The following is a 45,308-nucleotide window of genomic DNA, read 5'->3' as shown; positions in this document are numbered from 1 at the left end:
TCGGACACCTCGGCCTCGGGCTGGGCGGTGGTGGACGGATCAGCCTCGGGCGAGGCGGCCTCGGGCAGGGCCGTCTCCGGCACCGACCGGTCCGGCCGAGCCGTCCCCGGCACAGAAGTCTCACGGGAGGCGGAGCCGGAGCCCCCGGGCTCAGGTCCGGCCGCCCGCGGCACACCCGGATGCGGCGCGGGCGGGTGCGCAACGCGCGGGCGCGGTGTGGGGGGTTCCGGACCATCCGGTTCCGGCATGCCGGGCTCCGGCCTGTCCGATTGCGGCGTGGCCGGTTCCGGCACGGGCGGATTCGGGACACCAGGCCGCGGCGCGGACGGTTCCGATCCATCCGGTTCTGGCGTGTCCGGTTGTGGCGTGTCCGGTCGCGGCACCGACGGGTCCGGGGCAGCCGGGGCCGGTGCGCCGCCGCCGGGCGGAGAGGCCGGGGAACCCGGGTGCGGCGCGGACGGGTGCGGCGTGGACGGGTGTGGGACACCTGGGCGCGACGTGGACGGTTCCGATCCATCCAGTTGTGGGGTGTCCGGTCGCGGCGCCGACGGGTCCGGGGCGGCCGGGGCCGGTGTGCCGCCGCCGGGCGGAGAGGCCGGGGAACCCGGGTGCGGCGTGGACGGGTGCGGCGTGGACGGGTGCGGCGTGGACGGGTGTGGGACACCAGGGCGCAACGTGGACGGTTCCGATCCATCCGGTTGTGGCATGTCCGGTTGTGGCGTGTCCGGTCGCCGCGCCGACGGGTCCGGGGCGGCCGGGGCCGGTGCGCCGCCGGGCGGAGAGGCCGGTGCACCAGGGGCGGCGGGCGCGGCGGAGTCGGAAACGGGGGTGGGGGTGGGGCTGTTACGGCCCGGGATCAGGCCGAGCATGCACATCAGCAGCACGTCGGCGCGCAGCTGGTCCATGGTGCGCGGGTCGCCGTTGTTCTTGAACGCCCTGGCCAGGGCGGTGATGCGGTTGGCGGCGGCGACGGTGGCGATCAGCGGCAGGTTCACCCCCAGCAGCGTGGCGGTGCCCTGCTCGTCCTCACGCACCTCCACGCGCCGGTCCTTCTGCGCCGCCCTGGCCTTGGCCGCCACCTCCTCCGCAGCCAGCTCGGCGACCGTGGCCGCGACAAACGCGCGCAGCCGGCCGGTGGTCATCGACGCAGCGTGCGGGAGAACCGCCGCCTCGACCCTGCGCATCGCCGCCTGAGACAGGCCGGTCAGCCCGGTGACGATCACCTTGGCGCGGGGCAGGTCGATCGCGGCCGACTTCAGCAGCGCGCCGGTGGCGGGCAGATCATGGGTCAGGGCGTAGGCCAGGCCCTGCAGCACACCGGCCGAATACTCCGTCAGCGTCAGCGCCAGCGAGATCTCACTGCAGACGCCCTCGCTGACGTCGCTGGAGCAGATCACCCCGTCACGGGTGAAGCGGGCCTGGTCACGCGCCTCCAGCTCGGCGACCGCCTCCAGCTCGGCGGCCTGCGCCCAGGAGGTCAGCCGCCGCCAGCCGATCATCACCGAGATCAGCTCATGGTTCTTCAGCGTGCCCATCGCGGCGCCGGTCCCCGCCAGCCGCTCCAGCAGCACCGCCAGCCCCGCACCCGGCGACATGAACTCGGCATCCTCCGCAACCAGGCCCGCAGCATCCGCACCGGCATCCCCGCGGGCATCCTCCGAGGTGGCCGCGTGGGGGTCCGCGCAGGGATCGTCCGGGGTGGTCGCGTGGGGGTCCGCGCAGGGATCGTCCGAGGTGGTCGCGCGGGCATCCCCGCAGGCAGCGTCCGAGGTGGCCGTGGCGGCCGTCGTGGCCCCGGCTGCGGTGGCTGCGGTGGCTGAGTGGGCTGCAGGGGCTGGGGCGGCAGAGGGGCCGACTTCCTCCGGACGGGTGCGGGCCGGGGCGTCATCGGGGCGCGTGGGTTGCGAGGCGGCCTGGGCGTTGGTATCGCGGGGGCGGACCGTTTGATCGGGCGGCCGGGTGGAAGGCGCGCTCGGCGTGGGGGACGGGGCAGGGGCGGAGCCCGGCACCGAAGCGCTCGGTGACGTGGAGCTGGGGGAAGGGGAGCTCGGTGACGTGGAGTGAGGGGAAGGGGAGCCCGGTGACGGGGAGTGCGGTGAGGAGCGAGGGGAAGGGGTGGCGGGGCCGGTGACGGCGGCCATGGGTCACCTTCCTTTCGCTTCTTTGGCGGGCTGGCCGGCTTCTATTCTCTCGCTTTCAGGTCGAACATGCGAACGAATCATTTGCGACATAGGTGGAAATGGCTAAGCAGATCGGAAAGACTAAGGGAAGATTTTTTCGAATTGGTGGAGGCCTGAGCTCGCAGGGGGCTTGCCGCAGCCGCAGCCGATGGCCCTTGAACGGCGTGCGGATGCCGACGCCCGCGCCTTGACAGCCATCATCGGCAGAAAATGATCATCCCGGCGGCAGTTCCCGAGATCATCGGTTATAGGACGCCACGCTCCGGCGATACCCGCCCGCACACCGCCGGGCTGGGGAGGCGTGCTCCCCGCCGCCTGGATCTGGCCGGTTCTGATCTTGGTCCCGGTTCGGCACCCAGTGGCATGAGTACGGCGTCGAGGCGCTGATGGCCGCCTATCCCACGGCGAACCGCCGGGTCCTGGCGGAGTACCTCGCCGGCGTCGTCCTCACCGCCGTGGTCGGCGTCGTGCCGCTGCTGCGCATGCTCGTCGCGGGCGACGAGGTCGGCATGTCCGCCTGGGGCACAGCCGTGCTCTTCATCCCCGCACTCGCGCTCGCGCTCGGGACGATCAGCCGTACCCACCGACTCTTCCAGATCATCTACCTCGCTGTGGTACGCGGCGATCAACGGCGTCCCGCTCGTCGACTACATGGGGCTGGTCCGGGACGGCGGCCAGCTCGCGGGGCCGCCCCCGACGCGATAGCGGGGCTCGCGCCGCTGTTGCTCGGCTCGGTCTTCCTGACCCGGACGGCCAGGAGACGGCTCGGCGGATGAGCATCGACACGATCGGTTGCATCGGTCGCACTCATGGGGCGGAAGGATGCCGCCCGAGCGGCCCGAACACGGTCCCGGCGAGGAAGACGAGCTGGGGCGCTCGGCGCGCTCACGGTCGCAGCCACGGTCACGGCGATCCGGCGAAGGCGGTGCAGGTAACGGTCCACCTTCGCAGGAGTACCGGTCTACCCCCTATAAATTCTCAGGGATATGCTGCGGCCTGGACCGGCGCAATTATGCGCAACGGTGGAGTGTACGGTGACAGCGCCCCTGCCGATACGCAAGGGATCATGCGTGACACCAGTGCAAACAGACACGTCACCGCCGTGCACCCGTTGACGTCAAGGTGGGTCCAACCCGATACCTATATTGTCCCGGTTCAGGGAGGAATATAGCCTCCCTCTTTCAGAGCGTTGGAGACCGTGCCCCCGATCTTCAAGGCTCTGCGGGAACAACTCTGGGATCCGTACCAAGGCGCTGCAATGCCTGCATGCATTACGCAGTCCATCCAGCGCTTGAATGACCTCGTCAATAGCCTGTGCCCGGGGCACTGCAACTGGCTCTGCAAACCAAGCTCAGGGCCCTGGGCGCTCTTCTCTTACCAACGGTTCGTCCCATCCGTGGCGGTCCTGAAGCGCGGAGATACAGTCTGCGGATCGTCATGATGGTGATCCCGCTTCTCCTTCTCGCCGCTTTGGATATGAATGTCAACGCCCTCCCTCGTCTGCACTGCACCCTGGAATAGTCCAGCAGTACGGCGAGCCATAACAGTCATGCCACGCTCGCTGCAGCGAGAGATGGTAGAGGACTCGAACAGTTCCGTCTTGCGTTGACGCGTGCCGATGGCTGCCATTGACATAAGCCCCACACACAATCAACATAATTGAACCTGTCTAACTCCGGGAATCATTCGGGAAACTCGACTCCATTTGTAGGAATCGGATGACACAAAATGGCCCAGCGGGACAACCGGGCGAGCAACTCCCTACGACGTTGGACCGAGGCAGCGGCATCGGCGAAAGCAAACTCCCCGTAGCCGCATAGCCCTCTGCATCTATGCATAGTTGCTGGTCATCGGCATGGCGCACCGCCCGCCCGCGCTTTCCGGCAAGCCTATACGTCAACTGAGGGAATGGCGAACCAGAGGGCCTCGTCCGGACTTCGGGCGCAAAGCCAATCGGCTGCAAGGGCGCTCGGCTTACTCGCGGCCGACCGCCGACCACGGCGATCCGGACCGACGACTGCAGGTGCGGCGGAGCCGGAGCCGTCAGCGGTGTCGAAATACGCCCGACCAGTGCTTCATAACGCTGGAGAACCACCTATTCACGCAACGCCAAACCTGACCCGGTCCAATAAACAGAATTGCAGTCTCCGCGCAGGTTGACGCCCAATCTCACAAACCACATTGACGTTCACAAGTCTCATCTGCCACGCTCTTATCAACGCCTCGGCGGCCGATGCCGAGACGGACGGATTTCCGCCTTCCGACAGACGGGGGAATACCATCGTGAAAACCGTCAAGAAGATCGCCGTTGCGATGGCCACGGCAGGTGCCCTAGCACTGGGCCTGTCCACGCCCGCCCACGCGATCAACGAAGTCGACTGCGGCGACCGCACGGACTTCCTCCTCGTCCGACTGCCCTCAAGCGATCACTGCTTCGCCAACGCGGGGCCCATCGGGGTCGACCTACGGGACCCCGTCCTGATATGGGGCGGCAATAACGACGCCATCATCAACTACGTCGACCGCGTCGGAAGGGGCGACAGCATCCGCGTTAATAGAGGCCAGTTGCTGAGGCGGGTGGACGGCAGCCTGCCGGATATTCCGAGGATTTACGAGATCCGGATACTCTAAACGCATACCAGCGCGACCTATTGGCCGCGCGGACGTCGACGGCCCTTCACGGACCCACCTCCATCACTATAGCCCTGCCGGGCTGTGAGGTGGGTCCGTTTTCCTTTTTCCTTCCTTCGCCGGCCGTTCCACGTCACGTCGAGACGGCGAACCAGACGGCCTTGCCCGGGCGTCCGCACAAAGACCGCACACCGCAGCGACCGTCCGACAGGGCGGTCACCGTGACCAGACCTCGCCCTCGTTCGAGTACGCCGAGATCGAGGGCGTCCACGTCGTCGAAGGTCAGCTCGGCGGCGGGCCACCGGGGCAGCAGCGGAAGCCGCGCCCCGCCATCGATCAGTTCCACCGTCGTCTGGTCCTGCGCGTGGTAGACCCTCAACTCGTACGGCGGCTCGCCGTGCTCGGCGGCGTTGGCCGCCAGCTCCTGAACCATCAGCAGGGCATCGCAGGCCCGCTCGGCGTCGAGCGGCAGCGACTCCAGCGCGGCGGCCAGCAGCCGCCTGGTCCGGCGCACCAGGGTTCCTGCGGGTCCAAGCGGCCACAGCAGGATCGCGGGCGAGGTCCAGGCGGTCCGCGCGGTGTCGCCGGTACGACTCGCGGCTGGGAGCATGACGGCCCTTTCCATGCGTTCGACGCCGGTCGAACGCGGCGCTCAGGCGACGGCTGCGGTCCGGGCCCGCGCGGAGGACGCCCGAGTCTTTGCCATCGCATGTCTGATGTAACGAAAAGTGCTTGCCGAATCACGTGCAGTGCCATAGTGGTGTGGACGAAGCCGCTACCCAAGCGTTTCCGCTGGTGGAGACCGCCATCCAACACCACGCAAGGAGAGGAACCGGACATGTCGCGCTCCGAGCCCGTGGACCCGACCGTCTCTCCCTGGCACCTGCTCGGCGCGGCCATGCGCCACTGGCGCGAGGACGTCCGTGGTCTCAGCCTCCGCGACGTCGCCGCCAAGACCTACGTCGATCCCGGCGACCTGTCGAAGTGGGAACGTGGTTTGGCCCGCCCGCAGGCCGACACCGTCGGCCGCATCGACGCCCACCTCGGCGCGAACAACCAACTCGTGGCGCTACAAAGCACTATCTGCGACCTTGACCGCCTGCGCCGCAGGGTTACTGTGCGAGACAGGACCCCTACTCAGGATGAGGACGACGTGGAACGCCGCACCCTCCTGCACCTGCTCAGCGCCTTCGGCGCCACCACGGCCCTGCCGCCCGGAACCGTCGACACGGTCTTCGCAGGCGTCAAACGCTCCCTCGACGACCGCCTCGACAACGATCTCGATGACTGGGAGCAGGCCGCCGGGGAGTACGCCCAGGTCATCTGGACCGCTCTGCCCGGCGCCCTGATTACCGACCTCGCGGCCGACCTCCTCCAGATCGGCAGGCTCCTCGACCGCGACCTGCCCGGCCCGATCCGCAACGGCCTGATGCGCGTCAGCGCCCAACTCGGCGTCTACATGGCCATCGAACTCGCCGACACGGGCAATCCCCGCAGCGCCTGGCGTGCCTGGCGCACGGCCCGCCGCGCCGCCGACACCTCCGGCGACCTCGGACTGGCCGTCTGGGTGCGCGGCAGAGAAGTCAGCCGCGCCTATTGCGAGGGCCGCCCCGTCGCGGCGACGAACGCACTCCTCGACGACGTCATCCGCCTCGCCGGCGACAGGCCATATCTCGGCCTCGAAGCCGCCTTCGCGACCCGCGCCAGAATTCTCGCCTCCCACGGCGAGGCCACCCAGGCCAGATCCGCCGTCAACCAGCTCACCGAGCTCTACGACCGCCTTCCCGACCCCGCGGTCGGCGACCACCTCACCTCCTTCGGCGCCCCGGACGGGTACCTCTGGTTCGGACAGGGCTACGCCTTCGCCCTGCTCGGTGACGTTCGAAGAACGAGCCAGGCAGTGGAAAACGGATTGGCCGTCACTTCCGAGGAGCGGCAGGGGGCGAAGATCAATCTGCAGCTCATCCAGGCCCTCGCCTTGGTCAGGGGCGGCGATACGGCGCAAGGGCTCCAGCACGCTTTGGCTGCGGCTCAGGGCTTTCCCACCAGTGCTCCCCGCCGCCGCCTGCTCGGCGAGATCGTCAACAGCATCCCCGACCAAGGCCGCAGCACGCCCGCCGTCCACCACCTCCGCGGCCTCATGTCCACGTGAGGCCACAGGCCCGTCCGCGCTGACCGGCCCGCCACGGCCGGTGCCCGTTCGCGGGCCGGCCGGTCAGTCCGGGGCTGTGTCGGGCGTGGTGAGGTGGGCGGCTTCGGCGAAGACGTCGAGGAAGAGTTCGACGTATTCGGCGACGTTGAGGTCGGTGGTGGCCTGGGAGGCTACGAGGGTGCCGTCGCTGAAGGCGAGGATGAGGCGGGCGAGGGCGTCGATGTCGGTGAGGGTGGTTTCGGGGGACAGGGAGCGGTCGACCCAGGTTCGCATCATTTCGAAGACCTGGGCGCGGGTGTCGAGGAAGGCGTTGCGGGCCGCGGCGTACGCCTGGCGCTGGTCGAGGACGACCTGCATGCCGATGCGGATGAAGTCGGGCATGTCGCGCAGGGTGGGTACGGCGCCGAGGAGGATCGTGGCGAGGGCCTCGCGGAGGGGGATGCCCTCGGGGGTGTTCCACTGCGGGACGGTGGTGAGCCAGCGGGCGAAGTCGGTGCGGATGACCTCGGCGAAGAGTTCGTCCTTGTCGGCGAAGTGCCAGTAGATGGAGCTGGCGGGCAGGCCGGAGCGTTTTGAGACGGCGGCGATGGTGGTGCCGTGGATGCCGCGTTCGCGGGCGAGTTCGGCGGCGGCGGCGAGGATGCGGTCGCTGGAGCGCTGGGAGCGTTGCCGGCGGGCTCCGGCTCTGCCGGTGCGCCCGCCGTTGGACGACTTGTCAGCCACGGACGGGGACCGGCTTCGCGACGTGGGCGGCCAGGGCGCGGGCCAGGAGGGTGACCTGGCGGGGCGGGATGCGGGTCGAGCCGGCGCGGAACTGGATGAACATGCCGTCCATCATCATCATGTGGAAGCGGGCGAGGCGGCGCAGTTCCTCTTCGGTGGTCGGCCGGTCGACGAGGACCTCGCGCCACCACTCAAGGAGCGCGTCCTCGCTGTTCTGGCGGACCTGCAGGAACAGGCGGCGGGCCTTCGGCTCCTCCACCCGCTGTTCGAGGGTGAGCATGAGGCCGAGGCGCCAGAAGTGCGGGTTGCGGGTCAGGTGTTTGACCGCGCGCTGGAACCAGGACTCGATGCGTTCCTCGACGCCGCCGGAGACCTGGCGGCGCGCCCGCCACATGGGGGCGTTACGCCGCCATTCGCGGTAGCTGTGCTCCAGGGCGGCGGCGAGCAGTTCGTCCTTACTGCCGAAGTGCCAGTAGATCGAGCTGGCCGGGAGGCCGGATCGCGCTGTGACGGCCGCTACGGTGGTGCCGTCGTAGCCGAGGTCCGCGGCGATCTCCAGCGCCGCGTCGAGGATGGCCTCGCGGGAGGCGTCGCCCTGTCGGCTCAGTCGCTCCGACTTCCGCTCCATGCGTGTTGTTCTACCACACGAACCGGTTCCAAGCCGTGTGTTGATCTAGATTTGGCTATATCGAACGCTACAGAATAAGGGGCCGGGGAAGCGCCGGAGGACGCGCTGTTCCTCCAGGCAGAACGCTGGATCGTCCCTTGAAGGGCGCCCTGTTAGGGTTTAACCTCTCTGTAGTGAACACTACAGACATGTGATCGTGGCCGGGATGGCGGCCGGTCTCATACCGATTCTCCCCCGCCTGCACCGAACCACCCCCACCGACCCTCACCAGGAGATGCACATGACGGCGATCGAGCCCGGGACGTACCGGGAGGTCATGGGCCATTACCCGACCGGCGTCACCGCGGTGACCGGCGTCGCCGACGACGGGCGGCCGACCGCGATGGTCGTCGGGACCTTCTCCTCCGTGTCGCTGGACCCGCCGCTGGTGTCGTTCATGCCGACGACGAACTCCTTCACGTTCGCCCGGCTTCGCACCGCGAAGAGCTACTGCATCAACGTGCTCGCGCACGACCAGGTGGACCTGTGCCGTGCCCTGGCCCGCTCCGGCGAGGACAAGCTCGCGGGCGTGAAGTGGTCGATGTCGCCGCACGGCGCGCCGATGCTCGACGACGCCGTGGCGTACGTGCACTGCGTCTCGCACCGGACGGTCGAGGCCGGGGACCACTACATCGAGCTGTGCGCGGTCACCGCGATGGAGGTGAACCGGCCCGTCACGCCGCTGCTGTTCTTCCAGGGCGGGTACGGCGGCTTCGCCACGCGGTCGATGACGGCGCGGACCGACGGCGACCTGGTCGCGGCGGTACGGCTCGGCGAGGTGGCCCGGCCGTACATCGAACGGCTCGCCCGCGAGCTCGGCTGCGAGGCCGAGGTGCTGGTGAGCGTCGGCGACGACGAGCTGATGACGGTGTCGGCGGCGTTCGGCGGGGACGTGCCGGTGCGGGAGCGCATCGGGGAGCGCATTCCGCTCATCCCGCCGCTCGGCGAGGCGTACGTCGCGGAGAACCGCGAGGATGTCGTCGCCCGGTGGCTGTCGCGGGCGGCGTCGCAGGATGAGAGGACGCTGGCCAAGTACCGCACCCGGCTTGCGGCCGTGCGGGCGAAGGGCTGGTCGATGTCGCGGCGGAACAGCGAGGGCGGGGGCGGCTATGGGGAGTTCGTGGCCGCGTTGCAGGAGTACTCGGCCGGGCCGCTCACGCCCGCCCGGGAGCGCGCGGTGCGGGCGATCATCGCGGAGGCGTCCCATCTGTACGAGGTCGTCGAGCTGAACGACGAGGAGAGCTACGACGTCGACAGCCTCGCGGTGCCGGTGCACAACCCCGAGGGCGGGGTCTCGATGGTGCTGCGGCTCATGCAGCTACCGCCGGAGGCGTCGGCGGCCCGGGTGCGGGTCTGGGTCAACTCGCTCAAGGAGGCCGCGGCCAAGACCGAGCGGGCGCTGCGCGATCAGCACCGCGAGGGCCTGGAGGAGTATCTGAGCTGGTACCGGTCCGAATTCCCCATGTAGTGCCCGGCGGCGTTGCCGCAGGTTGAGCCCCGGACGGCCTTTGTGGCCCTTGGCACGTTCGCGGCATTCCACGCATGCCCGACAAAAGGGCACACACTTGGGCATCATTCGGGCCTTCGTGATGAAGGAGATTTGCCGGACGCGTTCATCGGCTCGCACGGCGGAAAGGGCGCCCCGCCTCGTGAGCGGGGCGCCCTTTCCGCGCTTGGGCACGCCAGTGGACGTTGGTGGACGTCAGGGCACCTGGTGCATGATGCCCATCGGGCGTCCCTTGCCGCTGGGGTGCGGCTTGTGGCCCCAGATCGCGGACCGGTCGTAGACGCGCGGCACCCATGCCTCCTCGTCCACCTCAAGGCCGCCGTAGCCGTACTCGACGTGGAACGAGCTCGGCGTCGAGTGGTAGAAGCTGAACTGGCGGTCGTTGCTGTGCCGGCCCAGCGTCATCGTGAGCGGCACGCCGTGCTCCTCGGCCAGCTCGTACGCGAGGCCCACGTCGTCGATCGACTGAAGCTGGATCATGAGGTGGTTGAGGCCGGCCACGCCGGGCGGGCACTGCCCGAGGGCGAGCGTGTGGTGCCGGGCGTTGCAGTGGTAGAAGCGGGCGTACAGCCGGCCGGGCACGATGATCTTGTCGGAGAGCCGGAAGCCCAGCTTGCCGAAGAACTCGTGGGCCTGGTCGATGTCGGGAAGCAGCAGCAGCACGTGGCCGAGGCCCTGCTGGCCGGTGACGAAGCCGGAGATCGGCCGGCTCGGCTGGAAGCTGCAGGCGATGTGGCTCTGCCCCCAGGTGACCTCGTGGCGGAAGCCCCAGGGGTCGGTGAACGTGATGATGCGGTTGACGGCGCGCTCGGCGGCGAGTTCGTCGGAGCCGACTTCTGCGGCGACGCCGAGGTCGGCGAGGGTCTTGAGGAGGGCGTGCAGGTCCTCCTCGTGGTCGACGCCCCAGCCGATGTACGCGGTCTCGTCCTGCTCGCCCGGGTGGATCTGCAGACGCCACAGGGCGTCGTCGAACTTGACGCGGACCGAGCCGTCGGGGCCGGGCTCGGCGAGCTGCGCGCCCCAGACCTTGGTCACCAGGTCGGGCCATTCGTCCTTGTTGGGGGACTTGATGCCGAGGTAGGCGAGGGAGGTGATCACTTCTTGGTTCTCCTCGTGCTTTGTCGGGGGATGTCAGGCGAAGAGGGCCGGGTTGGCGTCGCCGCCGAAGTCGTCGGTCGCCCAGCCGACGTAGATGGCCTCGGCGATGTTGCAGATGTGGCTGTGGCCGGCCTGCAGGTCGCGCCAGTACCGCTCGTTGGGCAGGTGCTCGTGGATCGCCTGCGAGCCGCTGATCTTGTAGAGGCGGTCGATGGCGTCGACGGCGCGGCGCACGGCGCGGACGCAGTTGCGGCGGACGGTGAGGCGCTGCGTCATGGTGACCTCGCCGCCGGCCTCGAGGTACTCGTAGAGGTTCTTGATCTCGTTGAGCAGGATGGTGCGGGCCCCGGCGACGTCGGCCGCGGTCTCGGCGTACACGGCGAGCTGGATCGGGTCGAGCTTGGCGACGATGCCGCTGGCCGAGACGCGCTTTTCCATGTAGTCGCGGTAGACGTCGAGCGCGCCGCGCGCGATGCCGAGGGTGGCGGAGTTGATCGCGGCCGAGAAGAAGACGGGGAACTTGAGCCGGTACAGCGGCTTGCCCGGCCGGCGGTCCTCGTAGCCGCCGGCGTTCATCCGCACCTGCTCCACGACGCGGTACTCGGGGACGAAGACGTCGGTCATGCGCACGTCCTTGGACCCGGTGCCGCGCAGGCCGAGGACGTTCCAGCTATCCTCGACGATCTCGTAGTCCTTGCGCGGGATGACGAAGTGGCGGATGTCCGGCGGCACCCCGGGGTTGCCGTCGTCGCCGACGACGATGCCGCCGAGGATCACCCAGTCCGAGTGGTCGGTGCCGGTGGAGTACGGCCACCGGCCGGTGAACAGGAACCCGCCATCGACCCGCTTGGCCCGCCCGAACGGCGCGTACGGGGAGGCCGTCCAGGTGTCGGGGTCCTCGCCCCAGATCTCCTCCTGGACCCGCGGGTCCATCATGGCGATCTCCCAGGGGTGGACGCCGACGACGCCGGCGACCCAGCCCGCGGACGGCGACAGGCGGCCGACCTCCATGACGGCCTCCATGAACTCACACGGGTGAGACTCGTAGCCGTCGTACTCCTTGGGCTGCAGCAGCCGGATCACGCCGGTGTCCCGCAGCGCCTTGGCGCTCCGGTCGGTCAGCTTGCCGATCTCGTCGCTCGGCACCGCCTCCTCTTTGAGCACCGGCGCGGCGGCCTTGATCTTCTCGTGTACTTCGCTCATGTGTCCGTCCTTCGTCCCGTCGGCGGGGGGAGCCGATCCGTTGTCGCTATGGAGTCGGTGACCAGCCGTTGATCCCGTGGTACGCCGCGCCTCCGTTCGCTGTAGTGGATGCTCCACTTCAGGGGGGTGTGAACGCGTGCGTGTTCGCGGCCGTATTGGCCTTTCGCGCTGGGGGATCCGTTGTCCGGACCACCGTGTCGAGTGGGGGAGGCAGCTCAGAATTCTGTAGTGCTCACTACAGGAAGAATGACACAGTGACGCGCGACACCACAAGGGTTGAACCGGAAGTGATTCAGGGCTGTTTTCGCAGGTGAACGCCTATGATCACGTTTTTGGGCACGCGAAAAGCACCCTTATGCCCACCCCCGGTCTCGGCGGGGTCAGAGGCACAGGGTGCGGGCCAGGCGGTTGGCGGCGGTGCGGGCCAGACGTGCGTGGCGTTCGACGGTGCCGACGATCTCCTTGGTGGGGCCGACGAGGGAGATGGCCGCGCGGGCGCGGCCGGTGTGGTCTCGGATGGGCGCGGCCACCGAGCTGAGGCCGTGCTTGGCCTCGTCGGTGTTGACCGCGTAGCCGATGCGGCGTATCTCGGCGAGTTCGCGGTTGAAGTGCGCGGCGTCCCGGATCGAGGAGCTGGTGAGGCGGGTGAAGCCGGCGGCGGCGCGGGCGCGGGCGACCATCGGGTCGAACGCGGCGATCACCTTGCCGGAGCCGGTGCAGTGCACCGGCAGCCTGCGGGCGACGCCGTGGAAGGCGCGCACGTCGCGCAGCGTCTGCAGCCGCTCCAGGTAGACGATCTCCGCGCCGTCGGCCACGGCCAGGTGCACCGTGCAGCCGGTGCGCTCGCGCAGCTCCTCCAGCATCGGCAGGGCCGCCTGGTGCAGGTCGGTACGGCTCAGCGCGAGCTGCCCCAGCTCGTACAGGTGGAAACCGAGCCGGTAGTGCCCGGTGAGCGGGTTCTGCTCGGCGAACCCCCGCGCGCACAGCGTGGTGAGCAGCCGGTGCGCGGTGCTCTTGGCGACGCCGAGCCGACGCGCGATGTCGGCGACGCCCAGCTCCTCGTCGGTCATGAAGCAGTCGAGCAGGTCCAGCGCCCGCAGCACCGAGCGCAGCCCGCCGTCGATCTCGGCGACCCGGGACGGGGGTGACGGATCGGGCGAGTCCGGCGACTCCACAGCGGACGTCATGACGCACCTCCACCGCACTGCCGTTCCGGCCGGTCAGCGGCGATCGCGGGTAACACGAGCCGCACAAAGGGACATTTCCATGTGTTTGCGCAGGATGCAAGGCATCTGTGCCGCTCAGTGGCACGGCGGAGAGTAAAACCCCTACGCCCGGATCGGCGCTCGCCCCCTCCCGTCTGAAGTCTCCCCTACCACGTGACTTCGCCGGTTCGCGGGCTCACGGAAGGCGAAACGGTCGACGCGGAAGACGACGAGGCGCCGGGCTCGGAGGCGGGCCGATTCCGAGCCCGGCGCCCGCGACGGCCGGAGGCGTACGAGGCGGGCGTCGCCGATGAGGAGGGTCCAGAACGAACCAGGTCGCACCAGGACGAATCAGAGGTCCGTCCACCCGGCCGATCCGGGAGCGCCGTCCACGCCGGCGGCCCGCCGCCTCACCGCTTCAGCAGCGGGCTGCGCACCGCCCGGCCACCGGCCCGGTCCGAGGCGTCGAAGAAGTCCTCGCGATAGATGTCGCGGGGGAACAGCCGCTTGGCCATGAGCGCTTTGATCGCCGCGTCCACCATCGGGGGCGGGCCGCACACGTAGGCCACATGTCCCCGGTAGGTGTCGGCGTCCCCGGCCATCACGTCCGTGACCAGGCCGGAACGGTAGCCGGACGCGTCCTGTTCCGACAGGCAGGGCTCGTACCGGAACCGCTCGGGGTGCGCGCGGGCCAGCTCGCGTAGTTCGTCGACGTTGTACATGTGCGCGGCGGTGCGTCCGCCGTGGTAGAGGGTGAGCCGCCGGTCGGCGTCGCCCTCCAGGACGTGCCGGATCATCGACATCAGCGGCGCGAGCCCGGTGCCGCCCGCGACGAGCACGGCCGGTTCGGTGCGCTCGGGCCGCCAGAAGAACCGCCCGTACGGGCCGCTCAGCGACACCTCGTCCCCGGCCCGCAGCGACGAGAAGATCCACCCGTCGCTGGCCAGGCCCCCGGGCGTACGCCGTACGTTCAACTCGATGCGGTCGGCGCTGGACGGCGGCCCGGCCATCGAGTAGCTGCGGTCGGCCGCCGAATTCGGCACCCGCACCGTCACGTACTGGCCGGGGTTGAAGGCGATCGGCCGGTCCAGGTCGAGCAGCAGCCGCCGGGTGTCGGCGGCGCAGTCCTCCACCGCGGCCACGGTGGCGGTGAAGTCCCGCACCGGGTGGGTGGTCACGCCGGGCTCCACCTCGACGTCGCCCTCGACGACCACGTCCGAGCGGGGCCGGGCGCAGCACAGCAGGGCCTTGCCCTCGTCCCGTTCGAAGTCCATGAGCGCGAACGACGACACCTCGCCGTGGTCCACCTCGCCGTCGAGGATCTCGGCCTTGCAGGTGCCGCAGGTGCCGTGCGTGCAGGCGTGCGGCAGCCAGATTCCGGCGCGCAGGCAGGCGTCCAGGATCGTCTGGTCCTCCCGGCAGTCGATCCGCTGCCCGAGCGGCTCGACGGTGACGCGATGCGTCCTCGGCATCGTTCTCCTCCTCGCGCCCGCCCTCCCCTTGGCGAGGCGTCGGTGTGGGTTTGTCGCGTGTGGGTTAGTCGCGTGTAGGTTGTCGCGTGTGGGCGAGGCGGACCGGACGGGCGGATCCCGGCGGGACCGCCCGTCCGGATCGCCCCGCGTCAGGTGAGCACCGAGGTGAAGCGCTCGTTGAGCTCGCGGCTGATGTAGAAGATGCCCTTGGCGAGCTGGTCGGTGGTCCAGTTGATCGTCGGGAAGTCGGGGTAGGTGATGTAGCCGCCGGAGAACACCTCGTTGCGGTTGCCCGACGGGTCGAAGAAGTAGATCGTCGTGCCCCGGGTGATGCCGTGCCGGGTGGGGCCGATGTCCACCGACACGTCGTCCATCGCGAACAGGTCGCCCGCGCGCAGGATGTCGCTCCAGTCGTTGAGGTAGAACGCGAAGTGGTGCAGCTTGGCGTTCGGGCCCTTGATGACGGCGATGTCGTGCGGGGTGTTCGTGCAGAACATCCAGGTGCCGATCACCTCGCCGTCGTCCAGGTCGGTGACGACCCGCTCGGAGGTGCCGAAGTCGAGCACCTCGGCGAAGAACCGCTCCACCAGGCCCGGGTCCTCGGCGGTGATGAGCGCGTGGTCGATGCGCGGCACGCCGACGCCGACCAGGTGACGCGGGAACGGGTTGGGGTTGACGGTGCCGGTCTCGGTGCCGACGACCTCGATCTCGTTGTACAGCTCGACCACGTGGTCGGACGGCAGCACGATCCGCACCCCGTCGCCGACCGCCAGGTTGTCGCCCTTGCTCATGCGCTCGGTGATGCAGCCGAACGCCTGGGCCCGCCGCTCGTACTCCGACAGGTCCTCGGGCCGCTGCACCTTGTAACCGAGCTTGACGAGCCCGACGCCGCCCTCCTCAAGCACCACCGAGTGGTGGTCGTACTCGTCCCACGCCTTCAGGTGCAGCCGGGCGTCCTCCTCGTGCACGATGCGCATGCCCAGCGTGTCGGCGTAGTGGGACTTGGCCTCGTCCAGGTCGGTGACGCGGGCGTGCACGTAGCCCAGTCGCATGACTCCCATCACGGTTCTCCTTGCTCTTCGGTACGGGGGGTGGGCCCGTCGGTACGGGGAATGGCGCCGGCCAGCTCGGCCAGCATGGGCGAGACGCAGCGGAAACGGGCGTTCCCGGCGAGCCGGATGACCACGTCGGTCACGGGCACGGCCCGGCAGGTGAGGCACGGCGGGGCCGCCGGGTCCGTCGCCGGGGGCAGCGCGTCCTCGGCGATCGCGCCGTCGTAGGTCACCTCGCCGGAGGTCACCTCGGCCGCGCACAACCCGCAGCCGCCGCGCCGGCAGCCGATGCGGTAGGCGTATCCGGCCCGGTACAGCCCGGCGAGGATCGTCTCGCCGGGCCGCAGCGGCACGGTGACCCCGGCCACGGTGACGCTCGCCGCCGGATCCGGCGAGGAGGGCGCCCCAGGGGAACGCCTCCCCGCCGTGGTTCGCCCGTTCGAGACGGGCGCGGCCGGTCCGTCGCCCGCCTCGGCTGGAAGCAGCGAAGTCACTTAGACCTCGAACTCGATCAGGCTCTTGTGCCCGACGCCCAGCTCGGCGAGCGTGGCGTCGCCGCGCGGGTCGAGGGGGCGGCCGTCGAGCACCCAGTTCCGGGGGGTTCCGGGCGTGAAGGCCGGGTCGGAGGACGCCCACGGCTCGACCATGCCGGCGACGAAGTCGGCCCAGGTCATGGCCTTGGGGGCGCGGAAGCAGGCGGCGGAGCAGAACATCATGTTGCCGCGCCACAGCACGTGCACGAGCTGGTCGTCGCCGTACAGCTCGGCGCGGGAACGCGACGGGAAGTCGTAGCCGGGGGCGAAGGCGCGCACGCTCATGTCGATCAGCCCTCCGTCCCGTGCCAGCGCAGCCAGTTGGCCTGCTCGGGCGAGCCCAGGTACTCGCCGTTGTCGCCGTCGGTCACGCCGTACCAGGCGAGGACCTCCGGGACCGACGGGCCGCCGCAGTTGCCCTGGTAGATCTGGTGCACCGGCAGCCACGCCTGCACGTACTTCTCCGGTTCCCGGTCGAAGATCCACTTGCAGCCGTCGGAGCAGAAGTCGAACCGTTCGCCGCGGAACACCGAGTGCCGCTGGCAGATCGTGGTCGGGTCGCCGGGCTCGGTGAACGCCATCGGGATCTGGCACGTCTGGCACAGCTGCGGCAGCCCCTGGAAGTAGAACCGGCCGCCGCCCTGCTGGATCTCGCGGGCCCGGTTCCACAGCGGGGCGTAGTAGCGGTCGAACGTCTTCGGGTACTGCGCGGCCAGCCACTCCATCTCGTACGGCTCGGGCACCGTGGTGGTGAACGCGGCGGCGAAGGAGAACTGGTAGAGCACCCAGTACACCTGGTGGGAGACGAGGTCCTTCTCGTCGACGGCGTGCTGCACGTGGCGGGGCGGCTGGATGCCGTAGTAGGCGAGGTCGGGGAACAGCCCGCCGAGCATCTGCTCCTCGAAGTAGAGCTCGAAGGCCTCCTTCCAGCTCATCACCTTCTTGGGGAGCATGTAGTCCATCATTCCGGCGACGAGCGTGGCCAGGCGGTACCCGCGCCAGAACCACTTGTCGATCCATTCCTGGACGATCGGCACGTTCCCCTCGTCCTGCTCGAGCAGGAACTTGATCGCCTCCAGGCCGAGGGTCATGTGCCGGCTCTCGTCGCTCTGCGCGGAGAAGCCGAACGTCATCGACGGCAGGTCGCCGTTGAAGCTGGCGCCGCTCATGAACGGCACGAACAGCAGGTTGGTGAGCAGGTACTCGAAGCTGAACGAGATCGCGATGAGGAACTCGAACGGCCCGGCCGACAGCGCGTCGTCGAAGAACGACTTGGGCACCGACAGGTACCACACCCGGTCGTGCATCTTCGCGAAGCTGTGGAAGCCCGGGTAGTAGCGGTTGTAGCCGGACAGCGTGTGGATCTGCGTCTGGGCGTGCCGCAGCTCGTCGATGCTCTGGCACAGCGCGGCGAAGCGCGGCCCCGCGCCGTCGAGGTGGCGGGCGAGGAACATGAAGTGCCGGTGCGCCTGGTACTCCAGCGGGGTGACGCCCTGCAGGAACAGCTTCATCGCGTTGAGGTAGCGGGCGTCGGACAGGGTCAGGTGGCCCTGGCTCTGCGCGAAGCCGTCGAGCACCGCGTACAGGCGGCGGTCCTTCTCGGCCTGGTACTTGTGGTAGGCGTCCACGGTGAGCCGGAACGGGTCCTCCCACTTCGACCAGTCGTGGATCTTGATGCCCTCGAACTCGGTGTACGGGAAGACGGTCTTGGCGGGGACGTAGGTCGGCTCCCAGTGCAGGTCCCTGGTGAGCGCGGCGTAGCGCTGCTTGAGCGGAAGTTTCTTCGCCATGGCGGTTCAGGGGCTCCTCAGTGACTCCACTTGATGACGATCTCGTCGTCGTCCCATTCCTCGACCCGGCCGTAGTAGGAGACGATGGCGAGCTGGAACTCGTGCGTCTCCCACGGGCGGCCGAGCAGTTCCTCCACCGTCTCCCGGCGGATCACCAGCGCCCCCGAGGTCTGGATCTTGATGAGTCCGGGCAGGTGGCGGACGGTCGCGTCGGGGTTGTCCCGCTGGATCGCCTCGACGACGTACCTGGTCTCCTCGCTGCTCTGCTGGAGGTCGACCCCGACGGTGCGGGGGCGGCCGGTGGCGGCGGTCATGCGCTCTCTCCTGCGTCGATTCCGGCGGCGGCGAGGTCCTGGCGGGCGTGTACGGCCAGCTCGCCGGCGGCGTGGTGCGCCCCGGTCGGGACGATGGCGTCGGCGGCCTCGGCGAGCGCGGCGACGGCCTGCTCGGCGCGGGGCAGCCAGGCGCGGGTGGCGGCGGCGAGGGCCTCGGCGTTGGCGGGGCCGTGGCCGGGGTCGGCGGTCCAGGCGCGCAGCAGGGCGTCGAGCCAGCGGCGCTGGTCGGTGTACCAGGCGTGCAGGTGCTGCGTGGACAGGCTGAGCGCGGTCTGCCCGGCGGCCAGCGCGGCGCGGTCCAGGTGCCGGTAGAGCAGCGGGTACAGCAGCCGGTCGGTCAGGTCGATCGCGTACGTGGCGACCGCCCAGTCCGGTTCGGCGAGGGCCTCCTCCGCGTAGCGGCGCAGCGGCTGCAGCGCGGCGTCCTCAAGCCAGCGCCTGCGGGCTTCCTCCAGCTCGGCGCCGATGCCGGCTGTCCCGGTCGCCCCTGTGCCCATCGCCAGGCCGATGCGGCTGAGCGTCTGGGCGTTGCCGATGCGGTCGAACGCCGCGTACGACAGGCACTGCTCGACGCTGGTGCCGTACGCGAACCGGGCTCCGGCCACCGAGACGAGCTGCGCGGCCCCTTCGTAGTGGCGCATCGGCAGCAGCGCGGCCGTGGTGAGCTTGCGCCAGGCCGGGGCCATCGCGGCGAACAGGTCGTGGTCGTCGATGTAGTCGAGGGTGCGGGCGAATGCCTCGAACATCAGCGCCCGGGTGGTGACGTACGGCGCGTAGTAGTACTGCCGGGGGTCGGTGAAGGAGTAGGGGTCGGTGAGCTTGAGCGCGGAATGGTCCGGGTCGTACAGCTCGTGGTCGGGGTCCCACAGCGGCCGGTAGTGGAAGTGCTCGGTCGCCTGGAGGCCGATCGTGCCCTCCTCGTATCGGGAGGCGGGGCGGTCGCCCAGCCGGTCCACGAGGTGCTGGAAGGTGGGCCGGAGCGGCTCGATCACCTGTGTTCGAAGCTCGTACTGCACGGAATGTCTCCTTCAGGGGGTGGCGCCGATCCGCCCGGCCGGGACGGGTCCGGCCAGCAGGCGCAGGATGAGGGCCTCGACGTCCTCGGGCTCCGCCAGCTCGACGGCGGGCTCGCCGGAGGATTCGGCGTCGGCGTCGGCGTGGGTGTCGGGTACGTGGGGTGCGGTGTCGCCGGGGGCGTTCTGGTCCGGTGTGATCCAGCGGAGCCACCCGCGGGTGACCCCGTCGGCGTAGGTGGTCCGCACCCGGGCCTCCCGGCCGCGGACGCGCAGCACGAACTCCAGCGCCCCCTCGCCCGGCTCGTCCCGCAGTTCGATGCGCTCCCGGATTCCGGACGGTCCGGGCAGCTCGGACAACACGGCGTTGGCCTCGCAGACCAGTTGCTCGGCGAGCGACCTGGCGGCGACCTGGCGCTCGGTCCCGGCTCCCACGGATCTGGGCCGGGAGCGCACGGTACGGGGCGGCGCGACCTCCCCCGCGCCCCGGCACGTCTCGGCGACGGCGACCATGAACGGCGTCATGAGCACACGATGGCGACCGCGCCGCCCCCGCCTCGCAAGCGTTCCTCATCGCGGAACGCCCGCCGCCCCAGGACGGGCGCGGCGGGCGAGGACGATGGGGGCGGTGGGGTCGGGTCAGACGGGCAGGCCGGTGGACTCCCGGTCGAGGGACTTGCGCAGCCAGGCGACCGTCTGCTCCAGGCCGGTGCGCAGCGACACCGGGGCGACGTCCGGGAACAGGCGGCGCAGCAGGGTGCCGGCCACGGGCTGGGAGTTCCGGATGTCGCCGGGGCGGGGCGGCTCGTGCCGGATGTCGACGGGTACGCCGACGACCTCGCCGACCAGGTGGGCCAGCTCCAGGAGGGAGACCCGCTCGCCGAAGGCGAGGTTGACCGGGGCGGGGCAGGTGACCCGGCGGACGACGGCGTCGGCGAGGACGCGGGCGACCGTGCCGACGTAGGTGAAGTCGCGGGTCTGCAGGCCGTCGCCCTTGATGCACAGCGGCCTGCGGCGCAGGGCCGCGGCGACGAAGGTGGGCACGACGGCGGCGTGGGGCTTGTCGGCCCGCTGCAGCGGGCCGTACACGTTGAAGAAGCGCAGCGCGAGCGTGGGGAGGCCGAACCCCGCGCCGTAGGCGAGCACGTAGGCCTCGGCGGCGAGCTTGCTCGCGCTGTACGGGCTGAGCGGGCGGGCCGACAGGCCCTCGGGCTCGGGCAGGCCGGAGACCGAGCCGTACACCGAGGAGGACGAGGCCGCCACCAGGTGAAGCTCCTTGCGGCTGCGGCAGACCTCCAGCAGGCGGACGGTGCCGGTGGCGTTGACGCGATGGCTGAAGGCCGGGTCGTCCATCGAGCGCGTCACCGACGGGCAGGCGGCCAGGTGGACCACCGCGTCCGCGCCGTCGAGCACCTCCTCCAGGTGCTCGCGTTCGAGGACGCTGCCGCGCACCAGCCGGACCTCGCCGCCGGAGGTCCCGAGGGCCCGGACGGCGCCGCCGCAGTCCTCAAGGGCCTCGTCCTTCAGGTTCTCCGCCGAGCCGCTGCTGAGATCGTCGAAGGCGACGACCTCGGAGACGCCGGGCCGCATGGCCAGCTCGCGGCAAAGGTGCGCTCCGATGAAACCGGCCCCGCCGGTGACCACGACCTTCATCGCCACTCCCTTCATCGCCACTCCCCCGCGTCGGGCAGGCCCGCCGGACCCGGCGGCTCGTCCGTCGTCGCGAACGGGCCGCGCATATCCGGGGACGTCAAATCTCTGGTACTCCATAACCACTTGAACGACTTTTTTGGCACGGTCACGGACCGTATCCTGGAAGTAACTTTACCGGCAACCGATGTCTCGCGACGATTTTCTCGGTAAGAGGCCGACGATCGGTTCAGTGCAAACCATGACATCCATCACACCCGCCCCGAACAGGTCATATCAAGCTATAAAACGCGCGAACAAAACAAGAAAGAAATTAATGAAAAGTCGCTATCAAGGCGGCAGGAATCCGTCGATGAGCGGCACAGCCGAGCGGTCATAATTCTTCGGTACGCGCCGGCCACCGCCTGGCCGCCGAATCGCATTCCACGGCGGAATCCGGCCACCGCTCAACGCGGCGGATCCCCGCCATGCGGCCGCCGTACGGCCACCTACGGCCATGTACGTCGGGCGGTGGCGACCGGATGGCACTGGAGGACGGCACCGCACGGCACCGGGCGGCCCAGGACGGCACCGCACGGCGAGCGGCCACCGGGACTGGCCGCCCACACCTAGGCGAGGGGTCTCGATGCACGTATTTGTCAGGAACGCCGCCCGGATCACCTGTGCCGCCCTGGCCGCCCAGCTCCTCTGGCCGACACCGCCCGCCGCGGCGCACGTGCGCCGAAAGGTGCCCTGCCGCGCCTCGGCCCTGATCGAGGCGATCGCCGCGGTCAACGCCGTCAAGCGGGGCGTGCTCATCCTGTCCCCGTTCTGCGACTACGTCCTGACCAAGGCCGCCTCGACCGGCACCCACGGGGCGAACGGCCTGCCGATCGTCGACGCCGACCTCACGATCCACGGCCGGGGCGCCCGCGTCACCCGGGCCGCGGGCTCGCCCGCCTTCCGCGTCATGGAGATCGCCGAGGGAAGGACCGTCAAGCTGATCAGCCTGACGGTCAAGGGCGGCGACCCCGGCGCGCACCCCGGCGGCGGCATCCTCGTCCGCGGCATGCTGACCATGCGGACCGCCGCCGTCCAGGGCAACACCGCCCAGCAGGGCGGCGGAATCGCCAACGACGACGGCCGGGTGGTCCTGGTCGACAGCGCGGTCGAGGGCAACGAGGCCCGCGACGGAGGCGGCGGCCTGGTCAACGACGGCGAACTCGACACGATGCGCACCCGCATCGCCTTCAACCGCGCCCGCACCGGCGGCGGCGTCCTCAACGAGCTACGCGGAGTGGCGACGCTCCGCAACACGACCGTCAACGGCAACACCGCCCGAACCCGCGGCGGCGGCCTCCACAACGCCCCCGGCGGAATCTCCCGCCTGTTCAGCACGGTCGTGGAACGGAACTCGGCCCACGACGCCGGCGGCGGCATCTTCAACGACTTCTTCACCGGCGCCGTCCGCCTCTCCGGCAGCACCGTGACCGCCAACACCGCCGGATCCGCCGCCAACTGCGCGCCCGTCTACAGCGTCGCGGGGTGCGTGAACTGATCTTTTCGCCCCGAACGCCGACACGCGTACGACACCACGACGCCGGTCGCCGAGGCGTCGCGATCCGCCCTCACCCGGGCGCGCGGGCGTGCGGCTGCGCGGGTGTGCGAGCGTGGGGGTGGTCGACGCTACCGGCCGGTGGCCCCTCCCCCACCGTCCGACCGGGGTCGCCGGGACGGTGGGCACCGGCTCCAAATCCTCCATGAGACGGCGCAGGATCGCGAGGGTCTCGCGAGGCGGCGCGGTCCGCCCGCGCCCGGGCGCGCGTGCGCGTTTCGACGCTACCGGTCGGTGGCCCCTCCCCCGCCGTCCGACCGGGTCGTCGGGGCAGCGGGCACCGGCTCCAGGTCCTCCATGAGACGGCGCAGGATCGCGGGGGTCTCGCGAGGCGGGGCCGCGTTCACGCCCAGCCAGTTGAGTACGTCCCAGAAGCGGGAGGTGTCGGCGGGCTTGTCGTAGTACACGCCGCCGCCGAGCTGCTCGCAGTAGACGACGTCGGGCACGATGTCGGCCGCGGAGCGCAGCACGGTGATGGGACGCCGGGCGGAGGGGTTGTGCGCATTGGTCAGCGGCATCACCTGGACGGTGACGTTGGGCAGCGCGGCCGTCTCTGCCAGGTGGGCGAGCTGGCGGCGCATCGTGGCCTGGCCGCCGACGCGGCGAAGCAGCGCGCCCTCGTCGATGACGGCCCACAGCTTGACGGCGCCGGGCGAGGCGAGGATGCGCTGTCGGCGCATGCGCAGCGCGACCCGGCGCTCGATCTCGCTCGCCGGGGCGCCCGGGTGGCCGTGGGCGATGACCGCGCGGGCGTACTCGGGCGTCTGCAGCAGGCCGGGCACGAACTGCAGCTCCCAGGTGCGGATGACCTGGGCGCTCTGTTCCAGGCCGAGGAACGGCTCGAACCACGACGGCACCAGATCGGCGTACTCGTGCCACCAGCCCGGCGTGTTGGCCTGTTCGACCAGTTCAAGCAGGACGGCACGATCTGCCGCGTCGGTCACGCCGTACAGCGTGAGCAGGTCCTCGACGTCGCGGCGTTTGAAGCCCGACCCGCCGTTCTCCAGCCGCCGGATTTTCGCGCCGGAGGCGCGGATCGCCTCCCCCGCCGCGTCCCGGTCGATTCCGGCGCTCTCCCGCAGCCGCCGCAGCCGCGCACCCAGCAACACCCGCGCCGCCGTGGGCCCAGGCGGGAATACCTGCAGTGGATCGCCCGATCGGCCGTATTTGGGTTGCGCTGGGGGCATGCACGCTCCCGGGAGAAGTACGTCGTGATGTGGTCCCGCAAGTTTCGCACAATGGCATGCCTCGCCGAAGACGGTTCTGACTACAGTTACCGAAGGTCCGGTTACCGCTGGTTCATGGCAATTCCGAAGCCCCGCGTTCGGCCGGTGAGCGTCGGCGGCCCGCCCACGTGGCCGCAGCGAGGTCACCACACACGCGTAAGCCCTCGGCGACGGCCGTCCGGTCGCGAGGCCCGTCACCGTCCGGCTCCCGGAAGCGGGTGAGCCGCGAGCGCGGGTCGGCGGTTCCTTTTCAGCGAGGGATGTAGCAGCAGCGCAGGCCGGTGTGGACGGTGGCGCGCAGTTCCTCGCCGATGACCGGGTCGGCCTCGGCGACGCGGGTGAGGGCGCGGCGGATCGCCTTGCCCACGGCGATCCTGGCGCGTTCCTCGTCGTCGGTGAAGCGGCGTGCGCGCCCGGCGAGGCCGGTGGCCGCGGCGAGTTCGGCGATCAGCCAGTCGCGTTCGGCGCGCAGGGTGGCCGCGCGGTCGAGCTCGTTCATCGCCTCGAACTCGTCGATGTCGGCTTCGAGCTCCGACAGCCTCCGCTTGTATTCGCGCTTGGCCACCTCGTCGAGGACGGGCTGCGCCGAGCCGCCGGCGTCGCAGAAGGAGGCGTCCGTCAGGCCCGGACCGGCGGCGAGCTCGGCGGCGTGGATCTCCCGGCCGGGGTTGGCGATCAGGGTGGCCAGGTGCCGCATGCCGACGCTGTGCCCGACCAGTACGCTGCGCCCACCCAGGGTGAGCCGCCACTGGCGGCCGTGCCGTTCGCAGCGCGTCGGCTCGCCGGGGTCGGCGGCGGGCCGCGTGGCGGGCTCGCCGTCCTGTTTCACGGCCGGGGGCAGCGTCATGCCCAGTGCGGCGGCCTCGGTCTCGGCCCAGCTCAGCGCCTTGCGCGCCTCCGGCGACGACGGTCCGAGCCGTACGGCGAGCGCCTGCCCGAGCCGCCACCGCGACAGCACCGTGGCCGGCCAGTGCCCGAGCGCCAGGTTGTCGCCCGCCGCCTCGCGCAGGTGGTCCACGGCGCGGTCGACATCGCCCATGGCGAGCGCGGCCATGCCGAGGGCGTGCCGTACCGAGCCGAAGCAGGCCACGCCGAGGCTGGTCACGACCGGCAGCCCGGCGAACGGCGTCAGCAGCGCGTACACCTCGGCGGCGACGTCGGCGTCGCGAAGCAGGTAGGCCGCCTCGGCCACGCCGAACATCGTGGTGAGCCACGTGCTGTTGCGGGGCAGCGCGGTCAGGCTCCGGCCGCGCAGCCGGGCCAGCGCGCTCAGCGCCAGGCGGTGCTCCCCCGCGTTCGCCGCGGCGACGGCGAGCCCGGCCAGGTAGGAGTTGTCGACCGCGCTCAGGGAGGGCGAATTCACCATGTCGGCCAGGAGCGGCAGCAGTTCGGTGAGGCGGCCCTGGAACCAGCGGATCGCCGCGATCTGCCCGCCGTACCAGCCGGTGGCGTCGATGTCACCGGCCGCCGCGCCGCGGTCGGCGCAGTCGCCGGCGAGGGTCTCGGCCTCGTCGAACCGCCCGGCGCGGATGGCGAGCATGACCTCCATCGCGCCGACCACGAACCCGGCGGCGAGGTGGTCCTCCACGGCGAGCATGCCGCGCAGCTCCTCCAGGGCGCGCTCGGCGTGCGGGTCCCCGGCGAGGAACAAATCGGCGGTACGCCGCATCACGCCCATCACCAGGTCGCCGCGGCGGCCCGTCTCGACCGCCGCGCCGATGAGCCGGTCGACGAGCTCCAGGCGCAGCCGGTCGTGGTCGGGGCCGAGCACGCAGTGGTGGGCCAGGCTGAGCGTCTCGGCGAGCGCGACCGGGTCGCCGGCGCGGCGGGCCTCGTTGACCAGGGCGAGGATCGCGGTGTGCCGCCCGGTGCGGTAGTCCTCCTCGCCGGTGACGCGTGCGCGCAGGCGCAGCGCCAGCACCGAGTCGGGCGGGGTCAGGGAGAGCGCGCGGTGCTGGCGGGCGCGGATCACCGCGGCCTCGCCCACGCTGCGGTGCTCGTGCACCCACACCCCGCCGAGGCCGAGGGCGGCCCGGGCCAGCGCGGGGACGTCGCCGCGCTCGTCCGCCTGCCGGTACGCCTCGTCGAACCAGCGGCGGGCCGCCTGCAGGTCGCCCTGGGTGTACAGCGCGTGCTCGCCCGCCAGCAGCGACAGCTCGGTCTCGTCATGCCGCGCGGCGCCACCCACCTCCAGGTTGATGGTCACCGACTTCCTCCCCGTCCCATCGCTCACGCGAGCCTCGCGGTGATCACGCCGCGAAGTGCTGCAGATGCGTAAATATGCACATTCACTAGTCACCGTGATAGGCAGCGCCGCTTGCACGTCCCTTGAGCGACGCTTTCAGGACCGGCCGACAGGGGAGAGACGGCGACGACCGGCGAGCAGGACGGGCCGGTCAGGGGAGTTCGGCGAAGCGTTCGACGTTCTCGGTCTTGCCCGAGACGATGATGACGTCGTCGTAGGTCAGCTCGGTCTCGGCGCTGGCGTAGGTGAACTCCTCTCCGGGGCTCTTGACCGCCACGACCGTGACGCCGTACTTGCGGCGCAGGTTCGTCTCGCCGAGCGGCTTGCCGACGAAGTCCTTCGGCGGGCGGGTCTTCACCAGCGCGAAGTTCTGGTCGACCTCCATGTAGTCGAGCAGCCGGCCGCTCACCAGATGCGCGACGCGCTCGCCCATGTCGTGCTCGGGGGTGACCACGTGGTGGACACCGATGCGACTCAGGATGCGCCCGTGCTGGCGGCTGACCGCCTTGGCCCAGATGTCCTCGACCTCCAGCTCGACCAGGATCGACGCGGTGAGGATGCTGGCCTCAAGGTCGCTGCCGATGCCGACGACCGCCCGGTAGAAGTCGGGTACGCCGAGCTGACGCAGCGCCTCGGCGTCGGTGGCGTCGGCCGTGGCGATGTGGGTGATCCGCCCGGCGAGGCTCTGCACGACCTTGGGGCGGTGGTCGATCGCGAGCACCTCGGTGCCCCGCCGCGTCAGCTCCAGGGCGAGCGAGCTGCCGAACCGGCCGAGCCCGATCACCACGACCGGATCGCTTGTCTTGTCAGCCAACGATCACTCGCTCCTCGGGTAGTTCGTAACGCCGGGCGCGCTCCTTCAGGGCGAGGGCCGAGCCGAGGGTGAGCGGCCCGATCCGGCCGACGAACATCAGCAGCACGAGCAGCACGTGCCCGGCCGGGGTGATGTCGGCGGTGATGCCGGTGGACAGGCCGACGGTGGCGGCGGCCGAGACGACCTCGAAGAGCACCCGATCCAGAGTATGCGGGGTGAGCACAAGGACGATATAGGTGCAGAACGCGATCAGTCCCGCCATGATCAGCACAAGGGCGAAGGCCTGCCGCTGAGCGCCCTCGGGCAGCCGCCGGTTCCCGATGTTCACCCTGGTCTCGCCGCGCAGCTCGGCCCAGACGGTGAACAGCAGGAGCCCGACCGTGGTGACCTTCACCCCGCCCGCGGTGCTGGCGCTGCCTCCGCCGATGAACATCAGCATGTCGGTCACCAGCCAGCTCGACGGGTACATCTGCCCGACGTCGATGGTGTTGAATCCGGCCGAGCGGGGCTGGACGGCGGCGAAGAAGCCCGCCAGCAGCTTGTCCGCATCGTCCAACGGCCCGAGCGTGCGCGGGTTGGCCCACTCGGTCACGGTCAGCAGCAGCGTGCCCAGCACCAGCAGCACGAGCGTCACGCCCAGGGTGAGCCGGGTCAGCAGCGACCACCGCCGCGGCTGCCGCCACGAGCGCATCAGCTCGAACACCACGGGGAAGCCGAGCCCGCCGACGATGGACGCGAACGCGATCGTGAGGCAGATCCACGGGTCGGCGACGAACCTCACCAGGTTGTCCTTCCACAGCGCGAATCCGGCGTTGTTGAACGCGGAGACGCCGTGGAAGACGCCGTAGTAAAGGGCCTGGCCGAACGGCTGGCCGTACCCGAACATGAACCGGCCGGTGAGCACGACCGCCACCACCGCCTCACCGGCGAGGCTGAACAGCGCGACGTTGCGCACCACGCGGCGGACGTCGCTCACGCTGAGCGACTTGGTCTCGGCGGCGGCGAACAGCCGGGCGCGCAAACCGATCCGGCCGGAGACCAGCACGGTGAACAGCGTGGCCAGGGTCATGATGCCCAGACCGCCGATCTGGATCAGCAGCGTGATCATCAGTTCGCCGAACATCGACCAGTGCTGCTCGGTGTCGACGATGACCAGGCCGGTGAGGGACACCGCGGAGGTCGCGGTGAACAACGCGGCGACCCAGCCGGCCGACTCGCCGGAGTCGGTGGCGATCGGCAGCGCCATCAGGCACGTGCCCAGCAGCACGGCCGCGCCGAAACCGGTCGCGATCACCTGGGTGGGGTTCTGGAACCGGTCCAGCAGCCCCGCCCAGCGGGACTGTCTCATCGCACGGCTCCCGTTACGCGCCTCATGATGGGGATCTCGGCGTACGGACACTCATGGCGCGGAGCCCCCGGTGGTGACGACCGGGGCCGATCGGCCGGGGGTCGGGGGTCGGGGATGCGGCGGGCGCGCCGGTGGCGATGACGGGCACGAGACCAGAGGATATCCCCGTTGACCCGCTTTGTTGCCCCCTGCACCCTGATGTGTGACGGGTTCGCGAAATCGGGTCGGGCGACCGCCGGATCGCGTCTCGCGCCTCAAGGGGTGACGACCGGACGGAGCCGTCGTCCGTGATGCCACGTCCGCCATGCCGCGTTTGCCGTCCGGCCCAGATCGCTCGCTCAGGGCTTCCTGTGCAACTTCGATCATGAATCAGCACCGGCGATGATCCGTTGCCACGCCGCCCACGCTCTCCGGCGGCTTCCGCGCGCCGCTTCGTCCACCCTGACGCGTGGCGTACGACGGTCCGTGCGCCGGATCACGTAGGAACCGCCTTCGAGGCACAGTTCATACTCGACCTTCCCCCGCGTCACGATGTCCCGGACCTTCGGCCGGAGCACGTGAGCGGAGTACGGCCGCCACTCAAGCTCTCCACTCACGCGGCTCTCCACTCACCCGGGTCTCCGCCGTCGCCAGATCCGCCGTGCGAGAGTCCCGTCCTTCCGTGAGGCTCCGCACCGGGGGCAGGGGAACGGACGCGAGAACATCGCGCCGCACGACCCGCACGCGTTGATCGGAGTCGCGTCCGTGGTCTCCGGCTCCGCCGGGATCGACCGGTCCCGGCCTACGCTCACCGGGCTCGCTCCCACATGCGGAGCGTCCGCTTCACCAGGGCCACGACTTCGAGCACGCGGAACGTGTGCGCCTCGAATGCCTCTCCGGACGCCCGGTGTACGCCATGCCACCGGCCGGACTCGTCTTGCCAGACGTCGCACTCCGGGACGAGATCGCTTCGCCACGTGTCCGGCTGCATCCGATCTGCCTTGTCCATGGGTCAGGGGTAGCGCGCTAAGCGCGCTAGGTGCGCTTCCATCGCTTGTCGGATCACGAGCGCTTAGCTTGCCTTCGTGGCAATCGAGACGAGCCCGCCAAGGTGGCGCGTGGTCTACGAGATCGTGAGCAAGCGAATCCGCTCCGGGCATTACAAGGTCGGGGAGCGCGTCCCGTCGTTGCTCCAACTCGTGGACGAATTCAAGATCGCCAACGCCACGGCGCAGAAGGTCATGCGTCAGCTCCGGGCGGACGGCTTGATCCAGACAGAGCCCGGTATCGGCTCCACGGTCGCGGACCCGGAGCACTGGGAGCCGGAGACCCCGAAGCCGTAGCCGAACCCGTCCGGGCCGTCAGCGTCGCTCAGACGGCCCGCACCCCCGTCTCCGGTCTGTCCGGCACTCCGGAAATCGACGAGGTCTTCCCGATGCCGCCTCAGCGGTGACGGGCCCAGCCCGCCGTGGCTCTCGATCCCCCAGGCGATCTCGGCGCGCGGCGACGCGGCGGGATACCCCTCTGCCGATCGAACCGACATGCGAGGCGACGGTTGCCATATAAATAGGAACGTATCTCCTCCCATCGACCAAAAAGGAGTGCCGGCGAACGGCCCGTCCGGTCTAGAAGCTCGACACGCCCGGAGTCCTTCGGCCCCGATTTCGCGACAGGCACGACCGATCACCCCTTCCGTGGAGGTCGCGATGTCAGAGCAGGACTTCACCCGTGAGATGCCCGCCGAGGCCAGGACGGCGCGGGTCATCATGTTCGTTCAGGGCGGGCTGATCCTCGTGATCTACCTGATCCTTCTGTTCCTGCTCGCGTCCCAGGGGGTGGCCGGGAGCCTGACCGTTCTCATTCTGCTCAACCTGGCATGGGGCTTCATCATCGTGGGCGTCGCGTTCAATTTCGGCAGCGGCAAGAGGTGGGTGCGGATCGCCGCGCTGATCGTGGAGGGCATCATCGTGTTCAATGCCGCCCTCACCCTGTTCAGCGGCGGCAATGTCGCCGCCACCCTGATCGGCCTGATCCTCGCCATCGTGGTGCTCTACCAGCTCACCCGCCCCGCCGCCCGAGGCTGGTTCGGCGCTTAGAACGCCCCCGCCTTATCCCGCCTTACCCCGCCTCACCCGGCCTCGCTCGCTTCACCCCGCTTCACCTCACGCCCGGCCGCCCGCACCGCGCCGGTGACGCTGTGACCTCGCCCCGACCGCGGTTGAGGGCCCGGAGGTATCGCTCTCATTGATCATGAGCTACGGTTTGTGATTCACAGGGACGGTTTTCGCATCGTCACCGGGGATCACGCGGGGCCGTCGCGTGCGAGCCGCCGCGGCACATTTTCAGGTCGACATCGGTCAGGGCGCCTGCAGCGTGGCGGGCGCCGGTTTCGGGGGCCCGCCTCCGGGGGTTTGGGCATCCGTTTATGACATAGCCGTCGTACCGCCACAGGAGGAGACACAGGGGGCGAGGGGGAGGCGTGGTGACCCGACACGAGAAACCCACCGTCGAAGAGCTCGGCCTCGATCCGGCCGCGCAACGCTGGAAACGCTCGGGGGTCGGCGATGAGGCGATCGAGGTGGCGTTCGCGGACGCGGACGGCGAGCGGTGGGTGCTGATGCGGCTGGCCGGGGACCCGGCCGCGCCCGTGCACGTGTTCAACCGGCACGAGTGGGAGTGCTTCGTCGACGGCGCCAAGCGGGGCGAGTTCGACGACGCCGGCTGAGTTCACGGCGTTCGCCCTGCTCAGCGGCGGTACGAAAAAACTTCGCGAGTCAAAATACGGGGGCGTTAAACTGACACTAACGCCCTGTCAAAGGGAGGGTCAAGGTGAGCAACTCCTTCGGGGCGACCGTCGCCAAGCGCCGGTTGTCCCGCCGTCTCGCCGAGCTCCGGACCGACAGTGGCCACACCGCGAACCAGGTCTGCGACAAACTCGGCTGGGGCCGGGGCAAGGTGGGCCGTTTCGAGGCGAACGCCTGGCGGCTTCCCCAGCTCAGCGACATCCGCGATCTGTGCCGCTTCTACGGGGTGTCCGAGGACGAGCAGAACGAGCTGGAGGAACTGGCGAGACTGGCCCGCGCCCGGCAGTGGTGGCGGGAGTACGCGGACGTGTTCGGCGACTCGGAGTATCCGGGCTTCGAGGCCGACGCCACGCGGATCTGCGTCTACATGCCGCTGATCCTTCCCGGCCTGCTGCAGACCCCGGCGTACATCGACGCCTATATGCGGGTGGGTCCGAAGCCGCCGGAGTGGCGGGAGCGGGCGCTTGAGGCGCGGCTGCGGCGGCAGGAGATCCTCACCCGCGCCACCGGCCGGCCCGACCTGGTGGCCGTCATCACCGAGGCGTCGCTCATGTACCGCTGGGGGACGCCCGCCGACCGGCGCGCCCAGGTGGAGCACCTCGTCGAGATGGGCGCGCGGCCGAACGTCGAGCTGCGCATGATCACCTTCGACAGCGGACCGCATCCGGGCATGTCCTCGCTGATCAGCATCTTCGACTTCCCCGGGGACGAGCCGAGCATGGTCTTCCTGGAGAACGACTCGGCCCTGCAGGAAGTGAACACACCGGAAGAGGTGGACGCCTATGCCCTGACCTTCGGCCGCATCCGCGAGGCGGCGCTCGACGCCCCCGCGACGGCGGCCCGGCTCGAACGGCTCGCTGCACAGCTGGAGTGATACATGATCGACCTGTCTCAAGCACAATGGCGCAAGGCAAGCCGCAGCACCGGCGCGAACACCGGCTGCGTCGAGATCGCCGCCAACCTGCCCGACGTGACGGCGGTACGCGACAGCAAGCGTCCCGAGGCCGGGGCCCACGTGGTCAGCCGGTCGGTCTTCTCGGCGTTCCTGGCCGATGTGAAGGCCGGACGCTACGACCTGTAGGTTCTGCCGGCGCACGGCTCGTGAGATCCCCCGGAGTGGCCGCCCCGGGGGATCTTTCATGTTCCGCGCCTGTCTCAAGGCACCGTCCGCACGATACATCCACGGACCCACCCGTAAGAGATGAATCTAGATCTTTTTCGGTCAGAAGGTTGTCAGCGCACCCCCGATTCAATAATCTGCGTTTCACAGATGCATACATGCGAAGGCTGAGAATCACGAGAACGGGTGTTCGCCTCCGGGGCTGACGTGCCTCGGGTCAATTGTGGGGAAGTGCGAGAACCCGCAGGTCGAGGGAGTGGCACACGGTCTTCGTCCAGGTAACACGCTGCGCCGGAAGCGGCACCGGCAAACCCCTCCCCGGTCCGCGTTCGGCGCAGAGTGGGGCATTAGGGTCGCCACCAGCGGACCCCTGCCTCCACAGGTGTACGAGGAACATCACGAGCTGGGCGGTGTGATGAGAACCAACCTGGCGGAGGCAGCGCCGATGGCAGAAACGGGAGCCGACTTAGCCCGGGAATGCGCATTATGGGCGCTGCCCTCGAACGGCACGTGCGCAGGCGTCGCGAGAAGGCTGCTCCGGCAGGCCCTGGAACGCATGGGCCTCCCCGACGACCAGATCTACGACGCGACCCTCGCGGTCAACGAACTGGCCGCCAACGTCTACACCCACGTCCTCACCCGCACCCGCCCCACCACCCCAGGCCCCTCAACCACCACCCCAGGCCCCTCAACCATCGCCCCTGACGCCTCCTCCGCCCGCGCCACCTCCTCGATCACCACCGCCGACGCCTCGCCCGGCATCCCCGACCCCACACCGGCCGGCGCCCCTGAACTATGGCTCTACCGCCGCGGCCAGAACGAGGACGCCCAACTCGTCTGCAAGGTCTTCGACCCCCAGCGCGAGCCCCGGACCCGCATCCCCACCCAGGTCACACCGGCCCACGAGTTCCAGGAACACGGCCGCGGCCTCACCATCGTCAAGAACCTGGCCGCCAATTGGGGATGCCACCTCACCCGCTCCCGCCTCGGCGGCAGCTGCTCCATCCCCGGCAAGGCCGTCTGGTTCGCGATGCCCCTCCCCCCGTGGTCGGCCCACCGCCCCCCACCCCGCCTCACCCCGGCCCAGGCCGCCCACCTCCTGCAATCCATGCTGGCGGCCCGAGGCATCCCCGGCATCACACGCTCCGACGAGTGGGGCCAGTCCACCCTCGTCATCCGCAACACCCTGAAGGTCCGCTGCCAAAACGCCACCTTCACCTGGACGACCAACGGCTTCTCCGCACACTACGCCTTCTGCGATATCACCGAAACGGCCGAACAACTCGTCCGTCTCCACGAGGAACTCTTGTCATCGCCTCCGATCCACGCGCACGCCGAGGAGTAAGCGACCGGGAAAATCATGGCGATTGTCAGATTCGGTTTCCCTGCCTCAGATCGTTGAGTTCAATACCGGGGCATAAGCGGCTGAAGGTTGTCTTCGTTCACCCGCCATAAGCCGATACCTGACGACCGTCATGACGGGCACGACCAACGCCGAGGTCGGTAACCGCAGAGCGGTTACCGCAAACGTTGAGCACGGCTCTAGGCATGATCCGACGCGCGACGATGTATGATCACTATGCACCGTCTCGGGAATGTTCGATGAGCAGGAAGTATGGGCGAGGGCGAACTTCGCCCTCGTCACGAGCGTCAGAACTACGTACCCTGATGCAATGGCGGCAGCGGCAGTTAGCCACAGGTGCGACGAGGATGACGATTCCTACACCGGCTGCGACGAGGGGATCACCAGACCGGTGTCCCCTCGTCCCAGGGGCTGTGTCAATTTGGGCCAAGACCAACGACCGGGCAGGGTATGGTCTGGTTCAGCAGCAGCGAGGGCTCTTCCACGTCGGTATAGCGTTCGTCTCGCCAGAGCTGCCTGCGATATTGGCCACAACCACCACGGCCAGCGGCACCAGGACGGCTACGAGGGCCACAGCTAGGAGTCGGCGCATGGTTCACTCCTGTCACATTGGTATTCTCCGTCCAGCATTTTAGGGGTGCAGGTGACTACACGGGACCTGATTAGCAAAAGAATCAAGGAGATTCGGCGTCAGCGCGGGCTTTCGCAAGCCCAACTCGCACACCCGGAACTATCTGACAGCTACATTTCACTGATCGAGAGCGGCAGTCGCACACCCACTCCAGCGGTACTCGAACTGATCGCGTCCAAGCTTGACTGCTCAGTCAGCTACCTCGTCAATGGAGTCACGGCTGAGGAGATGGAAGAGCTGGAGCTCACGCTGCGCTACGCCCGCATGGCGCTTGAGAACGGCGAGATAGCCGAAGCACGTAAGCGGTACACGGAACTCCTAGCCAATCCCGTTCTCCCTTCGTTGACATCACTGCGGCTTGAGGCTGAGTACGGTGCGGCACTCGCGGCCGAGGCCTGCGGCGAGCTTCAAGAGGCGATCAACCTCCTGACGCGCATCCGAGACTCTGCCGAAGAACTCATGACCGACGAGCGACGCGTAGCCGTCGCCATCGCTCTCTCCCGCTGTTACCACGACCTGGGCGAGACAGCCTTGGCCATCGAAGTGGCCGAGAAGGAAATCAGCCAGATGAGCGGGGCAGGATGGACTGACGAGTTGATCGAGTTGGGCTCAACCCTGCTCGCATCCTACTTCGATCGCGGGGACCTGCTCCGAGCACACCACTACGCAAAAGAACTCCTGTCTGCAGCAGAGGCGCTCGGGACTCCTCGCGCGATCGTTGCAGCTAACTGGAACGCGGCCCACGTCGCCGACCTCCTCGGCAATGGCGAGGAGGCGGTTCCACTTGCCGAGCGCGCAATGGTCGTGCAGTCCGAGAATGGCGAGCCCCGTAACATTGCACGTCTACGCACAGCGTATGCAGCCATCCGGCTCCGCAACCGTCCCGATGAATCGGCCGCTTGCCGTGATCTACTCCTCCGTGCGGAACGCGAACTACGGGAATCTGCCTCAAGTACACTCGATCTTGCGTTCTGTCTCCAGCACCTGGCGATTGCCGAGCTAGGCCTTGGCCACGTTGAACTGGCCATCGACTATGCGCAGCGCGCAATCGACCTCCTGGAGAATCACCCCGATGTACGTGCAGATGTGCAAGTGATCCTCGGGCAGGCATACCTGCTGCTCGGGCGGCGGCGCGAGGCGGCCGCCCAGGTCAACGCGGCAATCGAGGTTATGGAACTCGGACCGATACAACGGACCACCGCCGAGAGCTGGCTCACCGCAGCCGCAGTGCTGGAAGGCGCCGGCGATCAGGAGAACAGCGCCATAGCCTACATGCGCGCCATGGAGTGCGGAGGGCTATAACTGCATCACCATCTGCGCTGGAGGCATGCGCCCGACAATGCTGACAGCTAAACTGGACCAGAGTTAGGTCAAGCGCAAGCCTACGCTGGTTACAGACAGGCCACCTGGCGTGAAGAAGGGCAGGAGTGCCCATGTCGAACCCAGACGCCATCAGTCGAAGAATTAGGGAAGCCCGTCGCAAACGTGGCTTGTCGCAGGCCCAACTCGCGCGCCCTGAACTATCCGATAGTTACATCTCGTTGATTGAGAGTGGGAGCCGAATACCAACACCAGCCGTGCTGGAAATCATCGCAACGAAGCTGGGCTGCTCGGTAGACTATCTACTCCATGGCATTTCAAGCGAGGACACGACAAGTTTCAGAAACAGGCTGAACACGGCCAAGGAACTCTTAAGAACAGGAGCAAGACAGGAAGCCCGAGAACGATACGTCGAGCTATTGGCTGACCCTAACATCGCCCAGGTTCCGGAATTACTGCGGGAAGGCGAATACGGCTTGGCACTGGCTTCAGAGGCTTGCGGTGATCTTGAGGAGGCCATTCGTATCCTCATCGCCCTACGAGAAAAACGTTATGACTCTCTCACGGATGACCAGCGCATTGGAACTGCCCTAGCCCTGACTCGCTGCTATAGGGATCGAGGCGAGACTGGCATGGCCATCGAGGTCGCGGAGCAGGAGATCTCCGCGATGCTCGGAAAGGGATGGACCGACCACCTCATCGAACTGGGCGCCACTCTCTTGTCTTCGTATTACGTGCGGGGCGATCTACTCCGGGCCGAACAATACGCGGCCGACCTGCTGGCGGCGGCCGAAGCGCTCGGCACTGCACGTGCCATCGTCGCGGCTAATTGGAACGCAGCCTGGCTGGCCGAGATGACTGGCCGATACCAAGAGGCCCTACCGCTTATCTCACGTGCTTGGCAAATGAAGTCTGAGCTCGACGACCCGCGGCACAGCGCTCGACTCCGTGTGGCGTATGCGGCCATTCGCCTGATAGTTCAGCCCAGCGAGGCTCTTACTTGCCGGGAGCAACTGCTAATAGCAGAACAAGAGCTTCAGGAGTCATCGGCAAGCACTCTCGACCTGGCCGACTGCCTTCGCCTCCTGGCGCAGGCCGAGATCGAGCTCGGCCATGCGGATGCAGCTGTTAAGTATGCGCTCAGAGCCCTCGATGTGAACGGGGACAGTAGCAGCGAGTTGCGTGCCGATACACTCACTTTGCTCGGCCAGGCGTATTTGATGCTGGGACGAGTCAATGACGCCGATGCCACGCTCAAGACGACGGTTGAGGTTTTGGCGCATGAGCCGGCCACCCGTACAACGGCGGAGACCTGGCTCATGGTTGCAGCGGTGCTGCAGGGCATTGGAGATCCGGAGGGGAGTCAACTGGCCTACCAGCGCGCGATGGAGTGCGGCGGAGTATGAGTTCGTCGTCGCAGAAGGCGCCCAATATGCCTTCTCATGGTTGGGTGGCGTAGAGGGGCAGGGAGGCGAAGGCGCGGGTGGTGGAGGTTATGCGGCGGCGGGGGGTGCCGTCCAGGTAGAGGGCGGGGGCTCGGTTGACGAGGGCGCCCAGGACGGCGCGTAGGTGGGTTTTGGCCACGGTTGCGGTGAGGTGGGAGTGGGCGCCGAGGCCGAGGCTCAGGTGGTCGGTGGGGTTGCGGCGGATCTCGAAATGGTCGGGGTCGGGCCATTTGCGGGGGTCGCGGTTGGCTGCGGCGAGGAGGAGTAGGACTCGGCCGCCTGCGGGGATCAGGGTGTCGCCGATGCGGACGTCTCGGGTTGTGGTGCGGGAGAGGATCTGGACTGGGGGTTCGAGGCGGAGGGATTCCTCGACTGCGGCGGCGACCAGGGACGGGGTGGTGCGCAAGGCGTGCCAAGCCTCAGGGTGGGTGGCCAGAAGCCACAGCATGCCGGAGATGCCGACCGCGATCGTGTAGACGCAGGGCATGGCGAAGGTTTTGAGCAGGTGGACGGTCGGGTCGTGGCCGCAGGTGGCGGCGTGGTCGGGGGTGGCCGACGCAGGGGTGGCTGACGCAGGGGTGCAGGAGGCTGTGAGTTCGGTGGTGAGGAAGGTGAAGACGCTTTCCAGGTCCATGAGGGCGCGCAGCGTGTGGTCGTCCAGGGGGGCGTTGGCCTGAAGGGACGCCTCGGCGCAGGTCATCAGGTCGGGGCGGGCAGCGGCGGGGAGGCCGATCAGGTCGCCGATCGTCTTGAGGGCGAACGGGGTGGCGAGCTCGGCCACGGCGTCGAAGGAGCTGCGGGCGACGAGGTCGTCGACGAGTCTCTCCGCGTGGTTGACGATGACCGTTTCCAGGTCGTTGAGGGTAAGCGGCGTTGCACGGCCGGCCGGTGAGGCGGTGGAGGAAGCGGTGAGGGCGGTGAGGGCGGTGATTGTGAGGTCGGGGCTGGGTGCGGAGGCGTCGGTGGTGGCGCTCGGCCCGGCGGGTGCGGTCCGCCCGCTCGTCGCGCCCGTGGCAGGGATGCTCAGGAGGTCGAGGAGGCCGGTGCCGTGGGCGGGGGTGAAGATTAGGGGGTGGTTGAGGGCATGACGTACCTCCCGGTAGCGGGAGAGCACCCAGAGGCGGTGCTCGGGGAGGTATACGGCCGGGCCCGCGTTCCGGATGGTGCGGTAGGCGCCATGAGGGTGCGCCAAGACCGGGTCGGTGAACAAATCCACTCCGGCGACCGGCGCGGAAGCGATGGTCATATTTCCCTCCTTGTTACCTTCGGCGTTACCCGGCGGCGTTGGGAGATCACGACGGTGACCGCGACGGCGGAGAGCGGACGGTGCCGCCGCGGCCATGACCCGCCGGAGGTGCCCCGGTGGGAGTCACTACTCGGTTGCCCCCGTACGGCTGGTTGCCCCTGTACGGCGGCCCGCCGCCGCACACGGGGACCAACATCTAGGTGGCCCCGCTTGACCGCCCGCGGCCGGACGGTCAAGCGCTGTGATCGTTAGCCCGTGTACCGCCGCGCGCCGCGCGAGGTACACACTTGCCCCGCGTGACCGCCTGTGGGCCGGACGGTCAGTCGCTCTGATCACCCGCCCGTGTACCGCCGCGCGCCGCGCGAGATATGCACTTGCCCCGCGTGACCGCCTGCGGACGGGACGGCCAGGTGCTCTGATCACCCGCCCGTGCACCGCCACACGCCGCCCGAGGTACACACTCGCCCCGCGTGACCGCCTGCAGACGGGACGGCCAGGTGCTCTGATCACCCGCCCATGCACCGCCACACGCCGCCCGAGGTACACACTCGCCCCGCGCGACCGCCTGCGGGCCGGACAGTCAAGCGCAGTGATCGTTAGCCCCTGTACCGCCGCCTGCCGCCCGAGGTACACGCTCCGCTTTCCCCGCGTGACCGCCTGCGGACGGGACGGTCCAGGTGCTCTGACCACCCGCCCGTGCACCGCCACCCGCCGCCCGAGGTACACACTCGCCCCGGGTGACGGCGTGCGGGCCGGGCCACCCGTTCTGGCCGCCCGTCCGTGTACCGCCCGCCCGCCGCGTGACGTACACACTTCGCCTGTCCCCGTGCGGTCGCCTGCGGGCGGGGCGGTCAGGCGCTCTGGTTGCCCGCGTACGGCGGTCGGCCGTGGTAGGCGGGGCCGGCGGCCTGGAGTTGCATGTCCTCGTGGCTGGCGGCGCGGATCTCGCGGCGGGCGAAGTCCTCGCGGTGCACGACCACCTCGTGGTGGACGAGTCGGTCCTGGCGGGCGAGGGCCTCGCGGCGCAACTGGCGTTCTCGCCGGGCCGCGGCCTCCTGGCGGGCCGCCGCCTCGCGGCGGGCCATCGCCGCCTGGCGGGCGCGGGCGGCGGTGAGGCCGAGGGTGGGGCCGTCGGCGGCGGACTCCGAGGCGAGGGTGTGGATGATGTCGCGGGTGGGGGCGACGACGGCGCAGCGCTGGGCCGCGTAGTGCAGGGCCATGCGGTGGTGTTCCACGGAGAAGTCGGCGACGGCGTCGCTGACGACAAACGTCTCGATGTCGCGCATGAAGGCGTCGCAGGCGGTCATCAGGACCCCGAGGTGGGCGTAGATGCCGCAGATGATGACCTGGTCGCGGCCGAGGTCCTCAAGCAGGCCGGCGAGTCCGGTGCGCTGGAAGGCGCTGTAGCGCCAGGTGTTGATGCGGATGTCGCCCTTGCGCGGGGCCAGTTCGTCCGCGATCTGGGCGTCGGCGGGGTCGGCGCCGAGGCCGGGGCCCCAGAAGTCGCGGGTGAGGCCGCGCTGCTCGGGGGTCTGCGCCGCGTGCTGTACGCCGTACACGACGGGGATGCCGTTGTCGGCGCAGTGCTCGCGCAGGGCGAGGCAGTTGGCCATCAGCTCGCGCCACGGCGCGCCCCAGCGGGCGAACACGCGCAGGAAGTAGTTCTGCATGTCGAGCACGAGCAGGACCGATCGCCTCGGGTCCGGACGCCAGGCCACCCGGTTCTCGGGGACCTCGTCCGGGATGACGTAGGGGTCGATGGGCAGGATCGCCATGGTTGGTCATGTCCTCTCTGGCTGGGGGATCGCCGACCCCGGGGGCGTACGGCGGAGCATGCGCGGGGCGGGTTGGCCCGCGGAGTCCCGCAGACGCCGCCCCCGTCGAGGACCGCGCCGATCTCCTCGACGGGGGCGGCGGGCACAAGGGTCCCGATCGGACGGCGAAGCCGGCGCTCGGCGGCGTTCGTTCCGGTCCGTCAAGACGGCCTCACAAGGTCATCAAGTTTCTTGACTGGCTTTGTCAACCCACTGTCGAGAGTAAATAAAACAAGCTGGAAGCGATATATGCCAACCCTGTCGTGACCAAGTCGTAATAATTGCTGCCATCCTTACAAGACTCCTGACAACAAGTGAGACTTGTGGGACTCCTGAGACAAAGCGCAGGTCATCGGTGAGTACCGTCATAACGGATCGCTATATAGCATGGCCGAAACATCGGTTCAGGCCGATCCGATTCATCCGGTCCCCGGTCGCCGAACTTCCCTTCCAGGCAAAACCCGACACATAACTACTTGTCAAAGTCACGAGTTGATAACGGCTATTCCCCGGTTAATCAATCGGTGCCTATGCTCCGAAACCGGTGAAAGCCTTCGCCAAGCTCGCCCCTTTGGAAGGGCCCGCCCAGGGGGCTTCCCTTCCCGCGGAACCGCGGGTCCGTCGGCCGGCTCTCCGGCCGGGACACGTTCCCGGCCGGAACGGATCACCGGGATGGTCCGCCCGGCCGGCGGATCCGCCCTCAACCCACCCATCCCGGGGGCCCGGTCCCCTGCCCGGAACCGGAGCGCACCCCCGGCGACCAGCAAGGACAGATCAAAGATGAGCAGTCGGAACCTGGCGAGGGCCGGCGTGATGCTGGGACTGTCCCTGGCGGTGACATGCGCGGTGACCGCCGCCGCGCACGGCGTGGCGGCACCCGCGGCCAAACCCACCCCCGCTTGCGTGAACCTGGTGGAGCACGTGCCGCCGAAGGGCGGCTACTCCGGCTACACCCTGGTCCGCAACCGGTGCGCCACCGGCAGGTACGTCAAGGTTTCCTACACCAACCCCCAGGCCCGCGTCGGCACCTGTCTGGCGGCGGGCCGTACCCACTCGTTCACTCTGCCGTGGAAGTACGAGCGCTACCGCGGCGTCAAGGTCAAGACGATCAGCGAGACGCCCAGGACGTGCTGATCGGAAACCTCTTGTAAAGATCACTGTCAAGCCGGGTACGGCTGCCGCCTTCCGCAGCCCGCGGCAGCCGTACCGGCGCCCCGCGTCCGGCGGCCCGGGGCCCGAGCCGAACGGCGCCCGTGCCCAACAGGGCCCGGACCAAACAGGGCCCGGACCAAACAGGTACCGAGCAGGGCCCCAACCAGATAAGAGCCCGAACCAACAGGAGCGAGCCGACACGATGACCGCCCTGGACCTTGCCGACTTCGCCCCTCCCCCTGCCCGCGCCGCACGCCGCAGCCGCTGGATCGCGCTGCCGGTGCTGTGCCTTGGCCAGGTCATCGTCGGCCTCGACCAGACCGTGCTGCACATCGCGGTCCCCTCTCTGACCTGGAAGCTGGGCGCCGACCCCACCGAGGCACAGTGGGCGATCGACGCCTACACGCTCGCCCTGGCCGGCCTCCTGCTGGCCGGTGGCCGGCTGGGCGAGCGTCTGGGCCGCCGACCGATCCTGGTGCTGGGGCTGACCGTGTTCGCCCTGGCGTCGCTGGCCGGCTCCCAGGCCACCGCCGTCGACCAGCTCATCGCGGCCCGCGCGGCGATGGGCGTCGGCGCGGCCCTGATCATGCCGTCGGCGCTGTCCCTGCTGATCGATCTCTTCCCCGATCGTCGGGAACGGGCCCGCGCCGTCGGCATCTGGTCGGCCGGGATCGGCGTCGGCGTCGCGGCGGGCCCGGCCGTCGGCGGCTGGGTGCTGGAGAACTTCTGGTGGGGCTCGATCCTGCTGGTGAACGTGCCGATCTGCCTGTTCGCCCTGGTGGTCGTCCCGATCCTGGTGCCCGCCTCGCGCAATCCCGACATCGGCGCGGTGGACCCGCTCGGCATGCTGCTGGGCGTCCTCGGCCTCGGCGCCGTCGTCTGGGCGATCATCGAGGCGCCGCCGCGCGGCCTGACCGATCCGGCGGTGCTCGCCGCGGCCGGGACCGGGGTCGTCGCGCTGGTCGCGCTGGCGCTGCGGGCGCGCCGCCGTACCCCGCCGCTGGTGGACATCCGGGTGCTGCACGGCCCGCGCTTCGCCGCCGCGACGATCGCGATCGCGCTCACCTGGTTCTGCCTGTTCGGCGCCCTGTTCGTGATCGCCCAGCACCTGCAGACCACGCTCGCCATGGGACCGCTGGAGGCGGGCCTGCGGCTGCTCCCGCTCGCCGGCGGCCTGCTGGCGGGCGTGCTGCTCGCCGCCTGGCTCGGCGGGCGCGACGGCGAGAAGACCCCGGCCGTCGTCGGGCTGATGCTGATCGCGGGGGCGATGGGGGTGCTCGGCTCGACGACCGCCATGTCCGGGTACGGCCAGCTCGCCGTCGTCCTGGCGGTCGGCGGCTGCGGCATGGCGATGGCGATGAAGACCACCACGGAGGCGACGCTGCGGGCGGTGCCCCTGGCGCACGCCAACGTGGCGGCGGCGATCGGCGACGCCGCCCGGCAGGCGGGGGGCGCGATCGGGATCGCGATCCTGGGCGGCGTCGCCCGAGTCGTCTACGCCGCCAACATGGCCCCCGCCGCCGCCCTGGTCGAGCCGGCGCGGCGGGAGGCGGCGCTCGCCAACGTGTCGGTCACCGTACGGGTGGCCGAGCGGATGCCGGAGTCGGAGGCGAGCGATCTGCTCGCGCAGAGCGCCTCGGCGTACGCGCACGCGATCAGCGTCGCGGCCTGGATCGCGGCGGGCGCGGCGATGCTGGCGGCGCTGCTGGTCGCGATCTGGCTGCCGCTGCAGCCGCGCCGTACGCGGGCGAGATCGCGGCCGTCGCGGACCGGGCAGCGGCTCATCCACCCGCAGCTGCAGACGCTCTACCTGGCCGCGCTGGCGCTGCGCCGCAGCCTCGACGACGGCTACCTGCCCCCCAGCCACACCCTGCGCCACCTGGCCCGGCTGACGGTCCGCGACGCCGACGGCGGCGTGTGGCTGATCGAGCCGTCCACCGGCCGCTTCCTGCGCCAGGAGGTCGCCGACCCGCACACGTTCGAGCCGGCCGAGCTGCCGGACCCCCTGCAACCGGACCCGGCGCCCGCCCCGGCGGGCGTGCGATGACGTTCCCCAGCGGACCCCAGCGGACCCCAGCGGAGGCCGAAATGTCACAGATCCACGAGTTAACCGCGCTCGAACTCGCCGCGGCCGTACGATCCCGGACCCTGTCCCCCGTGGAGATCGCCGAGCACTACCTGGACCGCATCGCGGCGATCAACCGCACCGCGGGCGCGTTCGTCACCGTGACCGCCGACGTCGCCCTGCGGCAGGCGTACCGGGCCGAGCGGGAGGTGCTTGAGGCCGCGGACCCGTCGGCGCTGCCGCCGCTGCTTGGCGTCCCGGTCCCGGTGCAGGACCTCACCCCGGTCAAGGACGTACGGCTGACGCTCGGCTCGGCCGCCTTCGACGAGCTGGTCGCGCCCGTGGACGACCCGGTGGCGGCGAGGCTGCGCGAGGCCGGGACGACGCTGCTGGGCAAGACGACGACCTCGGAGTTCGGCCTGTCCTGCTTCACCGAGAGCGACGTGGCCCCGCCCGCGCGCAACCCCTGGTCCCCCGACCGCACGGCGGGCGGCGCCAGCGGCGGGTCCGCGGTCGCGGTGTCGGCGGGCCTGGCCCCGGCCGCGCACGGCGTCGACGGCGCGGGGGCGGTCCGGGTGGCCGCGTCGGCCTGCGGGGTCGTCGGCCTCAAGCCCTCCCGCGGCCGGGTGCCCGCCGGGGCGTGGGCCCCGGATCCGTTCGGCCTGTCGGTGCCGGGCGTGCTGACGCGCACGGTCGCCGACGCCGCCGCGCTGCTCGACGTGATCGCCGCCGACGGCGACGGGGAGGACTGGACCGCGCCGCAGGCCGAGCGCTCGTTCGCCGCCTGCGCCGAACGCGAGCCGGGCCGGCTGCGCATCGGCGTCACCGCCACGCCGCCGGTGCCGGGGGCCGAGCTCGACCCGGAGGTCAAGGCGGCGTACGAGCAGGCGTGCCTGCTGCTGGAGTCCCTCGGCCACGAGCTGGTGGACACCACCCCGGTGCTCGGGCCCGAGTCGGCCCGTTACCTGGACGTGCTGTGGTTCACCACCGCCCGGCTGCACACCGTACGCTCCAGCCGCGCCCACCAGCTGCGCCCGCTGACGGCGTGGATGCGCGGCATGGGCCGCCGCGTCGCCGGGGCGGAGGTGCTGCGGGCGCACGCCGAGCTGGAGAAGACCATGCGCGGGGCGATGCTGCGCCAGGAGGCGGCCGTGGACGTCGTGCTCACGCCCACGCTCGCCCAGGCGCCGCCGCCGGTCGGTTGGTTCACCGACGAGGTGGGCCCGGCCGAGACGTACGAGCGCATGCGTGCCTTCGCGCCGTTCACGGCCGAGGCGAACCTGACCGGGCGTCCCAGCATCAGCCTGCCGCTGCACTGGTCCTCCGAGGGGCTGCCGCTCGGGGTGATGCTCACCGGGCGCTGGGGCGAGGAGGGCACGCTGCTGTCCCTGTGCGCGCAGATCGAGGCCGGTCGCGGCATCCAGGAGGAGAGCCGACTGTCCGCCGCCTGAGCCCCCCTCCGACGATGAAGGCCCCCGCCTTACTCCATCCCGTACGGCTCGCCGCACGGGCGGTCAGGCGGGGGCCTGATCATGTTCGGGGGTCCCAGACCCGGCCTTCGCCGGCCGGGTCGTCATGGGCGGCTCTTCTGCCTTGGCCTGTTCCGTCCTGGCGGCGATTCAACGCTCGCCGCCCCGCCGCCACGCCCCATCCGCCAAGGCCATCCGAGCCGCATCACCAGGACACCCAGCCAAGCCCCGCCCCGGACCTCGGATCAAGCCCACATCGGCGGCGTGACCCGCATGACCCGCGTCGGCCTGCTCGGCCTTGGCGGCGATTCAACGCTCGCCGCCCCGCCGCCACGCCCCATCCGCCAAGGCCATCCGAGCCGCACCACCAGGACACCCAGCCAAGCCCCGCCCCGGACCTCGGATCAAGCCCACATCGGCGGCGTGACCCGCATGACCCGCGTCGGCCTGCTCGGCCTTGGC

The 45,308-nt window shown here is 69.7% G+C and carries 40 protein-coding genes; 17 read left to right on the top strand and 23 right to left on the bottom strand.

The window, feature by feature from the left end; genetic code table 11:
- On the bottom strand, positions 1–1,595 hold a 1,595-nt coding region (locus AB0K60_RS31240; RefSeq protein ID WP_364063252.1), incomplete at its 3' end, for a DUF222 domain-containing protein.
- A 971-nt stretch (positions 1,596–2,566) separates the two neighbouring features.
- Here AB0K60_RS31240 and AB0K60_RS31235 point away from each other — a divergent pair.
- Positions 2,567–2,956: a hypothetical protein gene (locus AB0K60_RS31235; protein WP_364063249.1), complete on the top strand. Its 390-nt coding sequence runs from the start codon at positions 2,567–2,569 to the stop codon at positions 2,954–2,956.
- A 1,507-nt stretch (positions 2,957–4,463) separates the two neighbouring features.
- Positions 4,464–4,811 (top strand): hypothetical protein, encoded by a 348-nt coding sequence (locus AB0K60_RS31230; protein WP_364063246.1) that lies wholly within the window; start codon positions 4,464–4,466, stop codon positions 4,809–4,811.
- Between the two features lie 133 nt (positions 4,812–4,944).
- Here the strand turns inward: AB0K60_RS31230 and AB0K60_RS31225 are convergent, their stop codons facing one another.
- On the bottom strand, positions 4,945–5,421 hold the full coding sequence (locus AB0K60_RS31225; RefSeq protein ID WP_364063243.1) for an ATP-binding protein: 477 nt from the start codon (positions 5,419–5,421) through the stop codon (positions 4,945–4,947).
- Between the two features lie 228 nt (positions 5,422–5,649).
- Between AB0K60_RS31225 and AB0K60_RS31220 the strand changes: the two genes are divergently transcribed.
- Positions 5,650–6,963 carry a helix-turn-helix transcriptional regulator gene (locus AB0K60_RS31220; protein WP_364063240.1) on the top strand — a complete coding sequence of 438 codons (1,314 nt, stop codon included), beginning with the start codon at positions 5,650–5,652 and terminating at the stop codon, positions 6,961–6,963.
- 63 nt (positions 6,964–7,026) lie between these two features.
- On the opposite strand, the gene AB0K60_RS31215 is transcribed toward AB0K60_RS31220, so the two are convergent.
- Both AB0K60_RS31215 and AB0K60_RS31210 read right to left on the bottom strand, forming a co-directional pair.
- Positions 7,027–7,686 (bottom strand): TetR/AcrR family transcriptional regulator, encoded by a 660-nt coding sequence (locus tag AB0K60_RS31215; protein WP_364063237.1) that lies wholly within the window; start codon positions 7,684–7,686, stop codon positions 7,027–7,029.
- Positions 7,679–8,314, bottom strand: coding sequence for a helix-turn-helix domain-containing protein (locus AB0K60_RS31210; protein ID WP_364063234.1), 636 nt, complete (start codon positions 8,312–8,314; stop codon positions 7,679–7,681). Before AB0K60_RS31210 ends, AB0K60_RS31215 begins: the two co-directional genes overlap by 8 nt.
- 280 nt (positions 8,315–8,594) lie before the next feature.
- Between AB0K60_RS31210 and AB0K60_RS31205 the strand changes: the two genes are divergently transcribed.
- Entirely contained in the window at positions 8,595–9,821 is a 1,227-nt protein-coding gene (locus AB0K60_RS31205; RefSeq protein ID WP_364063231.1) for a flavin reductase, read from the top strand.
- Between the two features lie 234 nt (positions 9,822–10,055).
- On the opposite strand, the gene AB0K60_RS31200 is transcribed toward AB0K60_RS31205, so the two are convergent.
- The 12 genes from AB0K60_RS31200 to AB0K60_RS31145 form a co-directional block, all read right to left on the bottom strand.
- Positions 10,056–10,958: a VOC family protein gene (locus AB0K60_RS31200; protein WP_364063228.1), complete on the bottom strand. Its 903-nt coding sequence runs from the start codon at positions 10,956–10,958 to the stop codon at positions 10,056–10,058.
- A 33-nt stretch (positions 10,959–10,991) separates the two neighbouring features.
- Entirely contained in the window at positions 10,992–12,161 is a 1,170-nt protein-coding gene (locus AB0K60_RS31195) for a hydroxylase (RefSeq protein ID WP_364063225.1), read from the bottom strand.
- Positions 12,162–12,541: 380 nt separating this feature from the next.
- Positions 12,542–13,348: an IclR family transcriptional regulator gene (locus tag AB0K60_RS31190; protein WP_364063222.1), complete on the bottom strand. Its 807-nt coding sequence runs from the start codon at positions 13,346–13,348 to the stop codon at positions 12,542–12,544.
- A gap of 428 nt (positions 13,349–13,776) precedes the next feature.
- Positions 13,777–14,838 (bottom strand): 2Fe-2S iron-sulfur cluster binding domain-containing protein, encoded by a 1,062-nt coding sequence (locus tag AB0K60_RS31185; RefSeq protein ID WP_364063219.1) that lies wholly within the window; start codon positions 14,836–14,838, stop codon positions 13,777–13,779.
- A 149-nt stretch (positions 14,839–14,987) separates the two neighbouring features.
- Positions 14,988–15,899, bottom strand: a complete 912-nt coding sequence (locus tag AB0K60_RS31180; RefSeq protein ID WP_364063216.1) for a catechol 2,3-dioxygenase — start codon at positions 15,897–15,899, stop codon at positions 14,988–14,990.
- On the bottom strand, positions 15,899–16,384 hold the full coding sequence (locus AB0K60_RS31175; RefSeq protein ID WP_364063214.1) for a 2Fe-2S iron-sulfur cluster binding domain-containing protein: 486 nt from the start codon (positions 16,382–16,384) through the stop codon (positions 15,899–15,901). Before AB0K60_RS31175 ends, AB0K60_RS31180 begins: the two co-directional genes overlap by 1 nt.
- Complete coding sequence (locus AB0K60_RS31170; RefSeq protein WP_364063211.1) at positions 16,385–16,708, bottom strand: phenol hydroxylase subunit P4; 324 nt, start codon at positions 16,706–16,708, stop codon at positions 16,385–16,387. It abuts the gene before it with no gap.
- Positions 16,709–16,713: 5 nt separating this feature from the next.
- Positions 16,714–18,213 (bottom strand): YHS domain-containing protein, encoded by a 1,500-nt coding sequence (locus AB0K60_RS31165; protein ID WP_364063208.1) that lies wholly within the window; start codon positions 18,211–18,213, stop codon positions 16,714–16,716.
- Positions 18,214–18,230: 17 nt separating this feature from the next.
- Positions 18,231–18,527 (bottom strand): MmoB/DmpM family protein, encoded by a 297-nt coding sequence (locus AB0K60_RS31160; protein WP_364063205.1) that lies wholly within the window; start codon positions 18,525–18,527, stop codon positions 18,231–18,233.
- Positions 18,524–19,564, bottom strand: a complete 1,041-nt coding sequence (locus AB0K60_RS31155; protein WP_364063202.1) for a phenol 2-monooxygenase — start codon at positions 19,562–19,564, stop codon at positions 18,524–18,526. The genes AB0K60_RS31160 and AB0K60_RS31155 overlap by 4 nt, the downstream gene beginning before the upstream one ends.
- 12 nt (positions 19,565–19,576) lie before the next feature.
- Positions 19,577–20,086, bottom strand: a complete 510-nt coding sequence (locus tag AB0K60_RS31150) for a hypothetical protein (protein ID WP_364063199.1) — start codon at positions 20,084–20,086, stop codon at positions 19,577–19,579.
- Between the two features lie 114 nt (positions 20,087–20,200).
- Positions 20,201–21,229, bottom strand: a complete 1,029-nt coding sequence (locus AB0K60_RS31145; RefSeq protein ID WP_364063196.1) for an NAD-dependent epimerase/dehydratase family protein — start codon at positions 21,227–21,229, stop codon at positions 20,201–20,203.
- A 607-nt stretch (positions 21,230–21,836) separates the two neighbouring features.
- Here AB0K60_RS31145 and AB0K60_RS31140 point away from each other — a divergent pair.
- On the top strand, positions 21,837–22,748 hold the full coding sequence (locus tag AB0K60_RS31140) for a hypothetical protein (RefSeq protein WP_364063193.1): 912 nt from the start codon (positions 21,837–21,839) through the stop codon (positions 22,746–22,748).
- A gap of 281 nt (positions 22,749–23,029) precedes the next feature.
- On the opposite strand, the gene AB0K60_RS31135 is transcribed toward AB0K60_RS31140, so the two are convergent.
- The 5 genes from AB0K60_RS31135 to AB0K60_RS31115 form a co-directional block, all read right to left on the bottom strand.
- Positions 23,030–23,914, bottom strand: a complete 885-nt coding sequence (locus tag AB0K60_RS31135; RefSeq protein ID WP_364063190.1) for a helix-turn-helix transcriptional regulator — start codon at positions 23,912–23,914, stop codon at positions 23,030–23,032.
- Positions 23,915–24,281: 367 nt separating this feature from the next.
- Positions 24,282–26,237 (bottom strand): hypothetical protein, encoded by a 1,956-nt coding sequence (locus AB0K60_RS31130; protein WP_364063187.1) that lies wholly within the window; start codon positions 26,235–26,237, stop codon positions 24,282–24,284.
- Between the two features lie 190 nt (positions 26,238–26,427).
- Positions 26,428–27,090 (bottom strand): TrkA family potassium uptake protein, encoded by a 663-nt coding sequence (locus AB0K60_RS31125; RefSeq protein WP_364063184.1) that lies wholly within the window; start codon positions 27,088–27,090, stop codon positions 26,428–26,430.
- Complete coding sequence (locus tag AB0K60_RS31120; RefSeq protein ID WP_364063181.1) at positions 27,083–28,438, bottom strand: potassium transporter TrkG; 1,356 nt, start codon at positions 28,436–28,438, stop codon at positions 27,083–27,085. Before AB0K60_RS31120 ends, AB0K60_RS31125 begins: the two co-directional genes overlap by 8 nt.
- A 787-nt stretch (positions 28,439–29,225) precedes the next feature.
- Positions 29,226–29,426, bottom strand: coding sequence for a hypothetical protein (locus AB0K60_RS31115; protein WP_364063178.1), 201 nt, complete (start codon positions 29,424–29,426; stop codon positions 29,226–29,228).
- 76 nt (positions 29,427–29,502) lie between these two features.
- On the opposite strand from AB0K60_RS31115, the gene AB0K60_RS31110 reads away from it, so the two are divergent.
- From AB0K60_RS31110 to AB0K60_RS31075, 8 genes are all read left to right on the top strand, one after another.
- Entirely contained in the window at positions 29,503–29,760 is a 258-nt protein-coding gene (locus AB0K60_RS31110) for a winged helix-turn-helix domain-containing protein (protein ID WP_364063175.1), read from the top strand.
- Between the two features lie 363 nt (positions 29,761–30,123).
- Entirely contained in the window at positions 30,124–30,513 is a 390-nt protein-coding gene (locus AB0K60_RS31105) for a hypothetical protein (protein ID WP_364063172.1), read from the top strand.
- Positions 30,514–30,899: 386 nt separating this feature from the next.
- On the top strand, positions 30,900–31,142 hold the full coding sequence (locus AB0K60_RS31100; protein WP_364063169.1) for a DUF397 domain-containing protein: 243 nt from the start codon (positions 30,900–30,902) through the stop codon (positions 31,140–31,142).
- Between the two features lie 104 nt (positions 31,143–31,246).
- Positions 31,247–32,095 (top strand): helix-turn-helix transcriptional regulator, encoded by an 849-nt coding sequence (locus tag AB0K60_RS31095; protein ID WP_364063166.1) that lies wholly within the window; start codon positions 31,247–31,249, stop codon positions 32,093–32,095.
- Between the two features lie 3 nt (positions 32,096–32,098).
- The gene (locus tag AB0K60_RS31090) at positions 32,099–32,302 is read left to right on the top strand and encodes a DUF397 domain-containing protein (protein ID WP_364063163.1); all 204 of its coding nucleotides are present in this window, start codon (positions 32,099–32,101) and stop codon (positions 32,300–32,302) included.
- Positions 32,303–32,786: 484 nt separating this feature from the next.
- A complete protein-coding gene (locus tag AB0K60_RS31085; protein WP_364063160.1) occupies positions 32,787–33,686 on the top strand; it encodes an ATP-binding protein in 900 nt (299 codons plus the stop codon).
- Positions 33,687–34,347: 661 nt separating this feature from the next.
- A complete protein-coding gene (locus AB0K60_RS31080; RefSeq protein WP_364063157.1) occupies positions 34,348–35,637 on the top strand; it encodes a helix-turn-helix domain-containing protein in 1,290 nt (429 codons plus the stop codon).
- A 131-nt stretch (positions 35,638–35,768) separates the two neighbouring features.
- Entirely contained in the window at positions 35,769–37,061 is a 1,293-nt protein-coding gene (locus AB0K60_RS31075) for a helix-turn-helix transcriptional regulator (RefSeq protein ID WP_364063154.1), read from the top strand.
- A gap of 34 nt (positions 37,062–37,095) precedes the next feature.
- Here AB0K60_RS31075 and AB0K60_RS31070 read toward each other — a convergent pair whose 3' ends face one another.
- A complete protein-coding gene (locus tag AB0K60_RS31070) occupies positions 37,096–38,346 on the bottom strand; it encodes a cytochrome P450 (protein WP_364063151.1) in 1,251 nt (416 codons plus the stop codon).
- An 851-nt stretch (positions 38,347–39,197) separates the two neighbouring features.
- Positions 39,198–40,121 carry an isochorismatase family protein gene (locus AB0K60_RS31065; protein WP_364063148.1) on the bottom strand — a complete coding sequence of 308 codons (924 nt, stop codon included), beginning with the start codon at positions 40,119–40,121 and terminating at the stop codon, positions 39,198–39,200.
- An 819-nt stretch (positions 40,122–40,940) separates the two neighbouring features.
- On the opposite strand from AB0K60_RS31065, the gene AB0K60_RS31060 reads away from it, so the two are divergent.
- The 4 genes from AB0K60_RS31060 to AB0K60_RS31045 all read left to right on the top strand — a co-directional run.
- Positions 40,941–41,294: a hypothetical protein gene (locus AB0K60_RS31060; protein WP_364063145.1), complete on the top strand. Its 354-nt coding sequence runs from the start codon at positions 40,941–40,943 to the stop codon at positions 41,292–41,294.
- Between the two features lie 220 nt (positions 41,295–41,514).
- A complete protein-coding gene (locus tag AB0K60_RS31055) occupies positions 41,515–43,359 on the top strand; it encodes an MFS transporter (RefSeq protein WP_364063142.1) in 1,845 nt (614 codons plus the stop codon).
- A 41-nt stretch (positions 43,360–43,400) separates the two neighbouring features.
- Entirely contained in the window at positions 43,401–44,828 is a 1,428-nt protein-coding gene (locus AB0K60_RS31050) for an amidase (protein ID WP_364063139.1), read from the top strand.
- A gap of 282 nt (positions 44,829–45,110) precedes the next feature.
- Positions 45,111–45,308, top strand: a 198-nt coding sequence (locus tag AB0K60_RS31045; protein ID WP_364063136.1) for a hypothetical protein, incomplete at its 3' end; no start/stop codon positions are given.

The sequence above is a fragment of the Thermopolyspora sp. NPDC052614 genome, assembly GCF_040678635.1.
Lineage (GTDB): Bacteria > Actinomycetota > Actinomycetes > Streptosporangiales > Streptosporangiaceae > Thermopolyspora.
This window is presented reverse-complemented; position numbering and strand designations above follow the sequence as displayed.

Coding starts and splice junctions, on each gene's coding strand:
- AB0K60_RS31090 (WP_364063163.1), top strand. CDS start 32,099: ATGATCGACCTGTCTCAAGCACAATGGCGCAAGGCAAGCCGCAGCACC.
- AB0K60_RS31225 (WP_364063243.1), bottom strand. CDS start 5,421: ATGCTCCCAGCCGCGAGTCGTACCGGCGACACCGCGCGGACCGCCTGG.
- AB0K60_RS31120 (WP_364063181.1), bottom strand. CDS start 28,438: ATGAGACAGTCCCGCTGGGCGGGGCTGCTGGACCGGTTCCAGAACCCC.
- AB0K60_RS31205 (WP_364063231.1), top strand. CDS start 8,595: ATGACGGCGATCGAGCCCGGGACGTACCGGGAGGTCATGGGCCATTAC.
- AB0K60_RS31235 (WP_364063249.1), top strand. CDS start 2,567: ATGGCCGCCTATCCCACGGCGAACCGCCGGGTCCTGGCGGAGTACCTC.
- AB0K60_RS31050 (WP_364063139.1), top strand. CDS start 43,401: ATGTCACAGATCCACGAGTTAACCGCGCTCGAACTCGCCGCGGCCGTA.
- AB0K60_RS31085 (WP_364063160.1), top strand. CDS start 32,787: ATGGCAGAAACGGGAGCCGACTTAGCCCGGGAATGCGCATTATGGGCG.
- AB0K60_RS31070 (WP_364063151.1), bottom strand. CDS start 38,346: ATGACCATCGCTTCCGCGCCGGTCGCCGGAGTGGATTTGTTCACCGAC.
- AB0K60_RS31220 (WP_364063240.1), top strand. CDS start 5,650: ATGTCGCGCTCCGAGCCCGTGGACCCGACCGTCTCTCCCTGGCACCTG.
- AB0K60_RS31140 (WP_364063193.1), top strand. CDS start 21,837: ATGCACGTATTTGTCAGGAACGCCGCCCGGATCACCTGTGCCGCCCTG.
- AB0K60_RS31145 (WP_364063196.1), bottom strand. CDS start 21,229: ATGAAGGGAGTGGCGATGAAGGTCGTGGTCACCGGCGGGGCCGGTTTC.
- AB0K60_RS31170 (WP_364063211.1), bottom strand. CDS start 16,708: ATGAGCGTGCGCGCCTTCGCCCCCGGCTACGACTTCCCGTCGCGTTCC.
- AB0K60_RS31195 (WP_364063225.1), bottom strand. CDS start 12,161: ATGAGCGAAGTACACGAGAAGATCAAGGCCGCCGCGCCGGTGCTCAAA.
- AB0K60_RS31190 (WP_364063222.1), bottom strand. CDS start 13,348: ATGACGTCCGCTGTGGAGTCGCCGGACTCGCCCGATCCGTCACCCCCG.
- AB0K60_RS31180 (WP_364063216.1), bottom strand. CDS start 15,899: ATGGGAGTCATGCGACTGGGCTACGTGCACGCCCGCGTCACCGACCTG.
- AB0K60_RS31065 (WP_364063148.1), bottom strand. CDS start 40,121: ATGGCGATCCTGCCCATCGACCCCTACGTCATCCCGGACGAGGTCCCC.
- AB0K60_RS31060 (WP_364063145.1), top strand. CDS start 40,941: ATGAGCAGTCGGAACCTGGCGAGGGCCGGCGTGATGCTGGGACTGTCC.
- AB0K60_RS31185 (WP_364063219.1), bottom strand. CDS start 14,838: ATGCCGAGGACGCATCGCGTCACCGTCGAGCCGCTCGGGCAGCGGATC.
- AB0K60_RS31160 (WP_364063205.1), bottom strand. CDS start 18,527: ATGACCGCCGCCACCGGCCGCCCCCGCACCGTCGGGGTCGACCTCCAG.
- AB0K60_RS31055 (WP_364063142.1), top strand. CDS start 41,515: ATGACCGCCCTGGACCTTGCCGACTTCGCCCCTCCCCCTGCCCGCGCC.
- AB0K60_RS31075 (WP_364063154.1), top strand. CDS start 35,769: ATGTCGAACCCAGACGCCATCAGTCGAAGAATTAGGGAAGCCCGTCGC.
- AB0K60_RS31150 (WP_364063199.1), bottom strand. CDS start 20,086: ATGACGCCGTTCATGGTCGCCGTCGCCGAGACGTGCCGGGGCGCGGGG.
- AB0K60_RS31210 (WP_364063234.1), bottom strand. CDS start 8,314: ATGGAGCGGAAGTCGGAGCGACTGAGCCGACAGGGCGACGCCTCCCGC.
- AB0K60_RS31105 (WP_364063172.1), top strand. CDS start 30,124: ATGTCAGAGCAGGACTTCACCCGTGAGATGCCCGCCGAGGCCAGGACG.
- AB0K60_RS31115 (WP_364063178.1), bottom strand. CDS start 29,426: ATGGACAAGGCAGATCGGATGCAGCCGGACACGTGGCGAAGCGATCTC.
- AB0K60_RS31165 (WP_364063208.1), bottom strand. CDS start 18,213: ATGGCGAAGAAACTTCCGCTCAAGCAGCGCTACGCCGCGCTCACCAGG.